Origin of the sequence: Niastella sp. OAS944, from assembly GCA_024809215.1 — a bacterium.
Classification (GTDB): domain Bacteria; phylum Bacteroidota; class Bacteroidia; order Chitinophagales; family Chitinophagaceae; genus Niastella.
The window spans coordinates 1-57,671 of sequence record JANUBW010000016.1 but is presented as its reverse complement, the minus strand read 5'-3'; the positions used below and the strand labels follow the sequence as shown (position 1 = coordinate 57,671).

The window sequence follows — 57,671 nt, the reverse complement described above, 5'->3', positions numbered from 1 at the left end:
AAGACGTGTCCAATATTGCGGAATTCTTTGCCAGTGACTTTTCTTCATTTGTTAACGGACAATATTTATAAGTAACTGGGGGCGCTACTCAATCACCTACCGCATTTTGGATACACTTTAGACTGGTAGAATTTCCTCGCCAACGGAAAAGAGCCATTTTGACAGCCGATTTATTTAGCAAATTCTAAATTGAGCAAGTTAGTATTATTATTTATAAGTTCATTTACAGCTTTTAAATCGTTTACTAACAGGTTAGAAATTCGTCCAGCCGACTAAAATTAAGAGAGCCTTCAAGTCGTTGGATTTGAAGGCTCTTTTAGTTCGAAGTATACTTGTTAAGTGTGCAGGAGAAAGAGGAATTGATTTAAATTTATAAGTTGAAGCCTATGATTTGCCTCAAAAAGACCGCTTTGCTGATCGTAAGAATCAAGCCAATCATCCACTTGATCCGCTGCTTGATTAAATCCATAATAAGTATCTTTTACACCAAGGCATAACAAGTCTACCAGGTAACCTGCATAAGTAAAGTTTCCATTAGTATGTCTGCGAATGACAATTATATGAGCAATCTTGCTCGTTTCCCAGTCAGTGTTTATCAGCGAGCGGTCTATTTTTTAATGTTCGTGCTCGCGATTTGATGTATTGTTCTGCAGAAAGAGGTTGCTTATTCATGTTAACAAAAGTAGCAGGGCAACCATTACAGTGAAAAGTGAGTTATCCACAGCACATTTAAATGAAATAAATTGAATAGTATATTTTTTATGGAGCAGTTATATTTCTTTGACGCAGTAATCGGCAATGTTCCTTTGTGCAGAAGAAAATTCAATGCCTATAGCCAGTTTTTTCCGCTCATCTCCAATATGTGGTTGCAAATACGCTTTTTCAATGATTTGATCCAGTGCCTCCCTGGCTGAAGCGTTCAGTTTCAATTCCAGTGCATAGATGAATCGCTTTGTTTTTACGATAATGTCAGCACGGCCTTTGCTGCTATGTACTTCTGCGGAGATATCTATACCAACATTTTTAAACGTTAGAAGTGTAATAATATGAAAAATAGATTCTGTATCCGCGCGCCATAGATCATAGGGGATGCTTCCAATTACGGCATTTAATTCGTTGATGATGCGGGGTGTATCGCCTTGTTCAAACGCGGCCCTGAGATCGGCAGTGACTGAAATTGAGGTGCCGGGAAACACTTCCCGGTAAGCGCTGAGCAAATTATCCAGCAGACTCACCTTTACCTCCCGGTTGGGATAATCCAGCGTATACAATTGTGTATCGGGGTTATAGCTTTTGATTGTAAGATAACCCGTTTGAAATAACAAAGGTCCGGAAACCGGATTCTCGATTTGAAAACTACCTAATGATATATCAGATTCACGGACGTTTTCGAAATCATATTCTCTTTTTTTCTTAAGGAGGTTCACCAGAAAAGACGGAGATCCGGTAGCAAACCAAAAATTTCTAAATGCTTCTTCTTTCATGAAAGAAAGCAACGAGAATGGGTTGTACACCGTTTCCTTTCCATCCCAACTATAACCATTGTACCAGTTCCTGATGTTTTCCAACAATTGAATCTTCTCTATGCCTAGTACCCGGGGTAACGTTTCCAGCTCCCCTGCAAAATTTGATTCCAATTCCTGCTGAGTAATTCCTGCTATATTATTGAAATGCTTGCTTAAGGTAATATCTTCTAAATTGTTAAGATCAGAGAAAATACTCACTTTAGAGAACCTGCTTACACCAGTAAGAATTAAAAGCCGAATGTGTTTATCTGCATCTTTCAATATAGAAAATAAATTCTTTAAAATAGCGCGGCTTTCTGTGGCCCTGGGAATATCATCCAGGTAATCGATTATGGGTTTATCATATTCGTCAATCAGGATTGCTACCTTGCCTTTTTGAGCTGCTTTGCCAATTAATTCTTTAAATAACTGATCGTAAGCGCTATCCCTTAGCTCAACTTGTAAACGACGAGCGTTTTCTTGTAATGCTCCTTCGATAGCACTTTGTAATCCAATTGTACCTGTGCCAATATTTGAAAAGGAAATTCTAATAACCGGATTATTATTTTCCCAATCCCATTTATCGTGAATCCATAATCCTCTAAAAAGTTCTTCACTACCACTGAATAGCTCGGCTATAGTGTCCAGTAATAGGCTTTTCCCAAAACGACGAGGACGACTCAGGAAATAATACTTCCCATAATTCACCATTTGGTGAATTATTTCCGTTTTATCGACATATACGAATCCACCTTCCCGTATTTCTCGAAATGATTGTAAGCCAATGGGATATTTCCTTGTCATATTGCAAATATAATCCATTGAAAATTAATGAACCAGATATAAGCCATGAGGGTGACACAGGGATTGGAAAGAATGTGAGATTATATTGTCAGTTGTTATGATTTTTTTCTACATATATCCCCCATTTAGGCTTATAAACTGCCTAATGTCCTTAAATCCGTTATTAACGGGTTAGACATTTGTTCAGCCGGCCCGACATTAAAAATGAACCCTTCAGATGGTTGGATTTGAAGGGTTTTTTAATTTGAATTATTTTTGATCCGTTTGCGCAAGAATACCCATACAAGGCATTGGTTATTGCGATAGAGCTTTTTACTTATTTTGTCCGCAAAACAGGTAAATGACACCGTTGTCTACCGGTGAATGTATTTATTTGTAGGCAAATACAATTCGTCCATATGAAATCAATTTTACTTTTACTCTGCATTTTTATCGGTAGTCAAACTACTTTTTCACAGGATGTTATGAGGTTGGAAGACGACCTGACCGCTACGTTCAAATTGACAAAAATGAACCTTATCCAGGTTAATAAGATCAGGCATGGCGATTTGGAAGGGAAAGATCATACATACTATGCTAAAGTAAAATTCGGAAAAAGAAGTTTTGATATAGAAATATATAAAACAACCACCGGGGAATTAGTATGGGCAGCTTATCCTTTACTGAGTGACAATGAATATTTCAAAAAAGACCTGCAAAGGTCTAATAGCGTTACGGAAGTTTATTCCCTGGATCGAAATGTAACCGGTGGCGGCACTGAAAAATGCGAGGTAACATTTTTTAAAGGAATGGACCTAACGGTAATGGTTTCTTACTCAGCTAAAAGACCAGGAGAAACAACGCGCGGAGAATATATTATAGGATCTTGTGATCTTTAACACCACTATATTTCGAATAATGAAGATTGCCACTTTATTTCTCTTTATTAGTCTCTTCTATGCCAATTGCAGTTACGACCCTGTCAATGATGAGACCGAGGAAGAAAAAGCATCGGACTGTTCATATGATGATGGTACACATTCCGCTACGGTTGACTATTATAATCCTGAAACCGGACATAACGCAACATATGATCTCGACGTGGAAGTTCAGGATTGTGAAGTGATCCAGATCGAATTCCCCAAAGGCGGATGGCTGGATGGCGATCATATTTCCCCTACAGCCCTGGATGAAGATGGAAATGCCACCATTGAAGATGACCAGGGTAGAACATGGGAGGTACATTTAGAGTAATAACAAAGTCGTAGACCGGAGTTATTGTAACTAGCTTTTATGTTTTTTTCTTTCGAGCAACCAGGTATGTAACTATTAAACCAACGATCAATATCGTAATTTGTATCTCTATGCCCACACGGTTAGTCAATACATTGGCATCGGGTGTATTCTGTTTCAGATGCAGGGTCCAAAGGGACGCTTTGCCTGCTTTCATTCCTGCCAGTACCTGCAGAAAATTCAAAGCTGCATGAAGGCCGGTTGGCAATGCAATTCCGCGCGACCAAAAAGCTGCCAGTCCAAATACAAACCCCCACGAACCAGGTCCTAAAAAGGCAACCTGCCAGCTCCATCCACTTACAACATGATACAGTGCAAAGGCAATGGCGACTATGATCTGTGTCCATAAGAGCCCATAAGTTTTTTCCAGCTTCAAAAACGTATAAGACCGGAAGACCAGTTCTTCCATGAATGCGAACGGAATAATGATCAGTAGCGCGTCAAGCAATGTTTGCATTGTAACCTCATTGGCGCTTCTTTTAAGCTCCAGACCGGTGCAATTTACCAGCACTAACAGAATCACTGCAAAAATCGCCGCGCCGGCCAAGAGGCCCAAAAGAAACCTTACAATGATATATCTATCCCATACCAAACCTATATCCGAAAATGTCCTTTTTTCATTCTTTAGAAAGAGCCAGATAAGAAAGAATCCGGCCAATGTACCCATTAAAGCCTGCAACAACTGCGACCAGTCGGGTGGCGCCAACGCGGTCAGCAAACTTAATCCAAATAATAAGGAAGTAAATAAGGTCCAGAAAAGCAAACTTCTTATAACAGCATTTTTCATAAGCAGGTTCGTTTTTGAATGGCGATTACCGTTTGTAGCGGTTTCTGGATAAATGTTACCGTTTTAACTTAATGATTTTGCTTTTTTAGCGTGTTAAGGGTAAAGCGCAGGACGATTCTTAAACTAAAAAAACGGTAGGGAGTTAACCAGCCGTTTGATTTCGTTAGGGCGCCAGATGGTGTTGAGGCCCGATTAAAATTTCATAATGGATTTCCGTTCGTCTATACTGTAATAAAACCGGACAATTCTGTATCAAAACCGCACTTTCATTTTCAACTCATTTATTTAGTTAGTTGATTTTCAAAAAAAATAAAAAATGGCATCTTTATTATAGAAAAAGAGACCATAATCATTTGTAATGAAAAGAAACTGTTTTCTAATACCTTTCCTTCTGCTTTCCTGGGTGAATTGCTTCGCTCAAAAAGAAGTAAAAATTTCGCCGGCCATAATTCTTTCTTTAAGAAAAACAATTGAATCGGATATCAATCCATACAAACAAGATATTTATAAAATTAAGTTGTCCAAAGGACAATTCGCCAGTATCCGCGTTTATCAAAAAAATGTCGGACTGAACATTTTGGTTTGTGATCCCCTGGATAGTTTACAACAAATTGTAGATGAAAACGGCATTGGACAAAATGAAGTAGTCACCATAAATGCAAAAATGACTGGTGACTATAAATTAAAAGTCATTTGGAATTTTAATAAACCTCTTTCAGGACAGTATGAGATAACGCTAGACAGAGTAGAAAAATCAGGCGGAAGCATTGCGCAAAAAGCACAACAACTATTTGATAGTTGGTATGAAAAAAAAGCACCGGGAGCAGCAATGGTAGTAGTGAAAAACAATGAAATCGTTTTGAAACTGGCAAAAGGGCTTGCCAATGTAGAGGAAAATATTCCACTCACCAATTCTTCTGTTTTTGAAATAGCATCCTGCTCTAAGCAATTCACTGCTTTCGCCATTGCCATGCTGGTTGATAAAAAAATAATTTCGATGGATGATGATATCAGGAAATATCTGCCTGAAATGCCAGACTATGGCAATAAAATCACAATAGCAAATCTGGTCTATCATACTTCAGGAATTCGTAGTACAGATGTATTAGAAGTTACAGGCTTTTCACCGGAAGATAATATTACCCTTCCTATGGCGGTACGATTTGCAGCAGCTCAAAAGCATTTGAAATTTAAACCAGGTGAACGATTCAATTATTCTAATACTAACTATAATCTTCTTGTAGAAATAGTTGCCAGGGTTACCAAACAATCATTTTTTTCATGGACCAGGGAAAATATTTTCAAACCTCTCGGCATGAATGCAACTTTTTTTAAAGAAGACCCTGGCTATGTATATAGGCATAAGGTGTTATGCTATAAACCTGGAAAGGAAGGTTTTGTACAACGCCCAAATAATTATGCGGCAACCGGCTCTGCAGGTTTATGTACTTCTATTGATGATCTGGTGAAATGGGTGAATAGTTTTGACACTAAGCATCTAATTACAAAAAACATGGAAGCTTTGTTGATAACGACAGGTAGTTTAAATGATGGTTCCAAGACAAAATATGCATTTGGTAACGAAATTGGAGAATTTCACGGCTTTAAAAGAATTGAACATTTAGGATTGGTGATTGGCTACCGAACGGCTATAGCTAGGTTTCCGGATGAAAAATTGTCTATTATTTACCTGAGTAATGATAACAATGATGCCACGTATCAACGATTCTATAAAGTAAGAGATATGTTTTTAAATGTTCCTGTGGAGAAATCGCGTATTAAAGCACTGCCTGACGTAAATGAAGTGATTACGAGACTGGAAAAGAAAGCAGATATAACAGCCGACCTCACACAATATAAAGGCATTTACTATTCTGATGAATTAAATGCGGCTTTGCCTTTGGTAATAAAGGATAAAAAATTAGTGATTGTGCACCCGCGTTTAAACGAAATTGTTCTCTCGCAAGTAAGAGATGACAATTTTGGATTTATTCAATTTTCGAGAAATACGTCAAATGAAATTGTTTCATTGACTGTATTGGGAGAAAATATACAGTTTAATAAAATTGAGAATTAGTCTTTTTAAGACTAACCTTAGCCTCCCCGTTCTTTTGATCAACGCTTTATGTAGTTGATCTATGTCAATTTAATTTTTGCCTTATATCAATTTTCTTGTTTGAGCAGCTTGGCGTTTTTTAAATAGTATGAATTGATCGCCGGAGTTGGAAACTCCGGCGATCTCTTTTAATATCATTTATCATTTACAAAAACATACAGCTTCTTTACCAGGTTATTGTCGAGTACGAACAAGTCCATTCCGGTAACCATATCCGGTTTATCTGCCGTACCGAATTGCCAGAACAGGCGGCCCAGGTTGGTGTGTGCATCGATGGCTTTCTGATGAGTGAAACGCGCAGCAGGATTTTTCTGTTGGAGATCCCGGATAAAAGAGTCGATCTTTTTGTGACCGACAGCTGTAAAATGCCGGTCTATAATGAAATAAGCTGCCTCAAATTACTTTTGAGACAGCTTATTGTTTGCTAATAATACTTATACAAATAGGTTTCTTGTAAAGTTGAGGGCGAATCAAAAAACTCGCTAACTATCGATTTCGGATCATCGCTAAAGCCAGGAGTATATACTTTTGTTTCAACAAGCCTGTTTAAATTATCGTACAAATAAGTCGTAATAGAAACTTCATTATAGTAGCCATTATTTTCATTTTTATAGGCGCGCTTAATCGTCCTGTCGACAATCAACATCTCCTTTGATAAATTCCCATTTTTATCATACTCATACATAATTTTATCGGCAGGGATCGGCTGGCCTCTTTCACAGCATTTATTTTTGAGGAAATACTTCCCGACCAATAAAGAATCCTTATAAATAAACCTGACAGCGCTGACAGTATCTTTATTCCATAAATAAACTTCGGTATCCTTTTTTCCCATGCTATTATAGGAATAAACATATTCACTCATAACTGCTACCGTGCCTGTACTTCCATCGTAATTTATCTGCTTTATAATGTTTCCTTTACCATCAAAAAAGCGCTCTCCTATCAACCTGGTGTTAAAATATTCTGATTCCTTGAGCTCGCTTCTTACTACATAAAAAACACTATCTGATTTTAGAAAAATCTTTCCAGTGCCTGCGGAGTCTTCTACATATACACTCGTTTTCAAAACTCTATTTCTAAAATAATCAACTGCTTTATGCAATTTGCCATTTGAATAATAATATTCAGCCTGCAAACTTGTATCGATCGACTTGCCTTTCTTAAAGGAGATCAGGTATTTCTTAACAACTTCATCTTTTTTCTTTTGACCGGAAGAAGGTGCCGTACAAGCGCTTACCAGGATCAATATAATACACACAAGTTTATTTATAAGCATATACCTTATTATCTATGATCATAAAATACGGTGCCCCCATAAGTTGACAAAATAACATACGGTGTTTTGTTTGGTACGGTTACATTTAGCATCAGCGGCAGTACGGCATTATATTCCCTACCCCCTACGCCAAATTTCTGCCCGATATATTCTTTTGCATTATTGTAAAATGTGGGAGCTAAATTATTAGGGTCAACAATTCCACCATTTGTTTGACGATAATGATTTGCAGGAGGATTGTGACCATTAGCCTGCGCTTTATTGGGAGAACCCTGTAAAACGTCAACACCATCCCATCCTTTTGCACCATTCGAATAATCCTTGCCCCAGGATACCATTGCATTAATTGCACCAGCCATTGCATCTTTCATGCCGCTGGAGTTATTTCTGGAAGCAGGAGTAGCATTTTTCAGCATCGTGTACCTGGTGTCCTTATTGGATTTTGCATAAGAAAAATGACCCTTTGTAGCTTGCGTTTCTGTTTTATTTTCAGCATCCATATTGTTCTTAATAACATTTGCGAATGCAAACGTCTCATCTTTATCACCTGAAGATTCTCCATACGCAATGGCCGCCATATCAATAAGCTCCGAATTCTTAATGTCCAGTTCTATAAGTACGAGTAAAATTAAATAAGCTTTATCATCTTTTTTGCCATCGCTAAAAAGCCAGGTACCATCTATGCCATAATAATCTCCCAGTGGCTTCATTCCATCCGGGTCAATAAACCTTATGGGATTATCAAATGCATAATTATATGGCGAATGTCTTCGCATTTGATCAGCCAACGGATCAATCACATGCCACCTGCCAATCTGTGCATCATACATCCTTGCCCCATAATCTAACCATTCCAGCCCACTACCATCCGTAAACTCTTTACTTTGCTCTTCCTTGCCGTTGTACTTGTACCTGTTTTCAGGACTTCCTGACAATAGAGCCCTCGAACTTATGCCCGCCATTGTTAATCCAAACGGATAATAGTGGCTTTCTTCCAGCACCGCGCCTCTGCTATGGATCACCTGCAGATTGTCGAAGTATACCCGCACCGGACTTTCATTACTAACAAATACATAAAGGTACCCATTTTGGGTAATTTCGATGTTACGAAGTGATGCATCTGCTTCGTAATGGCTCTTTACGCTGTTGGCATTACCCACGCGGCTGAAACTGCCTTTTACAAAATGGAAGTTCTCATCCAGTAAAATCCAGTTGATATAGGCTTTGGGCTGGGTGCCTGCGCCACGGCTGGGCTGCGTTAGGAAATTATCAACAGCATTGGCTATTGACGGAACGCCGTTTAAACCAGCGGCCGTAACATTTTTCCCTGCAATGGCGCCGGAGGGTGCTCCCAGCAAGCCGGCCAGCACATCCAGCACCGGTATGGGATAATTGGTTTCACCGGCATTGTTCTGGAAATAGTACGACTTACCGTAAATGTCAATGTAATCACCACTCATAACCTTTAGCGTTATGCCTAATCCTGTAACACCCGTATTGCCTGTTGCCTGTAATTTATACAGTTGCTGACTTACTGCTGTTGTGTTGCTGGCCGGGTTGTTGTTTACCGGCGCATCGGTAGCTGTTACGCCGCCGTTCTTATTGATGTAATCGGTGATGCCTGTTGCTTCGGACTTGTTAACCACATTGGCAGGATCTATTGTATAATACTTCTGTTCTTCATAGATGGCATTGGGTGTACCGCCGGTGGCCATGCTTCCTTCCAGCGTAGCGGCCGGGTAAATATCCTGTTGCTGTTGCTCTGTTAGCATTACACGAATATTACCGAGATAATCTTTGATAAAATAGTCTGTTTCAAAACGTGCAGGCGCATTACCAATCGCTGGTAAAAACCTGAAACGCCCTTCCTGGTGATTGATGAACAGCAAACGGCTGCTGTAATCGTCGTTAGGTGCATTGGCAGGACTGGTTGTTCGGCTTTCATAAACAAGGCCGTTCACGTAAGTAGTAGTGGTAGTAATGATTTTACCCGTTACACTTTGATCGCTCACCACTTTTTTCAACTTATTGCCTGCAGCGTCATATGCGTAAGTGACTGTTCCTTTAATACCATCGGAATTATGCACATTAACCACTGCCGGCAGATTCATATGGTTATACGTAATTCCATTAACCCCGGCGCTGCCGATATTCTTATTCAGGTCTTTCAGCAAATTACCATTGCCATCATATGTGTAGTCTGTAATGGCATTGATGTCTGTACCGTTTGGATTAGTGGTGTAGTTCTGCTTCTCATTCTTCTGTGGGTGAAAGGCAGAAGTTCTGAAATCGCCGAGCTTTGTTTGCTCGTCATTGAATAAGTCAACTACATTCTTCAGTTTATTGTTATTCTCGTAATAAGTGTATCGCAGGTCGTCTGTTTGTGCGCTGCCGGTGATTTTCGGTGCCCACTGCTGCATGCGTAATATATTGCCATTGGCGTCGTATGCGGTGGATGCATTTATGCCATCGCCTATCTTTACATCAAAATTCACTTCGCTGTTGTTCCAACTGCCATCCGTGTTGTGTTGTTCAAAATCGGCTCTCAGCAACCGGTTCACGGCATCATAAGCATAGTCATACTTCCGCTGTATGCCATCGCCGGAACTTTTCCATAACATACCGGCTATGTTACCATTGTAATAGGCGCTATCAAAGTTGCGACCGGTGGTATTGGCTGTTTTATCGTACCCCAGCTCATAACCAAAATACTTTTTTGTTTCGGTACCGCTAAGATAATCGCGGTTCATGCCCTTTTGCCAGCCGCGCACATGGTAATCATATACAAGTGATTCCAGCGGCTCGCCGGAAACATTGCCGGTACGGTCTTTTTTACTACCAATATATTTTGTTTTTAACTGCCCAAGGGTATTGTATTCGTTCTTTACAATGGGCGCTTCCTGTTTGTCTACGACCACCCCATTCACAATACTATGGATCGATTTTTTTACTGTTAACAACCGCCCCATTTCATCGTATTCCATTCTGGAAACAATTGCATGCGTTTGCGGATTACCGGCATCTGCATTTGTCTGCTTCTGAATGCTTACGATCGGTTGTCCGCTCCAGGTATACTGATTGGTGACAATATCTTCCCCACCGGTAACATTTCTTGTTTTTACCTGAATAAGCCGTTGCTTTTTATCGTATATGTTCACCGAATACAAATAGGTGTCCGGTCCCGCTCCCAGTACTTTTGTTTTTGTCCAGGTTTTGAGATCAAGCAACCTGGTAACAGGTGTCAGTTCCTGTGGATATAACGGCGCTTTGTTATAATTCTTATCCAGCAGGCTGTCGGCCGAACGATCCATGGTAGCATTCAATCCACTGGCTGCCGGCAGCGTGGCATAGGTGTCATAACCGGTTTGGATCAGCAATTCATAATCAGATCGTACACTTCCCGGAGCAAAGGGATAAACGGTATTGTTCCTTGCGTTTGCGTTGTGAATGAACCCATCACTGCTGTTGGTAAACAAGCCCGTTTCCACCGGCCTGCTGAAAACATCGTATAAACTGATCATCCATTTGCCATTGGCCCGCTGCTGGGCGTCCTGCGTCATTATCAGCCTTTTCAGCTTGTCGTATACCATCCATACTTCACCTTTGCTAGGTTCCTTTTTACGGATCAGCAGTTCGCGAAAATCATATTCATAGCGAAAGCATTGTTCGTCGAGCACCTTATTGTTCAATGCGTGCAGGTTCCAGCCGTTCTGGCTCAACAGCTCTACGCCGCGGGGTTGTACGGTCACCCGTAATTTATTGGCATAATCGTACAGGTAATAAGTGCAAAGCCAGCCTGTGTGGGCGGCTGTAGCAGGGGTGGCAGATAATTGCACTTTTTTCAACACCAGGTTGCCGCTTTTATCTTTAAACTCTACGGTTTGTTTCCCCGCTTCATCTATCGTGATTGTCTTAAACAGCTCTGCTGCTGTATAAGCGCCTTTAAAGGTATATGTACCCCAGTTGTTGTTTACGTCTGTAACATCCCATCTCTTCACGGAGTCTTCATCGGTATTAAAAGCATATTGCTGTTCTGTGCCCCTGTTACTGCCTGCCCAGTTAAAGCCGGGCGCCATGGTTTTGATTACACGGCTAAGTGGAGAAGATTCAAACTGGGTTTTGCTATAGTAATACTGTTCATTGGGATAAAGTATGGCGTTGAAATTTTGCTGTTCGTTCAATGCATTGGGTTTGAAGGCTCCGGTTGTGTCAACCGAAACATAGGGCATATAGCTGCGTTCTTTTCGCCCCAGAACGTCGTATGTAAAAGGAACAACCAGGTCTTTATGCGACTGGGTCACCTGCCGTTTTACGGTTTGCACCATTCGGCCTAACCCATCCATGTAGTCAACGGTTTGCTTCACTGATATCGGACGCACCAGGGCCTCTGCCTGCTCCGCGCCATAAACAGGCCTGGTAAATTCGCGGATGCGGATATAATTCATATTGCTCGTTGCCGACACATTTACGATCACGCGGGCCGTGCCGGTGTAAGCGACCGTTTTATTACAGGTTACTTTGCGGCGGAAAAAAGTAGTTGCATAAATACTGCCGGGCGTATAGTTCTGGTCGGTAGCGCCGGCGATATCATTGAACGTTTCATTATCGCCGCTTTGCTGCCATTGGTAAGTATAGCTGCTGCAGATACCACCAGATGGCAAAGAACCTGTAAATGTTCCAATGGTTGCTCCAACCGAAATAGAACTGGAAGAAGGCGAAATAGAACCGGGGATCACAGGCGGATCTACTGTTACAAGTGCTTTAGCGCTGTAACCTGTTTCTGTAGGTGTTTTAACCATTACCCTGTACCAGGTAGTGCTGTTTAAAACAGGCGGTGTATACTTTGCGGTATCGGTATGATTGATTGCCGTCCAGCTCGTTTGATCGGTACTGTATTGCCACGTATAGGAGCGTGTGCCCGTTCCACCTGTTACACCTTGCAGGGTTAACTGCGAAGGACTGGTGCCGCTGGCTATTTCCTGCGATGCCGGTGTAAGTGTACCCGCCACCAACGGCAGGTTGGTAACTATTACAGCCGACACCTGAGAATATACGCCTGCGATCACACCATCACATATTTCTTCTCGTTTGTAAAAGGTACTTATCGTTGACTGCAAGGGCTGATAAGTTCTGCCCGTAGCGCCAAAAATAGTGGTGTAGTTAACGCCATCCCTGCTTTGCGCCCATTTGAAAGTACAGGCGGTGGTGGGAATACGGGTAGGCGTGATGACGCCGGGCCGTGTGTTGGAGGTCACTAACTGGTAAAGCGGATTTACGGGACTAAACGTATTGGCTATTGCAACGGTTACCGTAATGGTGTTGTTAACCGAGCCGTTGGCATTTCTGATCCGAAGCGCTCCGCTTGGCCTTGTGTGCCATTGAACATACGCCTGGTTGGCATTCGAATAAATGATGGTTCCGTTAGCCACTTCCCAAAAAGCGCCGTCCGTAAGGGGTGCAGAAGAGGTATAGGGCCGCACTTCATTGAGCGGACAGGTAAGGGGGCCGGTGATCGTATAAACGGCTTGCGGATCACGATCGCCTGCCAGGCAAAAACTACCTGTTGTCAGCATGCATAGCATCCACATGCACACAACCTTTGTTATATATTGATGAGCCAGCATATTGTTTAAGTTAAACTTGATGGATGTTGATTTTCTATACCTGTTGGTATTTAGCGATTGCATGAATAGGTATTGATTATTCTCCCAAACTGTATTTGATGGTAGACTGTGTCCTGTGGGAAGAACACATCGCTGCTATGCACTTTGTAATATCCATCCGGTACCCGGGAGGTGAGTTGCGAATTGATGAAAAAGTCATTCGTATATAATAAGCCGGCATCAGGATCAGGTCTTTTTGTATATGCGAAGTACACCTGTAGTGGTACGCCGTTGCACATATCGGCGGCGGAAGTACTGTAGTGCAATTCATGCTGATGAAAGGGAAGTCCTGCATCGCAGTTCTCTACCTGACCGGCATAGTTGTAACAAAGCTTTCGCAGAATGTTCCTATCCTGGTCTTTTACCATGTTTAACCTGCCCATATAATCATAACCATAATAGGTATTCCTGTTATTGGGATCCGTTTCAGTGGTCATGCCATTCAGCAAATGGTAAGCGTATGTATATACCCTGGCCGCAGATAAAGCGGTGGCCGTGCGCAGTGGTTGCAGAAAGAGTTGCAAACTGCTTTCGGAAGGAATGGACGCGCTGAAATTATCGACCGCCTGTTGGCCACCCAATACGGCAACCACGGTAGCATAGTCGGCGTTTACGATCTTTGCCACCGGATACAGGTAATTATAACTGTATATATAACAGGTGTTGGGGCCGCCAGGCACAGCCGTACTGGCTACATTGCCTTTTACATCGTACTGTAAATATTCTCCGTTTATGATCTGGTTGCCACCTTTGAATTGTGTTTTAGCTGCCTGCGGCAATATGAGCGCTGTGTTGGGAGAAAGATTTTCGGCAAAATCAGTCTGATCTTTGTTGATCTGTATTCCATTGGATTGCTGTTCGGTTGACACCAACACGCCTAACAATCCCGCTGATACCATTTTAGGGTAAGGAGCCGTGGTTCCCATATCGGCAGGATATTTATTGATCCTGGTGAGCGTTTTGCCATCACTGGAAACTGTTTTAACCTGTTTTACCAGGCGATAGGCTGTGTCATATAAATAGTCGATACTGGATGTTAGCTGCTGGCCGTTCTCAAAAACGGTTTCCGTTTCCTTTTTTAAGTATGGATAATAAGTATAAATAAGACTGGCTGTAAGGCGAAGCGAGGGTATGCCGGCTTTTTTTATACTATTGAACGTTTGGGCAAGCACCCGTACATGATTTCTAAAACGGGCAGTGTCATCATTATATTCATATAGTGTTCTTTTCTTTATGGCCTTCGTGGCATCGTAATGCTCTTCCGAAAGCGGCTGGCCTCTTTCAATGTCCATGCTAATGCCTTCCTCTTCTTTCCAGAATTCTTTCAGCGTGGCATTGTCCGATACCTTTTCAACAACAGGATGGTCGTTGTAACCATTGTCGTAATTCTTATACTTATATACCGACGCGCCGCCATCTTCATAGGCTACAGTAACTTCTGAGTACGTAACATGATTGCCGCGGGTGGCGCCCAGTGGAAAAATAGGGTTGGAACTCCAGGTGGTCATCTCAATATTACCCCTGAAGGTGGAGGTCCAGCCTGAGTATTGGGCAGGCGGTTTTACCTCACCTGCGAGTTGTTCGTAGTAAATGGGTTGCCAGCTAAGTACGCCGCTGCTGGTGGTGCCGCCGGAAAGATAGTTTTTGACGTAATGATATCTTTTCGATAACGCTTTTTGTCCCGGGCCTGCATAATCAGTGGCTCTTTTAATGCGCACGCCACCGGTGATCCGGTTGGCGCCGGTAACTGTTGTAAACGGCCATGTTTGTACGGTAGTGCTGTACACATTCGGTTCATACTCAAACTCCGTGTAGCCGCCTGTTGGATAAGTGATCCTGTTCAGGAGCTCTGCCTGCACAAAGTTGGTGTCTGGTTCTTTACTGTTAAAGAAATCCTGCTGATTAAGCGTGGTTACATAATACCACTGATCATGTGTATTGATATAGGGATTGCGGCCATTGTAGAAGCCGTAATGATCTGTTTTGTAAGATAGATATGGCGGCAGCTGCATGCCATTGTAGCCGAAGTACCAGGTTGGCCCTTGTTTATAGTCGTTGCCATGCACCCGTACGGACATCAGTTTTAAACGAACATTGGTATTGGAAGTGTAATCAAAGCGAACTGTTTTGTACAGTTCGTTACGGGCATCTCTTATTACTATAGAATCCAGCTTTTTCGATCGCAGGTTTTCGGTAAGCGCGTAGCTTATATCATCGTACCAGGTAAACATATTTTCATTAACAGCCTGGTCTGCATATATACTGGGATCTTTGGGAAATTGCAGTTGTTCGGTGGCTTCTGAATAGGAAAGGGCGATCGTTTCTTTTGGTGTGGTAATCGTTTTGAGATAACAGGCATTTACCAGCGTACTTTTTTCTGCCATGGCAATGGGCAAAGGGGTTACATCTGTATTTGTTGTACTACCCACGCGCCAAATGGATCTGGTGACGTCGCAATAAGGCACTTTGGTAACCTCATATCCTCTTTCGTAATCGAGGGTTATGGTATAGCCATTGGGTGATATAATGGAGGTGAGGTGCCAGGTCATAGGTGTTATCATGTCGGCGAGGGCCTCCATAGGCAGTGAGCTGAAGCTGTGCCCCGGTCTGCTGAACTCAATGGAATTATCTGTGCCGCCAAAGATGTATTGGATGCCCATATCATCTGTGATGATGACCTTGTAGATCATTTTTTTCTGCTTCAATTTATTATTGTAAGGCCGTGCCCAGGGTATGGTACTACTCTGGGGCAATAGCGGCATAATAAATTCCTTGTTTTCCACTACCTGTGCGGCTACCTTGTAAAACTTATTAGCAGTGGATCTAACTTTGAACTCAGACAACTGGTTCATATAGAATTTGCCGGTAATGTCGTTGAAGTTGAAATAAAATTCATCGGGGTTCGTCCTGTCCTGGTCGGCGATAAATCCACCGCGCGATAAATGGGTATTTAATTTGGTAAGGGAACTCCAGTCGGCATCACCGGTAGGATTGTAGCCCACGGGAATAGTCGTTTGGCCATTATCATAAGATTCATAGTCTGGCATGCCCTTCACCACCCGGGTGATGGCGCCGCCGGAATTAAGCGCCCATGACAGGCCTACAATACCCGGGAAGAAATCGGGCTTATTGCCGGATGCATGGTAGCTGATGCCTACCGGAATTTGCAGTTCTTTATAAGCGATGTTGTGCAGCGGTAAGCTTACCACCGCCGTACCGGTATAATTGCCCACGGGTATTTGCCCGAATATGCCTAAACTGGCAGCCGAAGGCGACGCCGGAATGAAATCCTTATTCTGGCCATTGGTCGTTGGTACATTGATATTAACCTGATTTTGGCCATACGAATGAAGAATAGCGAGTAAACTTAAAACGATAAAGGTAAATGGTCTGGTCATACATTCAACATTAGATATGAGGTGTTTGGTAATAACTATTTTATGGAAGGATCGATATCCTCCATCCATTCATTAAGATGATGACATATGTATTCTATCTGAAAAATCAGTCGTTTGCGGTTGTCTACAAACGGGATTGTGCTTTCTTCTGTAACGAAAAAGTACAGTGAGGATGAATGTCCTGAAAGATGTGATTCTTATCAGAGTGAATAGCCCGACAGGCAATGTGAGGTAATAGGTAAGGTCTTGTCATAAACGGTTTCGGTTAGTGGTTACTTTGAGAGTACGAATGTAAGTGTAGTGTTTGTTGAAAGCAAAGATTACTTATCTTTTTTTGACACAGGGCGGGCCATAGAAGCATAGCTTACGCAAAGTATAGGTTATAATAAAAAGGTGCTGATGTTATCAGTATCTTTAAAAAAACAAATACTTAATTAACGTCAAATGGAGTAAGATTGCATTCAGGAAGTTAAATATGTTATCAATAACTACTATTGTTCAATTACGTACAATCGGGACGTACTTATTAGGTACAAAGGTTTAATCTATCACAAATAATAATAATGGAAAATATGCTCTTTACTGAATTGCAGGATAAACATGTAGCCGCCTGGAATGAAAAAAATGTAGCCAGGCGTAATGAATTGCTTAAAGATATCTATGCAAATGATATCAAGATGTATGACAGGGAGTTGACCCTTAATGGTTTACAAGCAGTGTCGGATTTTATCGGAAAGCTTATCGCTGAAGATCCGGTTTACAAGTTCTCCGTAGTTAAATCTATTGATCCATTACAGAACAGTGCAAGGCTTTACGGACAAATTGAAACTTCCGGCGGCGTCCTCAACAGTATGGATTTTTTCGTGATCGAGAATGGGAAAGTGGCACATTTATATGCTTTTTTAGAGCCTGCCCCGAAGGCTTCCTGATGCCGCAAACCGAATTATTAAATACGCCCTGATTGATAAGGAGGGGCCAACAGGTAAATTTTTCAGTGAAGAAACAAACCCGGCAACTGCGGAGATCAGCTGGTAATGCCTGTTGCCAGATGGTAAATGGAAATTGTTGGAGCTAAGTAAGCTGTTTACACCGTCAGGATTTCATCAAAACAAAATAAAGTACAAATGACAGAATTTTGGGAAGAAGCCTTTAAAGACAAACAGGAAATGTGGGGCAACGGTTATACCCAGTCGGCTTTGCAAACGGCCATGATGTTTGATGAAAAGGGGGTAAAAAAGGTACTCATTCCCGGTATAGGTTATGGTAGAAACGGTCAGGCTTTTCTTAGTAAAGGAATGGAAGTTACTGGTATTGAAATCTCAAAAACAGCGATTGAATTGGCGGAGAAGCGCTATGGTTCAGCAATGAAAATTTACCACGGTTCGGTAACAGATATGCCTTTCAGCAATGATCATTACGATGGTATTTTTAGCTACGCCTTAATTCATCTTTTAGACGAAAACGACAGAGCCGCTTTTATTCGGAAGTGCTATGATCAATTGTCCGATAACGGGTACATGGTATTTACCGCCATCTCAAAAAAAGCCCATACATACGGTAAGGGCACATTGTTGAGTAAAGATCGCTATGAACAGTTCGGAGGCGTGAAAATATTCTTTTATGATAATGCTTCCGTTCAAAAGGAGTTTGGAAGCTTTGGATTATTTGAGATTACTGAAGTAGCAGAGAATCAGCCCATGTATTTAATCAAATGTTTTAAACAAGTATCGTAAAGCAGTCATTGTGCTATGATCATCGTTGTTTGTGGTAGTCTATCCATGTTTCTGCGTCCACGCCACTGGCTCCTTTTTGTTCGGGCGTTAAAGCTTTCCTGTAGCAGTGATACATCGATAAACTCATGCAGGTTCGCAACGAAATCTTTAGATGAATTAAAACGGTATTTAATAATTGCCATGTACGAAAGCGGTGGATGGGATAATAATTACGAACTCAATAATCTCTATCACAATTTAAAAGCTTTCAAATAATAAAGCTGTCTATTGGTTTAATTTCATTTGTTGAACAAATGGTTCAAGTATAACATACCCTTAAACCTAACTTATGTGGTCACCCCAATACTATTATCTAAATATTTACCATGACGCAGAATTGAGCGTTCATTACAACACAAAAGCCTTCGGATTCGATCCGAAGGCTTTGATCCTTTTCAATGGTTTATCTATAACGCCATCCCGCCAGTTACTTCGATCCGCTGACCATTAACCCACTTCGCATCCTCACCACATAGAAAAGCAACCACACCCGCTACATCTTCAGGCACACCCACTCGTCCAAGTGCTGTAATACCTGTAACAAAGCTTCGCATCTCAGCAGTATCAACCATCGTGCCGCCGCCAAAAATAGCTCCGGGAGCCACAACATTGGCCGCAATGCCCCGCTTACCCAACTCCAATGCAAGGAACTTAGTATAAATATCAATAGCTCCTTTTACCATTCCATAAGCAGAAGTACCTGCAAAAGAATTACGGGAAATTGCAGATGAAATATTAACAATCCTTCCCCCATCACTGAGGATCTTGAGTACCTTTTGTGTGAGAAAATAAACACCTTTCATGTGGATATTTACCATCTCATCAAACTGTGTTTCCGTTGTTTCCGTAAGCAGAGAGACGATACTGGTGCCAGCGTTATTAATAAGAAAATTTAAAGAAGCACCCTTTAATTCAGTCTGTACGCGCTCTACAAACCTATCAAAACTGTTGACATTAGTTATATCCAGCTTTAAGCCAATTGCCTCACGTCCTTTTGCTTTTATCTCAGCTATTGTATTAGCAGCTTCCTGCTCATTACTCAGGTAAGTAAATATAATGTCTACGCCTTGCTGGGCCAGCTTTAAAGAAATTTCCTTGCCAATGCCACGGCTACCACCTGTTACTAACGCGATCTTTTGATTTTCCATTTTTGTTAAGTATTGTTTAAAAACAATACAAAGGTTACTTAAACAGCCACCAACAAAAATGGCAGATCAATCAATTTTATGTATAATTCAATCTTTCTATTTTGATTGCATGCGAAAGACCTTTGGAGAAAGTCCGGTTTCACTCTTGAAAAATTTCGAGAAATGTGCAAAATCTGAGAACCCAAGGCTGTCAGCAATTGCTGAAATAGTCCAGTTTGTTTGCAACAGCAATAATTTTGCTTCCTGTAATATGCGGCCGGCGATGAGTTCGGAAGTAGTTAAACCTGTCGTCTCTTTTAATACCTTATTGAGGTGATTGATATGTACAGACAATTCGGCGGCGAATTCTCCGGCCGACCTTAATCTGATATGCTGTTGAGGATTTTCAATCGGAAATTGCCTCTCAAGTAATTCAACAAATAAAGAGGTCGTTCTTGCAAATGCGTTATGGTTAGGATGCAGGTGTGTTACTGATTGCAGCTTTTGTCCTATGTGAATTAATTCAAGGGTGTAAGCCCGTAACAGATCATATTTATACGCATAGTCGGAACTGAGTTCCTCTGTCATATAGCCGAATATGGTCTGTATTTTTGCAAGATCTTTGTCGGCAGGGAAGAATACCGGATATTCAGGTGATTTGTAAAGCGGTAATTCGTCAAGCATCAACCCACTTTTTGTTGGATGAAGAAAATCAGCAGTAAAAATACAGCAGCTACCCGTTTGTACGCTATCAAGTGTCCATTTTAATGGCGTTTTAGGTGATGTGAAAACCAGTGCCGGGGAGGATATTTCTATTATACGGTCGGGATATTCGATCAGAGAATGGCTGGAAAGAAAACTAATCTTATAGAAAGTGCGGCATTGATAAGATACCGTGGAATTATCATTATAATTTTGTTTGATATCCGTAAAATTGAAAATATTGAAATGACCTATTTCCTGCTGGATACCTGTTGGTAATAATGCTGCCAGTTCAATGGACGATCCTTTGGATAAACCATCTGCAAACTCATCTATTGTTTTCATACTACTGCCAAATATGTAATAATCAAAGTTATCATATTATAACAGATTTTGAATTTTTATCCTGAACCGGCACTTTTAAAAAAATGACGCAAGGCGCTGCTGGTTTCCTTCGGAGCCGCCTCGGGAAAGAAATGACCGCCAGGCAGCGCTGAACCTTGCACATTGTGAGCCCAATTCCGCCAAATATTCAGCGGGCCGCCAGCCTCAGTATACCAGGTATCTAAAGGACCACCAGCACTCCATAAAGCTAAAACCGGACATTGAATACAGTTGCCTTGTCTTTGATCTTCCCTGTCGTGCATATAATCGATGGTAGCCGCTGCTCTGAATTCTTCGCAAATAGCGTGTACATGTAAGGGATCACATAATTGTTGTATATACGAAGCCTTTACTTCCCTGGAAAAAAAAATTTCATCAGTTCCCCAGTCAGAAAGTGCATTATCAATTATCGTATCAGGCGCTCCCGAAATGAGCCGTTCGGGAAATGGTGCGGCTTGCGATAATAGTGACCAGGGCCAAAAATCAATAATATGCCTGTCGGCCCGGTCCCATACTTCGGCAACAGGTAAAATATCAAGCACCGCCAGTGCTTTCACGTGTTCCGGATGATCAAGTGAGAGCCGATAAGCCACACGGCCTCCTCTATCATGACCAGCCACCATAAACTCAGTAAATCCTAATTGCTCCATCACTTGCACCATATCCCAGGCCATGGCCCGTTTTGAATAGGGTGAATGGTCTTTATCAGAAGGCGGACAGCCACTTTGACCATAGCCCCTTAAATCGGCACAAATGACCGTGAAATCATTTGCCAAAGCCGGTGCCACTTCCCGCCACATTAAATGGGTTTGTGGAAAACCATGTAATAGCAAAAGACCCGGACCACTTCCTAACCTGCGAAGAAAGATAGTTGTAGATTCCGTGTTCACCTTAATTTGGTCGGGATAACCTGAAGCAAATGCCATTTCATCTGATTTACTGTTCGCTGTATTATGATAAAAAATGATGCCATATCCAATTAAATTATTTGCAATTGCGTCAACACCAAATTGGCCTGATTAATATCTGAATAGCAAGTCGGGAGTGAAACTTTTCGCCCCCGGCTTGCTACTATTAAATACTACCTTTTCAGGAACTTCTTTGTAATGATCTCCCTGCCATTGTACAACTTGAGAATGTAAACACCTAATACTTCCTGTGTTGTCGTATGGAACATACACATTATTGTTAGGTGTTACCTGTTTGAAAGCTTTGTTCAGGATGCACCCTACCCTAACTCATTATTTGAAAGCTTTGTTCAGGTTGGAGCCTACGTAAACTCAGTAAATGAAATGTTTTGCGAAACACAGCCTTCTCCAACTCAGTTTTTGAAGTGGTTTTTTCATTATGCTACCTTTACCAGCTCAGTATCGGAGCATGTTAGTCAGGTATTGGGCTTTCCTTGTCGGGAATTAGGGCTTACCCAACCAGTATTTGATTTCGCTAATTACGTATTGACCTCACCCAGGTAGTTCTTTTGCACTCTTTAATAAGAAATCGTCAAAATCTGTTGAGAAAAAGTGTTTTCCCAATAAGGTGTAGGCTATTACCCGACAGGTGTTCACGATGACTTTTTGGGCGAAGGCTTTTACCTGATTGGCGATGGCCATTACCTGATTGGGTATAAGGTTTAACCTGATTGGTTTAAGGGTGTAACCTGTTAGTGAAAGCTATTACCCGACTGCCGAAAGCCATAACCCGACTGGCGAAGGCAATAATCCGATTTGGAAAGATCATAACCCGACTGGGAAACACCATTACCTGACTGGCGAAGGGTATAACCCCACTGGCGAAGACTACAATCTGATTGGCGAAGGCAATAACCTGATTGGTGAATACCTAAACCTGCGTTGGGTGACCCAAAAAAGAGTTGGACAGCTCATATTTTGCTCTGGTCAATTCAAAAAAAGAGTGATGGAAAGCAAAACCTGAGTTTGGCGCCTCAAAACCGAATTAGTGGCATAAAAACCGTTACTTAGCCGCTCCCAGCCAGGAGCGGCTTTAAGAATTCCCTTCTACAAGTACTTCGCATTCTGGTGAACCGTTCAGCACCATGGCTGTTCTGGAATAGGAAGACCAGTGACAACCCACCACATACTCGCACCTCGAAAGTAATAAAAGGTCTACCAGATCTTCTCTTGTCTCCTCGAAGTTGAATTGCTGTTTTGGCCATCGCACAGTAAGCGAACCTTCTTTTTCATAGGTAATAATATTCCCGGGGAATCTATTTAAATATTCAGACTGCGTTTGTTGATTATCTGTAGCCAGAAAGATCTTATAACCTGCCTGTATCAATTTTTCAATCTTTGAAATAAAAAGGTGGTCGGGCGACATTTGAATGCTATTGATGTTATCTGTGCGGCGAATGTGTACGCCTACAACCCGTTTCCCTTCAAAATGTTTTTTTGAAAAATCAGCAACCGTTGCTAAAACAGAAGTTGAAGGCTTAGGCAGGTAATCGATGAGGTCTTTGAGGGTTATTTTTGGTTCCCTGCGGTCATTGAATATCTGGCAAGCCTCTATGATCACGTTACACTGATCTCGGAAATCAAACTCCTGGGTTAAATGGCTTCCCATTTGCGATTGAATATATGTATTATAGAAGGTATAATTTCCCTGTTCTGTTGGTAATTCTGTAATTATATGAACATTTGGGTCTGGTTCAAATAACTCTTTAAGTTGTTCCCATGGCCACAGAATAGAACAGCGGGCATTATAAAGGGAGCAAAGTCTTTTGGCCGATGCAATGGCCCGTAGCTGGTTACATAAACCGCCATCTCCAATAGTGATAAGGTGTTTCATCTGGATATTTTAATTCTCGATCTGCTTTTGCTCACTGCTTTCACACTGAAATAAATGTATTATTTTCAAACATGAAAACCCCTTCTCTTATCCCCGGTTTGTTGCGGGAGCAAATGATCCTGCCAGCCTCGGCATTACCTTTGGAGAGAATACAATTGTGTAAATTCATTTTTTGATAACTCATTTCGGAGGCAGTGTTTTTAAGACTGTCTTTTTTCGTATTCTGAATGGCGTTATTATACTTTCGGTCTTTTACCAGTTCATAATTCAGCCCAAACAAGTGAAGGCGTTTAAGGATATCCAGGTCCTGGTAACCCATAGGCAGAAAGGATTCATCATAGCCGCCTACTTTAAGAAAAAACTCTTTTCTCATACTGATGCGGCCACAGCTTCCATCGTTAAAAGCACCACTAAACTGGTGCAGCAGTAAGTTGTCGCCGAATTTATCAAACTGTTCCATCACAAACTCCCCGCCCCTGCTGCCGGTATAATTGTCACAATCCAGGTTCACCACCACTTCACCATTTGCAAAATAATGCGCCGTGTTTTTAGCAATGGAAGCGTGCCAGGTGGTTAGGGTGTCTGTATAAAAATATTGCAAATAACCCGAGCGCAGCTCTTCACTGAAATTGGAAAGCACCCACTCTTTAAGTCCATCTTTACTTCCAAAATCAACCAGAATAAATTCTACGTCATTTTTGTTGGGTAAGTTATCGAATAAATTAGTTGGCAGTGTCTTGGATATCTGGTGGAACCTGTTCATACAGGTAATGCAAAAGGATACCTTCTTCATAAAATTAAATTTGAGTACGTATCAATATTCCTTTTTTCTCAAAAAAACTTATTTTCCGTTTAATGCCTTGTTTTGTCAATGAGGAATCGGCCGACCGTGTGGTCAATTCCATGGACAACTTGTCGGTTACGGCGAGCGCACTTACCGGTTTGCTGAATGCAACAAGGATCTTCTCGTCTGTTACGGTTAAAACTTCTTCCTTTACCCGGCGATCTATCATATCGGGATATACAAAAACCGTATAAAAATTCTCATCTGTAAGTACGGTCTCCAGAATAGTTTTCATAACACTGATATTATGATTTCTGAAAACTTTAAAAATTCGTCCTTGTGGTTGTAACTGCAGGTATTTATCTGAATCTGTGCCGGAGGTTAACGGAGTAGCCGGCTTTTTGTCAAAACAAAGAAAATACTGTTCCTGGTTTAATTTAAACAGTTCATACTCGTGTAATGCTTCAACTGTATTTAATTCTTCTGCGGTGAGGTGTTGTTTATAGTCCGCCAGAAGCGTACTGAAGCTGTCTTTGTCACAAAAAGACCTGAAGTCTGGGATGGTGAATGGTCCTGTTTTCTCTTCAATGATCTCTTTTAACGTAAAGTAGGTGAAATAGAAGTATTGCAATAGGCTTCTTTTATTGGTTGCGGCTAATTGCAAACCAATAAAGGGGTAGCTGCTGAGCAGCCTGTTATTATTATCGCTCTGGTTAAACAGTCCTGTGTTGGGGCGGCAAAGGTATTTTCCGGAAAGAATTCTTTTACCTATGTGATCGGGCAAAAGGGATAGTATGCTGGTTAACTGGTTTTGTAGTTTGTCGATGAAACTATTGCCGGCTTCACCGGCCAGTTTGGCAATTGTCATTCTCATCATCATCGCTTCGACAGGAAAAATTACTGACATAACAGAAGAAAGATCGTCATCGGTTGACACCGTTTCAAATATGTTTTGAAAACAGCGATCGGCGATTGTATCAGTAAGTTCAAGTACCGGTTTGGTTATGTGTACCAGCGACTCATTGCCAAAACAACGGCCAAGCTCATGAAAGGCCAGACAGTAAGTATATTGCAGATGAATAAACAAAATTTCATTTTGTATGCGGCCGTCTATCCAGAACATACCGGTTTTACAAATACGCATGTCGCGGATGATGCCTCCTGTGAGCGCATTGATCTTTTCAAGCACAGTTGTGTTACCCGAAGTATAGTAAAGCGCAATAAGCCGTATTAAAAGATTGGCCTTCATACCGGCTGAAGCATTTACCGAAAATGAATTTTCATAGTATTTTTCAGCTATCGACGAGGCTGCGGCGAGGGAATATTCATTCCCTTCGGCCTTTTCAAACTGTAGTAAAAGCGGGATCAGGCTGGCAACCGGCAGATTGTCATCCTCACGGAGGTCCGTTTCATTCAACTCCTTCCAAATGGCGGCAAGAGGCTGATCAATATTCAAATCCTGTGCAAACTGAAGCATAAATCGTTTTTAAAAGATTGGCAAAGTGGCTGACTTTAATAAACTAAAACTATTTATTCATAGGTTAAGGGTCAATACGGCATGCCACATTTCAAATGCGGTTATTACTAAAACGTGTGAGTTCCCATGTTAGAAGGTACTTAAAGCACACATAGAAGAGAGTTAAGGGTATTATGTTTTTGTACTGAGTACGCATTGTCGTGAGGTAAGAAGAAAACCAGCATTACTTTATAGCCTCATATAATCATATACCTTTAATTGTTTACCTTTAGGTAATTGTTGGCTCACTGGTATTTCAATTACTTTACCGGCTTTTGATTAGTGGTATTTAACAGGGTTATTCACGTAATACCTGTCACTATTTACATATCTAATCAAATCAAGCATCTATGAGGAAAGTAAAAGAATGTTTGCCAATAGCCCTGGTTTTCTCCTTTTTTTCTGCTTCAGCGCAGGTTGCATTTACTCCTGGAAATATTGTTGTATACCGGGTAGGTACAGGAGCTGCTACTTTAACAAATGCCGCAACGGCAGTCTTTTTAGATGAGTATACTTCATCAGGTACGTTGGTTCAGTCCATTGCCATGCCGGTGGCGGTAAGTGGTTCCAATAAAATACTAACGGCAGCTGGCACGGGCAGCTCGGAAGGGCTTTTGAATTTATCTATAGATGGGCAATATGTGGTATGTACAGGTTATAATATAGCCGTAGGCACCAGCGGTGTAGGCGGTTCGGGCAGCACTACCCGGCCCCGAACGGTAGGTCTTGTGGGTTATAATGCGGTTATTAATACTTCCACAGCTTTTACCGATCTTTCTTCGGGCGGCCCCGTTAGGTCGGCCATATCAATTAACGGTACCGATGTGTGGGCCTGCGGCGGTGGCGCCACTGGTGGCACAGGCGGCGTAAGATATGCAGCCGTTGGCGCTACCACTTCAACGCAACTTCATTCCACAGGGCCAACAAATCTTCGCGCAATAAGTGTGGCGGCCGGGCAATTATATGTCTCGGGAAATAGTGGAAGTCCAAGAATAGGGAGTGTAGGAACCGGGTGCCCTACTACTTCGGGCCAAACGGTCACCGGGCTGCCTGGGTTTCCTATAAACGGATCGCCCGGGCAGTTTGTATTACTCGATCTGAATGCCGCAGTATCGGGCCCTGATGTGCTGTATGTTGCAGATGATGTGAACGGTCTTGAAAAATATTCTTTTGTTTCCGGCAACTGGGTTGCCAATGGTATAATTGGAAATTCTGCTGATGATTACAGGGCATTGGGTGCTACCGTATCAGGAGGTACCGTTACTTTATATGCTACCCGCAGAGGCGCAAACAGCTCGACTATAGAAGGCGGTGAACTGGTAAAATTTACTGACCCTTTTGGCTATAATGGGACCTTTGTTGGTACACCTACCGTAATAGCAACAGCCGTAACAGACAGAACTGCTTTCAGGGGCGTTTCAGCCGTTCCCGTGCAGGTTGTTTTACCTATCAGTTTAGTAAGTTTTACCGCAGATAAAATGAATAATGATGTTCAATTGAATTGGGCTGCATCAGATGCCAGGAATTTTAGCCATTTTGAAGTAGAGCGTTCAATGGATGGGCTTTCTTTTTCTTACATAGGCCAGGGTAACCTACGTGCAACCACCCTGGGCACACTCAAATATGATTTTAAAGACGCGGGCATTCTACATTCATTAGCTCCGGGCCAGTTATTGTACTATCGGTTGAAAATGATCGATACAGATGGGCATATTCAGTATTCAAAAATGGTTAAGGTTGATACCGAATTCAAACCAGGAACAATAAGTGCATACCCCGATCCATTCATTAATGAGATCTTTGTAAGAATTACTGCTTTAAAAGAAGAGCGGGTTAACCTGTTAATGGCAGATGCTAAAGGGAATACGGTAAGTTTAATACAAAAGACCCTTCAGCCGGGAGAAAACAAGCTCACTTTACATCCACCGATTCATTTGCCAAAAGGCGTTTATTTACTTCGTGTATATGGCAATAACATAAATACCACTTTAAAGCTTGTAAAATAAAATTAGCCTCCAATGAGTTAGCCGGGCTGGCAACTCATTGGAGGCATTAATAATTTCTATTTATGGCGCTTTCAGATCAGCGGCCTCATTAAAATCTTCTATTTGATAATTATCTTCTTCACTTTCCAATGCATAAGTTACTACGTTGGCTATGGCCATATTATAATCATCAACCTTTGGCAAACCTGCATACGTACCAGAGCTATAAATATCACTGGCATCTACACATATTCCGCCCAACGCACCACCCTGCCCTGGCCATGAAGGTGTACCAACCGATGGCACATAATTCGCAGGATCAAACTCCTGACCCGGAGCGCCTACATAGTCGTACCAGGTACATGTGTATACTGTTGCTTTACGAAATGCAAAAGAAGCAGTAACAGCAACTAATAAAACCAACACGGGAACAAAATTTTTGATTCGTTTCATAAGTTTAAACTTTAATAATTAAATAGTCGGCTGCATTAATAAGGGCTGCAGACCTCGCCCCTTTATTAAAAAATTGAATAAAAGACCTGAAATGTTATTGCTGTTTTTTGTTCATTAAAAAGATGGCCCTGATCGTTATTGCCATATAGAACAGATTAAACAACAGGTGTACGGGCCACGACATTTGTGATATAACTCCGCCACAAACACATGGGAGATGGTGAGAATATACGATGAGTATATATGTAATGTAACCAGTGAATACCGCTAGTAGGCCAAGGGATATAAAATAACCCCATTTTTTTGTTTTATTAAAGATCAATAACAGGCAAACAACGATCTCACTTAATGGTATAAGGTACGCCAGTTCATGTACATATGGGCGAAGAACGGGCGATTTGAACATTGCCTTTTCAAAGTCTGCCAAATCGATTAGCTGAGAATTAGAGAAGAATTGCAGTTTACTAAATGCCGTGTAGGCAAATAAAAATATAAGCAGGTGGCTCACTTTTATATTCCGGGTTAGCCATTCAGATAGCGTATTAAAAACACTTGGTTTGTTCGTTTCAGGGTTGTGCTTAAACAATACTGTATTCAGCATAACAAACAGGTTTAATGGTAGAATATTGGCGTTTGTCATGACAAAGGTATTGCAACAAACATCCTTTTGGTATAAAGAAACAGCGTTAGTAAGCAAACTACTTAATTAATTTAGTGTGCCGTAAAGTATATTATGGAATGATGATGGTATCCCTTTAAGGGTTTAATAAAAATGGGGCTGGATAGACATCCTGCCCCGTGCTGCTTATGTGTTATATTGAATCCAGGTGTTTATTTGCCATCGTCTGTTGTCTGTGCTACTGGTTGTGCCCCTTTACGTAGCATCAGAAAGTGAATGATAGCACTTAGGTCTTCCTGCGACATGCCTATTGAATAAGCATGATTGGTAGAATCACGCAGCTCGTGCCGCGCTTTATAAACATCCAGCTGTTTAGCTGTAAAATTGGGAATGCCATCCTTTCCTTTTTTGAAAATGCCATGGCATTTTGAACAATTGGGTTTATATAACTGGTAGCCTCTTTCCAGCTTGATCTTCAGTTCCTCTTTTTGTATATCGGTGAGCCATGTTGGTATATTATACTCTATTTTAACCTGGGTGGCGCATTGGGCAAAACATATCATAAGTACTATGCAGGTTAGAATGTTTATTTTCCTCATAAACAAGGGTATTAGTGGTTTCAAAATAATTAATAAGTGCCGCCCACCTTTCGCTGGTTCAGCTCATGGAGCCTGGATGATGGAAGTTTCGCCGGCGGGCTTTCTAACGGAATATCTTCATTCAATGAATTAATAAATGCAATAAGCGCTTTCTTCTCTGCCCCTGTAAGCCTTAATGAATCGGATGATAAGGTTTGATTGTCAACTGCCAGCCCTTTACCAACACCGCCACCGGCATCATAAAAATCAATCACCTCTTCCAGTGTTTTAAATATGCCATTGTGCATATATGGCTTTGTGAACTGCGCATTGCGAATGCTTCCGGTTCTGAAAGCATGCAGAGTTTCTTTGGCCGCATTTATTTTATACCTGCCCGAATCATTGTTTATAGTTTTAAAAGTAGTGTCTTCAGGCACGCCTATCACTTCAAATTCGCTGCCTACATAAGGTGGTTTTACGCCGTTGAACAGCGGTACAAAATGACAGGTTGCGCATTGTGCCTTGCTCATAAATATATTGAACCCTGCCTCTGCTTCCTTTGAAAGAACAGCGTGGTTGTTCATCGCCTTGTCGAATGGCGAATAGTATTTACTGAAATCGCTGTAGTAAGTTGTAATGGCTGAAGCAAGATGATAAAAATTGATGGCCTTATACCCGGGCGTGAACTTCAACAGGCGTTTAAATGCTTCATTATAGTCGGGGCAGCTTAAAACTTTTTTCAGAATATCATCGGGCGTGCTACCCATTTCATCGGGATTCGAAGTTACATCTCTCGCCTGCCCTTCCAGTGATATATGCTTACCATCGAGCATTAATAAATGGTTATAGATTGCATTTACAAGTGTTGGTGTATTTCTTAATAAAAAATGCCGGTTGTCGAAATTCAGGTTGGTGGTCGTGGCCGTATCGTTAAAATATTCTGTTGGCTTATGGCAACTGGCACAACTACGCTGATTGTTCCCTGAAAGTATGGGATCGTAAAACAGTAAGCGGCCAACGTTCTTTAATTCTGACAGCGCGTTTGCATCGTTAACCCCATAAAAAAGCCCGTTGGTGTTTTGCCCTTTATACAGCGTTTTATCAAAAATTGAATTGCAGTTATCATTTAAAGTAAAGTCATTGTAACTGGTGGAATATACTTTGTATTCCCTGATCATTTGCTGGTTTAATGCAAATAGCGGATTAATATAGTTCTTGATAAAATTGAAATGGTCAAATGTTTCGGCATCTTTAGGTTGTTTGTCAATAAAAGCAATGGTACTGTCGTACAAACGCAGGTATGCCGGTTTAACGGCATAGGTGCTGAAGTTTTGGTCATAACTGGTGTAAATGTCTTTTACACTTTCAAGCATGTATTTTAGTTCCGGAATTATGTTAGCGGGTTCGGGGCATTCGAAACCGGTTGTGTATAAGGCCGCCAGGTTAAGCAGGAATAACCTGTTTGCCAGAAAGAAATGATGATAGGTGTTTAAGTTCCTTGTAATAGAGTCGGCCTGAAATGTGTTTTTTGCATCAATGGATGCCTGTATCAAATGCAATAAACTGTCTTTTATTATCTCCTTTTCATCGAGGTACAGTTCGGCCAGTGTAAGCCCCGCTCCTTCTCTTTTATAGGGACGCTCAAATTTTTCGAATACTTCGGTTTCCCATTCTACAGGCAGTGGTCCGTTTATTTTTTTATACATTACCGGTTCAAGGTATCGTAGCCAGAAATCTATTCCTTTTAAAGCCAGTCGTGCTTTCCTGATCTGCTCTTTCACGGCCGCAATACCTGCCTGGGTTGAAAGATCGTTTGTTCGGATGGCTTTCATCAGGTCTATTTCGCTTTCGGTAAAACGGTCCAGCTTATCGCGGTAGTAACTAATATACTGTTCAGCCACTCTCATGCGAAAAGAGAATGTGCCCAGTAAGGTAGCCGCAACAATTACAGCTATCATGAAAGCGATCTTGTTCATAACACAATATTTCAGCAGCCAAAAAAACTACCACCTTTCCAATGCCAGTTTATGCGTACTTACCAGAATATTCTTTTCGTTCAATATGCGTACATAATAAAATGCCTGTGCGGTAGCGGTAGGCACCTTCATAATGGTGGTTTGCGTTTGCCGGGTTACAGATACTTTTTGCTTTAATACTTTTCTGCCCAATGGATCGGCCAGCTCAATGGTGTATTTGCCCGCAGGCAGATCACTAAACTGAACAGTTACTTCATCGAACAATACAGGGTTTGGATATATTCTTGTAATGCCGGTTTTAACAACCGGCCTGTCAAATAATACAAGGGCTGGAATAGTTTTTCTTGTTTGTAAAACATTACTGCTTGCCAAATCGGCAATGCCATATACCTGTTGCTGTACCGGGGAGGATACTGCCTTCCAGGTTTTGTGATCGACAATAAATGATGCTTCTGTAAACATCGAGCTGCTAATGATGAGTTTTCCATGCTCATCAACTGCTGCGCCATTTGTGGTAAAACCGGCAGGTAACCCTGTAATGGTTGCCAGGTAGGTAGCCACCCTGGTATTTACATCTATCATAAATACGCGGTTAGCAGCTGTAATAAGATAAAGATTGCCGGCATCATCGGCCACCATATCGCCCCCGGCATTGGCGCATGGGTTCAGTGCCGTCATTTCTTTGTTGTGCGGATCATCAACCAGTTCGCCCAGGTTGGTAAGAACCGGTTTATCATTTGTTGTAAAACGGATCAAATGGTTGCCGTCGGTGGTTATTGTATATCCATACCCATCGGGCGTTATCACCAGCCGGGTAACCGGACTGGTACTTCTAAATAAATAATTACCGGCCTTACTAAAAGAGAGGGCTGCATCGCTGTATACTTTCATGGTGGCAAGATCGATGTACCGCAAATTGTCATCGTTCATGGGTACATAAAAAAGCCGGTTGGTCTTTTGATCATAAGCCAATGCGGCTACCCCGGTATTGACAATGGGCGCTGGCGAATTGTTGACCACTGTATTGCTTAAAACTACCGGCCCTGTTACTTTATCGAGCAACCGGTGTGTAGTAATGTCATATTGTGGCAGCTCCTTATTGTTCATGTTTAACAACATACTACTGAACTTACCGGTTCCCGTATTCAACCTACGCAACGCCACCCAGTCGTTGCTGCCTTTTTTTTCTGATGTAACAGCATAGGTGGCGCCATCTGACTGGCCAATAATTGAACCGGGGATCAGAATAAATATCAACACATACCTTAGCAGCTTATTCATAACAGTGCATTTTAAAGTTGAAAGGTCTTTAAATGAGGCCCGTAAATTCTGGAATTTACGAGCCTCTGGTTTGCCTGAAGTGACGGTGAGGCTTTTTTGACTCTTGACTCTTGGACGGATGCCTCTTCGTCGTTATTTTAAACTGTTACAATTTTACAACCTGCATTACTTTTACTTTGTTGCCCTGGTGAATTTCAACAATATAGCTGCCCTGCATATAACCATTACCGAAACGGTACGACTGAGCTGGTGATCCATGAAGCTGTTCTATTTGCCGGCCTACTATGTCGAAGATCTTTACCTGAATTGTTTCATCACTATTGCTCTTTATTTTGAGTGTAAAGAAGTTTTCCGTTGGCACCGGGGTAACTGTTGCTGTAAAATATGCCACATCGGGTTCTATAATGGGTATTATGGTCGCCGACGAAACATTGGGCACAGATGTTCTTGTTATCAGGTTAGCGGTTCCACAGTCAAACGAATTCCAGATAACCCTTTGACCGGTTGATCTTACCAGGGAGGCAATAAACTTACCGTTCATGAAGGAGTTATTGGTGGTACTTCCGCCTACACTAATATCGCCATTGGGCACATATATGCTGGCATTCACCGTAACATTACCACCAGCTGTTACATTAAAGTCTGGTGAGCTGTTACCTGAACTAACACCAATATAGAATACTACTTTATAATTATCAGGATTGATTGTACACAGGGGTGCCACATTGATATCGGCATTTGACTTTACAACGGTTGCCTGCGAGAAGGCCACAGTAGTTGGCGATGAAGCAGTGCCTTGCGTTAGGTTAATGCCGCCTATATTTATTACCGGCTGTGTAAACCTGATGGTACTTCCTGCGCCTACGGCAATCAGGCGGAAAATTGTTCCTGTAAGTGTAACATTACAATTAGTACCTATTGTAAGGTTCCGGAAATTGCCGTTTACTGTTCCATTCGTATTGTTTGCGATGCTTACGTTACCAAGTGCGTTGGTGTTGGTGGTATTGAATTGCATCATAGGAATAGATGCCCCTGCCGGTGCGTTGATCCTTACCGGAACATTGGCGCTTGCGCTTATAGTCAACGTCTGTGCTTTTACAAAAGCGCCCGATGCTGCTACTGAAGTGGTATTGCCTATTGTAATTGTGCCATTGCTCGCATTTGCGCCTACACTTCCGTTTTGAACGGTATTGTTAGCGAAAAGGTTAACGGTCTGCAGGCCAAGTATGGTATAGTTACTTGTAACCGCCTGCGGGTTGTAATTGTAGGTAGCCGTACCTGTACAACCGCCAACCGCTGTTACCGTTACGGTGTAATTACCTGCAGCATTTGCACCGCCCAGCTTTATTGACTGTGTTGTAGCGCTGTTCGACCACAGGTAGCTTTGCACCGGTACCGAAGCATTTGCTGTGAGCGTAAGGTTGTTGCAGAACTCGTTAGCCGCATCGGATGCTGCAATGGTCACTGCAAGCGAAGCACCGACGGTTACGGTAGCGATACCTGAATTCACCGTAGTTGCACAACCGCTTATCACTGCCCGGTATTGGGTGGTTTGGGTAAGGTTCGTGTAAGTTTGCGAAGTGGTAGTATTTGCGATGTTTGTCCAACTACCGCCACCATTGGTACTGAATTGCCACATGCTAACTGTACCTGAATGACCCGAGAGGGTGAGTGTACCATTATTGCTGCCCGAACAAACAGTTGCACTTCCGCTCACGGTTCCACCAACTGCACTGCCGCCCACGGTAATAATGGCTGCCGCTGAATTGGCCGATGCGCATACCCCGCTCAATACTACCGCCCGGTATTGCCTTGTTGCGGTAAGGTTGGTATAGGTTTGCGAAGTGGTGGTATTATTGATCGTTGACCAGGTGCCGCCGCCATCAGTTGAAAATTCCCAACGGATCACATTGCCTGTATGGCCCGATAATACCATGGTACCGCTGTTACTGCCCGAACATACTGTGCTGCTTCCACTAACTGTGCCGCCTGCCGATGCCGGTGTAACGGTGATGGTTGCTGCGCCTGAATTTACCGTAGTACATCCTGTGATCACTGCCCGGTATTGGGTGGACTGTGTAAGGTTGTTGTACGATTGTGAAGTGGTCGTATTCACTATATCTGTCCAGCTGCCGCCGCCATCTGTACTAAACTGCCATTTGGTGATGGTGCCTGCCTGGCCACTCAGTGTTACCGTGCCGCTATTAGTACCAGTACATACCGTTGTACTTCCACTTACATTGCCGCCTGTAGCTGTTGCGCTAATAGTAATGGTTGCCGCTGCTGAATTAGCCGGGGTGCAGGTGCCGCTCTGCACAACCGCCCTGTATTGGGTAGTTTGGGTTAGGTTGCTATACGATTGCGATGTAGTGGTGTTGCTGATGGTTGACCAGCTTCCGCCGCCATCGGTTGACATTTCCCAACGGACCACATTTCCTGTATGGCCGCTCAAATTCATAGTGCCACTGTTACTGCCTGAACAAACTGAAGTGGTTCCGCTTACTGATCCACCCACTGAACCGTTGGTTACTGTTATGGTTGCATTGCCTGAATTAACGGTTGTACAACCGGTTATCACGGCATGGTACATGGTGGTTTGGGTCAAATTGTTATAAGCCTGCGATGCGGTGGTATTGGCTATGTCTGTCCAGCTGCCGCCGCCATCGGTACTGAATTGCCATTTGGTAATAGTGCCCGATTGACCTGATAGGTTAACCGAACCACTGTTGCTGCCGTTACAAACAGCCATACTTCCACTAACCGTACCGCCTACTGCGCCATTGTTAACTGTTATTGTTGCTATAGCCGAGGTGGCCGATGTACAGGTTGCGTTTTGTACCACAGCCTGGTACTGGGTAGTTTGTGTTAGGTTACTATAAGTAAGCGATGTAGTGGTATTGCTGATGGTTGACCAGCTGCCGCCGCCATCGGTTGACATTTCCCACCTCATTACATTACCTGTATGGCCTGTTAAATTAAGCGTACCACTGTTGCTGCCTGAGCAAACTGAAGTGCTTCCGCTTACTGAACCGCCTACTGAGCCTGTATTAACAGCTACTGAAGTGGTGGTGCTTGCTGTACAGCCACCGGATGCTGTTACAATTACTGTATAGGTGCCAGCTGCTGCTGCCGTTACATTGGCAACGGTTGGGTTTTGCTGGGTTGAATTAAATCCGTTTGGTCCGTTCCAGCTATACGAAACACCACCACCGGCAAACAGGTTGAGTGTAGTGCCTGTACAAACAGGGGTGTTGCTCGATGCGGAGGCTATCACTCCTGTATTCACCGTTACATTAGTTGTTGTTGTTGATGTACAACCTGCCGCGTTGGTCACTGACAATGTATAGGTGCCGCCTGCTGCTGCCGTTGCATTAAGTATAGCCGGGTTTTGCTGGGTTGAACTAAAGCCGTTCGGGCCCGTCCAGCTATAAGATGTACCACCGCTGCCAAACAGGTTCAATGTAGCGCCTGCACATACCGGTGAATTGCTTGAAGCCGATGCCACAGGCGCCGCATTTACTTGAACAAATACAGTTGTTTGTGCTGTGCAGTTGGCAGCATTGGATACCGTTACTGTATAGGTACCTGTTGCTGCTGAAGTAACACCTGATATCGATGGGTTTTGCTGGGTTGAGCTGAAACTGTTCGGCCCTGTCCAGCTATAGGCTGTGCCGCCACTGGCGCTGAAATTAAGTGTTGCGCCTTCGCACACCGGACCGTTTGCAGATGCCGAAGCAATTGGCTGCTGGTTCACTGCTACACTTGTTGAAGCTGTAGACGAACAACCCGAAGCATAGTTAACCGTTACAGTATAAATACCACTGGCTGCGTTTGTAACACCTGTCAGGGTTGGGTTCTGCTGTATTGAAGAGAATCCGTTCGGGCCTGTCCACGAGTAAGATGCACCCGCACTTGCAAACAATGTGAGCGTACTTCCTGTACAAACAGGGCTGTTGCTTGCTGCTGAAGCCAGCGCCCCTGTATTAACTGTTACCTGGGTGGTGGCAGTTGAAGAACAACCTGCCGCGTTTGTTACCGTTACGGTATAGAACCCGGCTCCTGCTGAAGGTATATTGAAAATAACAGGGTTTTGTTGTAATGAGCTGAATCCGTTCGGACCTGTCCATGAATAAGACGTTCCACCGGCTGCACTCAGGCTCAATGTGCCGCCCTGGCAAACAGGGCCATTGTTGGCTGCCAAAGGTGTTGGAACGGCGTTTACTGTTACGTTGGTAGTTGCTGTTGCTGTACAACCGCCGCTGCCGGTTACGGTAACCGTATAGCTTCCGCTGGCTGCCGTAGTAGTATTGGGGATTGCCGGGTTTTGTTGGGTTGAACTGAAACTGTTCGGTCCTGTCCATGCATATGAAGTGCCGCCGGCCGCGCTCAGACTAAGCGTAGTGCCTTCGCAAAGCGGGCCATTATTGGCTGCAAATGCATTGGCTACACCCACTGATACGCTTGTAAAGGCCTGTGCCGTACAACCAGCCGCATTGGTAACAGTAACTGTATATATACCGCTGGCGTTATTGGTAACGTTCACGATCGTTGGATTTTGTTGTAAGGAAACAAATCCGTTCGGTCCTGTCCATGAATAAGAAACACCGCCCGATGCAGAAAGATTCAACGTGCCGCCTGTACAAACCGGGCTATTGCTGCCTGCGGTGGCTGTAGCGCCGGCGCTTACCACTACATTGGTTGTTGCTGTTGCCGTACAACCGAAGTTGTTCGATACAACAACTGTATAGGTGCCTGTTGCTGCTGTAGTAGCCAAATTGATCGATGGGTTCTGCTGGCTCGAGCTGAAACTGTTGGGGCCTGTCCATGCATAGGTAGTGCCGCCGGCTGCGCTCAGGTTCAGGGTATTTCCTGAACATATTGGGCTGTTGCTGGCTGCCACCGCATTAGGTGTTGGGTTAAGCGTAACTGTAAAGCTGCAGGTGGTTGTATTGCCGGCAGCGTCTTTTGCCGTATAGGTAACCGTTGTTACACCTGGTAAGAAGCTGGCAGGTGCGTCGCTGTTAAAGGTGGTAACACTGCAATTATCGGTAGCCGTAGGGGCTGTCCAGGTAACATTAGGATTACAGGTTACAATATTGGCCGGGCAATTATTAATAACTGGTGGCGTATTGTCAACCACTGTTACGTTGAAAGAACAGGTGCTGCTGTTGGTGCTGGCATCTGTAGCAACATAAGTTACCAGTGTAGTTCCAACAGGGAATACGGCGCCCGGATTATAATTTGACGTGAAGGAATTAATAACACTGCAATTGTCCGATGCAGATGGCGCCGTCCAGCTCACGGCTTTAACACAGGTGAGTGCGCCTGGGCCGGTGAACACGGTAATATCTGCAGGACAGTTGGCAATCACTGGGTTTGTATGGTCCTGTACCCGAACAGTTTGCTGACGTGTGATGGTGTTATTGCAGTCGTCTTTTATTGTCCAGGTAACAATGGTGTTACCTATTGGGTAAATACTTGGGTGATCGTTGGTAATAGTTACAGTTGGACTGCAATTATCCTGCGCCGAAAGAATGCCGAGGTTCACGCCTGTTGCCTGGCAATTAACATCTGCATCCACTATTACATCAGCAGGCATTTGTACAACAAATGGTGGGGTTTGGTCCCTTACGATGATCGTTTGCACAAAATTGGCGCTTGGGTTATTGTTTGCGTCGGTAAAGTTCCAGGTGCGAACGCGGGTATAACCATTAGGACAAAGCGGATCCTGGGTGGTAACATCTGTTAACAGGTGAATAACTGGTGTACCGCCGCAGTTGTCTGTTGCAGATGGTGCTAATAACAAGGCCGCATCAACTCCGGAAGTGTTGTCGCATTCCAGGGTGGCATTTAATGAATTGGCCGCTGTATTTACTGTTGGGCCTGTTACATCCTGTATAATAACATTCTGGTTTGCGGTGGATGTATTACCATGGCCGTCGTCAAAGCTCCAGTGGATCACGTGTGTGCCTGAAGTATAAGTCAACGGATCGGTAGTGGTGCCGGTAATGGTTCCTGAGCAATTGTCTGTAGTTGTTGGCGCTGTAGCGGTGGCTGAACATTCGCCGGTTACATTGGCTAATACTGGCGCGGCCGGTGGTGTTACATCACTGATAACCACGTTTTGATTGGCTGTTGAAATATTGCCACTGCCGTCGTCAAAGCTCCAATGAATAACATGGGTGCCCTGCGTTGTATAAGTTAACGGATCGGTGGTTGTACCGGTAACGGTGCCGGCACAATTATCAGTTGTAGTGGGGGCTGTAGCGGTGGCTGAACATTCGCCGGTTACATTCGCCAGTACAGGTATTGCCGGTGGTGTATTATCAGTAATGATAACGCTTTGGTTGGCAGTAGCAATATTGCCGCTGCCGTCGTCAAAGCTCCAATGGATCGTATGCGTGCCTTGTGTTGAATAGGTCAACGGATCGGTGGTGGTGCCGGTAATGGTGCCTGCGCAATTATCGGTAGTTGTTGGTGCTGTAACGGTCACTGAACATTCTGCGGTAATGTTATTGAGTACAGGTGTTGCCGGTGGCGTTACATCATTGATAATTACATTTTGATCAGCAGTTGAAATATTGCCGTTACCATCGTTAAAGCTCCAATGGATAATATGTGTGCCTGATGTGTAGGTCAACGGATCGGTGGTGGTGCCGGTAATGGTGCCTGCGCAATTATCGGTAGTGGTGGGCGCTGTGGCGGTGGCTGAGCACTCCCCTGTTATATTGCTCAATACGGGCACTGCAGGTGGCGTAATATCGTCAACTATCACATTTTGATTGGCTGTTGAAATATTGCCATTACCATCGTCAAAGCTCCAATGGATAACGTGTGTGCCTTGCGTTGTGTAAGTCAACGGATCGGTAGTGGTACCGGTAATGGTGCCAGTACAATTATCAGTGGTTGTTGGCGATGTGGCGGTGGCCGAACATTCGCCGGTTACATTGGCTAATGTAGGCACAGCCGGTGGTGTTACGTCGTTGATGACCACGTTTTGGTTAGCATTAGAGATGTTGCCATTGCCATCGTCAAAGCTCCAATGAATAACATGGGTGCCTTGTGTTGTGTAAGTTAATGGATCGGTTGTGGTGCCGGTTATTGTGCCTGAACAATTATCGGTAGTTGTTGGTGCTGTAGCGGTGGCCGAACATTCGCCGGTTACATTGGCTAATGTAGGTACTGCCGGTGGTGTTACGTCTTCGATAACTACATTTTGATTAGCGGTTGAAGTATTGCCATTACCATCGTCAAAGCTCCAATGGATAACATGGGTGCCTTGCGTTGTGTATGTCAACGGATCGGTAGTGGTACCGGTAATGGTGCCGGCACAATTATCAGTTGTTGTTGGCGCTGTAGCGGTGGCTGAACACTCGCCGGTTACGTTTGCTAATGTAGGCACTGCCGGAGGTGTTACATCTTCGATAACTACATTTTGATTAGCAGTTGAAATATTACCATTGCCATCGTCAAAGCTCCAATGGATGGTATGTGTGCCTTGTGTTGTGTAAGTCAACGGATCGGTAGTGGTGCCGGTAATGGTACCAGAACAATTATCAGTTGTTGTTGGTGCTGTGGCTGTAACTGAACACTCATCTGTTAAATTAGTGAGTACTGGTACGGCCGGTGGTGTTACATCTTCTATAACTACATTTTGATTAGCAGTTGAAATATTACCATTGCCATCGTCGAAGCTCCAATGGATCACGTGGGTGCCCTGGGTTGAATAGGTCAACGCATCGGTAGTGGTACCGGTAATAGTGCCTGAGCAATTATCGGTAGTTGTAGGTGCTGTTGCAGTAGCGGTACACTCGCCTGTTACATCGTTTAATGTTGGAATAGCCGGTGGTGTTACATCTTCAACCACCACATTTTGTGTAGCTGTTGATATATTGCCACGACCATCGTCAAAACTCCAATGGATCACAAAGGAGCCTTGTGTTGTGTAAGTTAACGGATCAGTAGTGGTACCGGTTATGGGGCCTACGCAATTATCTGTAGCAACTGGTGCCGTTGCTGTTGCTGAGCACTCCCCTGTTACATCATTTAATGTTGGAATGGCCGGCGCCGTAACATCCTGCACTATTACGTTTTGTGTAGCAGTGGATACGTTGCCATTGCCATCGTCAAAGCTCCAATGGATCACAAAGGTGCCTTGTGTTGAATAGGTCAACGGATCGGTAGTGGTGCCCGTGATGGGACCTTCGCAATTATCTGTGGCAACCGGCGCTGTTGCCGTTGCTGAACATTCGCCTGTGACATCGCTAAGCGTTGGTACAACCGGTGCTTCTGTGTCATTTACAGTTACATCAAAGAAGGTGGTTGATGTACCGCAATTGTTTTCTGCGGTTACGGTCACATTTGTTGTACCAATGGGGAACGTATGAGGCATGGTGATGGGGTTGCCATCTATTGAGAAGCTAAGCGTTCCGTTGGTTGTTACATTATTGCCAAGGGTAATAGAAGCGCCGCAAACGCCTGCTGTATTCGATACAACGGTGTCTGTAGCCACTGCTGTTGGCGATGGTTCAATAGTTACCACCACGTTATAAGTAGTGGGGTTCACGCAGCCGTTTGCCGATAAACTATATACATATGTAACATTAATTGGGTCTGGGGTTAGGTTAAACAGGGTCTCATTCGGATCGTCGGTACCGCTTTCCGGTGCGTTACTGATACCAGCCACGGCAGCCCTGCTCCAGTTAAAGGTTGCACCCGGTGTTGCACTGGTTGGTATGTACTGGAATGGGTTACCATCACATACGGCCTGCGGTGTTAAGGTGCTTGATAAAGTTGGAGAAGGATTTACTACAACTACTACATTGAATGCAGTAGGATTGGTACAGCCATTTGCTGTTACCGTATACGCATAGGTTACGCTCTTTGGCGTTGCCGTTGTATTAATAAGCGTTTCATTCGGATCTCCGGTGCCGGTTGCCGGGCTGTTGCTGATGCCTGCAACGGCCGCTCTGCTCCAGTTGAATGTAGCACCTGAGGTGGTACTGGTTGGTGTGTAGCTGAATGCAGTATTGGTGCAAATGTCTGGTGTAGTAAGACTGCTGCTCAATGTAGCCAATGGGGTAACATTTACCGTTACGGTATTGGCCATTTGCACACTGCATGAATTTGAGGCCAGTACATTAAATGTAGTGGCTGTGGTTAAATTACCTGTAGGCAGGTTAATAGTTGAGCCGGTTCCGGCTACAGCACTGCCTATATTAACGTTACCTGTATTATTCCGCAACTGGTAATTTACACCTACCTGAGAGGCCGGGATCTGAATATTGGTGCCTGTTCCCTCACATACCAGTGAAGCGGCTACCACAGGTGTTTTATCTGCCGGCTGTGTATAGATCGCCTGCATCTGGAAGTTGTCGATCAGTGTGGTGCCATTGCCGGCGTTAATATTCAACCGTATTGCTATAGACGTAGTTGGGTTATCTGCTGCCACAGGCAGGCTTAATAAACTTTCAACCCAGGTGCCAAGATTATTTAAACCCAGGTTGCCAAGTGAAACAAATGCGCCGCCATCTACACTATATAATATGTTTATGTTTTGCCCGGTTGTGCCTGAATTTCTTTGCCCCAGGAAGTATACCCTGAATGTTTTGTAAAACCTTACATCGTTACCGGTTAATGTAAACGTCCAGTTATTGTTGGCTACTGCTGCCTGACTAAGGCTGTTGCCTGCTGTACTGTTCACCGTAAATGCATTGCCGCCTGTTACTGTACTGGTAGTGCTGGTGGCAAAACTGGAGCCACTTGCTGTTGCTGTAATATTGGGAACTGCATTGGAGACCAGTGTAGCAAAACTGTTACCGGTATTAAAGTCATAGTTTACAATAGTAGGCAGGCTTACATTAATGGTCCTGTTTGCACTCAATGTGGGGCACGCATCGGTGGTTAATGCCAGGGTAACGGCGCCGGAGAAATTCGATGCCGGTGTATAGGTGACCGTTGCCGGTGACGCTGTAAGTGCGGTGGTGCTTAACGTTCCGCCGCCCGATACAATTGACCAGGCTGCGCTGGTTGCCGGGGCGGTAAAGCTGGCGCCGGTTAAAGTAATGGCAACCGGTGCACAGGATTGTGTTGCGGTAAGTGTTGGGCCAGGGGTGATAGTTGGCGCCGGGGTAATAGTTACCTGTATGGCAGTACCATTATCAGTACAGCCATTGGATGTTACTACCCTTCGGTACCAGGTAGTTTGTGTTATATTACCCGGTGGCGTATAATTCTGCCCGGTACTGGTGCCGGCCGCATTGGCAAAACCGGTTGTGGCACTGGTTGTGCTCGATTGCCACTGGAAGATATACGTGCCGTTACCGCCGGTTGGCGCTGAACCGGTCATGGCCGCCGGTGTTGTACCACTACAAATTGTTTGATCGGCTGCAATGGTATTATTAGCTATGGCCGGGTTTACTGTAATGGTTGCAGTACCGCCGGTAAATCCGCTGCTGCGTACGTCGCCATCATTATCTGTTACAGAAACAAGTGTATAGCTTGTAGTTACTGTAGGATTAGGTGTTACGTTGAACGGTGTGCCGCTTATAACATTGTTTTGCGTTACGTTACCTGTACCATCGTTATATACCACGGTAAATGGCGAGGTGCCGGCAGTTGCGGTAAATGTTAACTGTCCTGTTCCCACTTCACAAATAGAATTGGCTGTAAGTGTACCTTGGGGTATTGGCGTAAACGCCTGGTCTTTACCCAATGCAAAATACTGGGTGCCTGTTGTAAGGTTTGTTGGCGTGAAGTTGGCATTGGAAGTAAATGTAAATGGACCAGCGCCGGCCTGTGTGGCGGCATTTTCTGTCCATACTGTACCGTTATAGAAACCTATCTTCGGAATGATACCACTGTTGAAATTGGCAGCTGCTTCCCCACTGTTGTATTGGCCCACTACGGACAGGTTGCTTCCGCCCGAAACGGCTTCGGTAACCCGCCATCTTCTGTTCACGGTAAATGTTGCATCCAAAGCGTTTGGCACGGTGCCATCTGTTTCGATAATACTATAAACATCTGATGTACCCGTGTTGGTAAGTGTAATGGGGTTATAAGCCGTTGTGCCTACAGGGAAGGCAACAGGGCTGGCTGCCACTGTTCTTCTCAAAAAGCCGCTATTATTTGTATTTACGTAGGCTGTTGAAGAACCACCCGAAATAGAACCGGCTGCACCTATGGTAAGACTATTTGTACCTAGTGTAAGCAAACCGTTTGTTAAGGTAAGCGTTCCATTTACAGTTGTATTAGCCGTAAGGGTTACGCCTGCCGGATTGTTGATGGTTAAATTATTTGCAGTTGTAAGGGCATTGCCGGTAACTTGTGCTCCGGTAGCATTATATGTATAATTAGCTGCGGCATTAAATGTTTTTGTGCCCGTTACCTGAATCGATCCTGTACTGGCCGTTGTTGATAAACCCTGGGCGTGTGCTGTAATAATAGAGCCGCCTGCATTCAGGTTAAATGTACCACCCACGCTGGTAACTATACGTGTTCCGCAATCAAGGGTTGCATTGGCTGCTACTTGTAATGACGCAGCACCATTGCCGTTCATGGCCATATCGCTCAGCAATTGAAGGGTATTGGTGCTTGTGCCGGTTCCCACCGTTGCTGCAAACCGGCCGCCACTAATACCTGCAGCATTGGCTGATGAATATGTTTGTATGCCGCTTGCTTTATTAAAATTAAGAATAGGTGTATTATTTGAGCCTGAACGAACGATGGAGCCTGCTGATCCGATAGATATGTTGCCGGCCAGGTTCATGGTTGGGGTTCCGTTACCGGTAGTGGTGGTGAACCAGTCAAGCGAGGCCTGGTTTGTACCGCTGCCAACTATTAAATTGCCACCAATCGTAATGGTGAATGTGGTGTTGTTCATTAAGGCAACAATGCCTGTTGTTCCGGTGCTTAATAAACTGAAGTCACCCTGAATAGTTGTGAGCTGGCTATTCAGGTTCAGGGTGCCGGCACCCTGGCTGGTACAGTTCCAGGTAAAATTCCAGAAGGATTGACCCAATCCGCCGGGAACTGTTGTATTGGTGGTATAACCTATAATTGAGCAGGTTGATCCTGTGCTCCAGGTAGCCGTAGGTATGGTACCTGCTGCGGTTGTATAATTATGCTCATAAGTACCGCCACTGTTAAATGTTAATGAAGCGGCCGTACTTGTCATGGTGGCATTGTTTGCCAGGCGTAAAAAGCCATTAACGGTAACATTTCCATTTATGGTGAGGTCGGTACCTGTACCATCTGCCACATCGAGTCGTTGGCCGCTGTTTACTGTAATAGCGCCACCTGTGTTTACCGTGGTTTGATCGATGGTAACTGAAGTTACTACAGTTACTACATGCGTGTTCTGTATAAGAATAGAACTGCTGTTGGCACTGGTTGGCGTTACCGCTGCATCGAACCAGCTGGTGCCATCATGCGATTCCTGCCAGGTGCTCACCTGGTCCCAATCACCGGTAGTTTTTGATCTGAACAGGTCTGTTGTTGCAGGAACTATATTGGTAACGTTGAAGGTATTACTTGGCGGTGTGGCGGTAATAACGCCATCGGAGCCGGTTATTGTTACACCGGTGCCGGTTGTTGCAAAAACCGGGCTGAACGTAGCAATACCTGCAATAGCAGCTGCGCTTGGCGCTGCGCCGTTAAATGTTGAGCCGGTAACCGCCAGTGTAATGGTTGAAGTGTAATCTATGTCAAGGTTGTTATTTACATCCACTCCTCTAATGGTAAATGCCGGTGTCATGGCAACACCTACTGCTACATCGGTCAACGCCTGTGCGCCAAATATCAGTTTAGATGCAATAACCTGTATTCTGTTATTAGTACCGGTCACCGAAGAGTTGGTAGTTGCAAATGAATTGAATAAAGAACCTGCTGCTGTGGCCGATGCGCCGGCACTGGTGATCGCAAATTGAAGCCGCTGGCCGTCGGTATTGGCTGTTTTAAATGTAAGGTAAAGGTCAAGCGTTTTGGATGAATTATCATCTGCCGTTACGCCTGCTCCTCCATTAAGGCTGGTGAAAACAAGGCTTTCGCCCGATACAGTGATCTCCGCTACCTTGGTTGATTCATCGAACAACGCAGCTTCCTGTATAGAATTAGCCCAGCTGGCCACAGTATTACCGGCTCCTTTTGATATTGTTACGGAACTCAGTATGGTTGCAAGATTATCGGCATCTGGTGTACTGCCGCCATCCCGTACACTGAACGACCAAACCCTGATGGCGTCACTGGTGGTGTTTATTACCGCGCCTGTTTTCGAATTATAATCAATATTGGGCGTTTCGTTGCCGGCCGTAATAATGTCTGAAGTGGCAGAAGCTACTACATTAAAAGGCGCACTGGTGCCCGGCGTTAATGCGTCGCCGCCATTGGTATTATCGAGCGTTGCTGTAATGGTAGCCCCTGTGCCTAATGATGAAAGAATAACACCACTCACTGTTACCGAGCTTTGTCCGGCAGGTATTGAGCCGGAAGTTGTTCCGCTAAGAGCGCCGGCATTGCCATTTGTGCTCAGATTAAAGAAGGTTTGTGTGGTCACATTCGAGGCTTGATTTGATGCATTCTGTGCTTCAATGGTAACCTGAAAACCAGAGCCGGAGATAGCCGGGTTAGGTACAATGGAGGTTACTGCAAACTGGCCAGGGCTTGCTACAAATGCAAAATCTTTACCCAGGGCCAGGTATTGTGTTCCGGTTGTAAGGCTGGCCGGCGTAAAGTTACCCAATGAGGTGAACGTAAACGGACTTGATCCGCCACTGTAAGTAGCGGAATTTTTAACCCATGCGGTACCGTTATACAAGCCAATAATTGGATTTCCGGTACTGAAGTCGGCAGATGTTTCTCCACTATTATATTGCGCTGTTACAGCTAAATTGCTTCCACCCGCCACCGCTTCGGTTATCTGCCATCTTCTGTCAACGGTTAGGCTTTGATCAATGGCAGTAGTTACCGCACCGTCAATTACATTTATTCCATACACATCAGAGGTGCCTGAGTTGGAAAGTATAATGGGGTTGTATGCACTGTTACCCACCGGGAAGCTTATTGGGGAACCAACAACAGTTCGCCTTAACTGCCCCGTGCTGTTAGTTACTATATACACCGATGAAGAAGCTCCTGTAACGGCGCTTGTAAACCCAAGTGTTAGATTATTGGTGCCAAGGGTGAGGCTGCTGCTTACGCTAAGTGAAGTATTTACCGTAACTGCACCGCCCAATGCAACACCTGTTGTATTGGAAATATTAAGGTTGCTATAGATGCCTGTTACCACCGTTTGTGAGGCAGCACCGGCGTATATAAAGGTGCCGGCCCAGGTTTTACCCGAAGGCATTGGCGTAGCTGAGGTATTTGCCGTACTAAAAGTACCATTGTTCACAACGGAAGACAAGGTGCCTGTAAGGGCAAACGTTGTCATGTCGAGCGTGCCGCCTGCTGTTGTTGTCAATATGCCATTAACAACCAGGTCGCTTGCAGGTGTACTTGTGCCGCTGGTATTGCCAAGAGTTAAATTATTATAGGTGCCGGTAACAATGGTTTGCCCACCTGTTAATGCATTATAATTAATGGTACCACCCCATGTTAACCCGGTTGGTAATGGTGTTGCCGTGGTGTTTGCCGTGCTAATGGTGCCATTATTGTTTATTGTTGTTAAAGTGCCGCTTATAGTATTGGTGCCAAGGCTTAGTGTTCCCGACGCCGTAGTTGTTAAAATGCCATCGATAACCAAATTACCAGCGGCCGAGTTTATACCGCTGGTATTTCCTGAGGTTAAATTGGTGTAGGTGCCTATGACTACTGTTTGGTTACCCGTTGTTGCATTGTAATTGATTGTGCCGCCCCAGCTTTGACCCGATGGAATGGGGGTTGCGCTTGTATTTTGTGTGTTAATAGTTCCATTATTTGTGATGCTTGTACCGGCAAGCGTGAAGGTGCTCATATTAAGCGTTCCGCCTGCGCCACCGTTTGTAACCATGGCGCCGGTTACAGAAACATTTCCATTTGCAGTATTAGTACCCGAAGTATTATTTAGGCTGACATTAAAATAAGTTCCTCCAATAAGGGTTTGCCCACCTGTAGCAGCTGTATAGTTTACAGTATTCCCACTGGCTGTGGCATTCATATTTGAAAGCGTTGATGCGGCGCCTATATTGAGTGTTGCGCCTGCTGCCTGTAGCAGGGTGCCTGTTCCTGAAAGGGCCGTATTAACGGTGAGTGAGTTATTATTAGTAAGCGTTATAGTTGTGATTGTAACACTGGGGATGGTAAATGCATTACCCGAAAGCGCCTGGGCATTTGTGTCGAATGTATGTACACCCGTGCCGGCCGTGAATGTTCCATTATTGGTTATACCGCCTCTGAAGGTAACGGCCGAATTGCCGCTGTTGTTCCAGGTACCGCCGGTGTTGATGGTTACCGGTCCGATGAAAGTTTTTGTACCTGCAGAAGAAGAGATCGTAAGGCCGCCACTTACGCCGGCGCCCACAGTTGTTGTACCGGTTACTGTTAAATTAAAACCAGCCGCAGTGAAAGTGGTGCCATCGCCAATGGAAAGGCTACCACCTATTGTAAGGTTGGCCACGGTTGTGGTGGTTGCCGTTCCCGTAAGCGTAAAATTACCAGTGACGGAGGTGGTTCCGGTATTTAAGGTTTTGGCTCCACTGCCGGTAAGGGTAAGGTTGACGTAACTATTGGAATGCACAATTTGCACACCACCGGTATAGTTTACCGTGTTGCCGCTATTTGCGGCTGTTAAAGTAGTGATGCCCGATGTGCCGCCGATATTCAACGTTGCATTGGCTGCCTGTGTAAGACCGCCCGATCCTGAAAGAGCCGTAGCAACCGTTAATGTACTATTGTTGGTTAAAGTAACACCAGTTACTGTAATGCTTGGAATGGAGAATGTGCCGTTAAGCTGTTGGGAATTGTTATCGAAAGTATGTACGCCCGTACCGGCAGTGAATGTTCCATTATTGGTTATACCGCCTCTGAACGTGACGTTTGAGTTGCCGCTGTTGTTCCAGGTGCCACCGGCATTCACGGTTACCAATCCTGTAAATATCTTTGTTCCGGCGGTTGCGTTAATGATAAAATTGCCGCTTGTTCCGCCGCCTACGGTTGTTGTGCCGGAAACGGTGAGGTTAAAACCGGCAGCGTTAAAGGTTGTTCCATCACCTATATTCAAATTGCCAACAGTTAAATTAGCTACGGTGGTTGTGGTAGTAGTATTTCCGCTAAGGGTTAAAGTACCAGTGATGGATGTTGTTCCGGTTTGCAGGGTTTTGATACCGCCGCCGGAAAGAATGAGATTGCCATAAGTTTGGTTAGAAATTGTTTGCGCGCCATTATTATTATAATTAACAGTACTGCCCGAAGCTAGTGATGTGGAAGCAAAGCCCGAAGGGAAGTTGGAACCACCAACAAGTAAGGTGCCCGTTGCGGAAACCGTATTAATGCTGGTGCCGCTCAGTGTGAAAGTGCTTACATCCAGCGTTCCGTTTACTGTAAGGGAGTTTATGGTATTGGTATTGCCCGTGAGGTTAACACTTGTGCCGCTTGCAATAACAACGTTGCTTCCCGCTACTGGTACGCTGCCCAGGTTCCACGTGGCGGGGTCGCTCCATGCCCCGTTTGCAATGGAAGTATACGTCACAAATGACCTTGGCAGGCTTATGGCAGAAATGGAATATCGAATACTGGTAGTTGGAGTTATTGTTGACGTTGCCGCATTATCGGTTGTGTTGGAGACCGGTATAGTACGTTTTGCCGTTTCATTTTTCCATGCCTCGCCAGTGGCTGTGCCAACAGTTGTTCCACCGGATGTCCAGTTTGCGTTTACGGTGTAAGTAGGAGATGTTGTACTATTGCTATTGAAGATATTCGAGATGTATACCGCCTGCTCGCTGGCATTTACTGCCATGTTTGTACTTAGTTGCGCTGGTCCGCTGGTTTCGTTATTATTGAATCCATTGCCTGTTGTGTATGAAGCCGGGCTTTGGTCTACACCTGCAAACACGGTGTACCATACGGTCATGTTGGTAATTGTTTGCGAAACAGTACCCATGGTAACGTTAAGCGCCTGTGGCGACCCATTCATGATGGCATTGTCTTTTAGAAAATAAAGCCAGGTGTGCATACGGCCAGATGATCCTGCTGCATCGCCTACTGCTTTTGTTAGGGTAACTCCACCATAGGTGATGGTTGTTGGATCATTTGCCGTTCCTGAGGCATTGTTGAAATTGAGGGTAATGCCCACAACCAGTATCCGGTTAGAACCACTGGCTATTGCAAACGTACTGCCGCTGGCTGTGCCGGTAGCTACATTATATAGATTAGTCCAGCCTATTGGCTGTGTTATCTGGGCGTTCGAGTACCTGGGAATTACAATCAGGCCCCAAAGAGCTAAGAAGATGAACACTTTGTTTTTAACAACCGAAGGAATATTGCTTCTCTTATATACAAATGAAAATTGGTCCGGCTTGCAGGCGAGGGAAATTGCAGATTCACGGATCAGGGTAAAAATTTTCATATACAGTTGTTTAAAATGAGTGTTAGGGTTAACATTCTTGAATAACCTGGTTATAGTTGATCGGGACTCACAAGTGAAAAAAGATCTATGTGGAGACAAAAGCCCGCTGCCCGTAAAGAGACAGCTCTTTACTGCAAATCAATGTATGATCATCCCAACAGGGATGACTTATTCCAGCAGACATTTGTTTCCGTTAGTACGATTAATTACCAGTACAAATTCAGTCAGTAGATTGCGAAGCGGGTTCTGGGTTTCACATCCCAGGTTAACATTTAATAGGTATACTTAAAGCAAGGATTATCGAGTGGTTATTCGAAGGAATGTAGTGTTGGTTATTCGGAGAATAAATTGTGTTGTTTAAGACTTAGTTATTGAGAAACCACAATTACAACACACGCTCTGGGATTAATAGGTGATACTAAATTAACAGAATTTTTATTTCAAATCAAAAAAAATATTATTGCTTACATACATCTTGTCTGAATTCAATATTTTCATAAGCACGTTTGTGTGTTCAATGAAACGCTGATCTGTGCTGTATTTCGGGCTGTTTGTTTGTTTTTTGGATTGTTTTAAGTGTTGCATTGAAAGTTGTAAAACTCTTGACTAAGATCATGTATTGAATAAGTGTTAAACAAAATATTCATAAAAAATCTTTCACAAAAGTATTATCCCAAATCATTTATTTATAAAGAGTAATCGTTGAAATGGCGGGTTAAAAATGCCGGTGCTTTCATTGTTTGTTTTGCATGCACCTGAAACTAATTCTTTGTAAATTAAAAATCTTTCCATTAACTTCACACAACAATTACCAGTTATAATTCCATCGCCTTTCTCCTATTTTGTTTCAATCTTCAGTCAGTCGAGTGTTAATCCTTCATATCTTATTTCAAAATTTGCGCTGTATAAGCGCATTCCAACATTCCTCATAATTATCCGCTCTCCTTTTTAACTTGTTCTTCTGATTCACAACTACCCGTGCTGTTTTTTTGAAAATCCTCCGTACATCAATTACTTCAAGACCCCTGAGTCCAATTCATCCTAATTAAAATGCAATGCATACAATATTCATCCAGGTGAACATTGTAAATGCTTTATTCTGTCCGTAACAAAACTTCCTGTTTTTGTTTACCAATGCTATTGTTCAATTCTAAAGAGATCGCTTATAGAATAGATATACTCTTCATAATATGTTGACTGTATAGTCGTCGATCTGCTTAATGATGACAAGGGATGCGTCTTTCTTTTTTTTGAACGATCATGCTATTGGGGACTTCTTTTAAAATATTGCAGAACCCTGGCTATATTTTTTTAAGCACCAATGATCACGCAACCGAAAATAAATATAAAACTAACCGCCATCATTAAACCCCTCGGTCACCATGGGTTAAGGTTGCTTATTTCATTGCTGTTGTTTTTCTTTTTTCAAACAGATCTTATTGCCCAAACAGCTACTACTACAGCTGTTACTTCTAATAACAATCCATCATGCGATAATGAGAATATTACACTAACGGCAACAGTCACACCTAATTCGGCCACAGGTACAGTGGAGTTCTTTTTAGATGGCGTTTCGCTGGGGCCGCCAACCACATTGGTGGGCGGGGTAAGAAGCATAACTATTTCCAGTCCGGCAACCGGTTCATATGCGGTTACTGCAGAATATACACCCGCTAACCCGGCAAATTTTTCAGCCAGTACATCCCCTCCTATTACCGAGGTGGTGAATGCTGCGCCTAATGTAAATAACATAACAGGCACCACTTCTTTTTGCTTCCCGGGTTCTACTACATTATCAAACTCAACACCCGGTGGCGTGTGGAGTAGTAATGCCACAGGGGTAGCAACAGTAAATTCATCGGGTGTAGTTACCGGCGTATCGGCAGGTACTGCTGTAATTAGTTATACGGTAACCAGTGGCAATGGTTGTTCAACTGTAGAAACAGCAAATGTGACCGTAACCCAGGGCCCTACTGCAAACGCAGGCGGCCCTAATAGCGTATGCCAGTCGGCAACTCCTACTGCAATTACTTTAACAGGTGCCAGTGTGGGTGGCGGCGCTACAACCGGTGCCTGGTCTATTACTTCGGGTGGAGGTTCGCTGAGCTCAACGGCGCAAACCGCCAACCCGGCTAATATAACATATACCCCGGCTGCCAACTTCTCGGGCACTGTTACTTTAACACTTACATCAAATGCGCCAGGCGCCTGTGCGGCAGCCAGCGACACCAGAACGATCACTGTAAACGCTGCTCCAACTGCAAACGCAGGCGGCCCCAATAGTGTGTGCCAGTCTGCAACGCCGGCAGCTATAACTTTAACCGGCGCCAGCGTAGGTGGCAGCGCCACAACCGGTGCCTGGTCTATTACTTCAGGTGGAGGTTCATTAAGCAGTACGGCACAAACGGCCAACCCGGCCACTGTAACTTATACACCTGCCGCTAACTTTAGCGGTACGGTTACTTTAACCTTAACAACGAATACCCCGGCGGGATGTACGGCTGCAACAGATACAAGAACAATAAATGTAACGCCCGGTGCTACCGTAACTCCAGGAGGCCCTAATAATGTTTGTCAAAGCGCCAGCCCTGCGGCCATTACCTTAAGTGGCGCGAGCGTTGGTGGAGGTGCTGTTACTGGTGCATGGTCAATAACCTCAGGCGGCGGAACGTTAAGCAGCACGGCACAAACTGCCACACCGGGTACAGTTACCTATACACCTGCTGCCAATTTTAGCGGCACAGTTACTTTAACCCTCACTTCAAATGCACCAGGCGGTGGGTGTGCTGCCGCAAGTGGTACCAGAACAATTAACGTAAATGCGGCCCCTACCTTAAATAATACTTACCCGGCTAACTCAACAGATAATAATACAAACGTTGAAAGAATAGGAAGACTGTATTATCCGCAACAACCCTATCCTGGTATTTGCAGTGGAGATCTGTTCACTTATACGCCTACCAGTGCAACGCCAGGAGCAACATTTACCTGGACCCGCGCTGCTGTTGCAGGCGTTACTCCAGCTACTGGTTCAGGCAGCGGCGGCATAGCTGAAACCCTTACTAATGGCACTACCAGTATACAAAATGTTATTTATACTTACACCATTACCGCAAACGGATGTAGTAATACGCAGAGCGTAAGACTTGCTGTAGGTGATCTGCCAACATTATCAAGTACGCTAACTCCCTCCCCCATTTGCAGCGGAAATACGTTTAGTTATAACCCAACTTATGTTGGTGACCCGGGGCATATTTTGGCATGGACCCGTCCTAGTATTGCGGGTATAAATGGCGGCGCTGCGGCAAGTGGCAATGGTAATATTAATCATGTATTGACAAATACAACCGGTGCCCCTGTTGTTGTAACTTATATCTTTTCAATACAGGATGAGCCGGAGCCTGACATGTTCAAGGAAGCGGTTTTTGACCCTTGCAGCAATACCGTTTATGTTACTGTAACTGTAAATGTGCCGGCAACAGTTACCCCCGGCGGGCCTAATAATGTTTGCCAGTCAGCATCACCTTCTGCCATCACATTGTCGGGGGCTAGTGTTGGTGGTGGTGGCACTACTGCTGCATGGGCAATTGTATCAGGAGGAGGTACCTTAAGCAGTACCGCACAAACAGCCAATCCATCTACAGTAACTTATACACCCGCGGCCAATTTCAGCGGCACAGTAACATTAAGCTTAACATCCAATACACCGGGTGGTGGCTGTGCGGCAGCAACGGCAACAAGAACAATAACAGTGAGTCCGACAAATACTGTAACACCCGGTGGACCCAATACCGCTTGTCAGTCAGCAACTCCTGCTGCCATTACTTTAACCGGCGCCAGTGTGGGTGGCGGAGCAACAACCGGCGCATGGTCCATCACTTCAGGCGGAGGTACTTTAAGCAGCATAGCACAAACAGCCACACCAGCTACTGTAACCTATACACCCGCAGCCAATTTTACCGGAACAGTTACTTTAACACTGACCACAAACAACCCAACTGCATGCCCGGCTGTAAGCGGCACAAGAACAATAACTGTAAGTCCGGGTGCTACGGTAACACCCGGTGGCGCTGATAATGTTTGTCAGTCGGCCTCGCCTGCCGCCATTACCTTAACAGGCGCCAGCGTGGGCGGCAGTGCTACCACCGGAGCCTGGTCAATAACCTCGGGTGGAGGAACATTAAGCAATACGGCACAAACAGCCACACCTGCCACCGTTACCTATACGCCGGCAGCCAACTTTACAGGAACTGTAACATTAACATTAACAACAAATGCAGCAGGCGGCTGTGCAGCTGTAAGCGGCACGCGAACAATAAATGTAAACCCCACACCAAACCTGGTTATAACCAACCCGGCACCTGTTTGTTCCCCGGCTACTGCCGACCTTACTGCATCAGCGGTAACAGCAGGTAGCACTGCAGGGCTAACATATACCTATTGGACCAATGCAGCAGCAACAACGCCGTATACAACACCAACAACTGCAGGAGCGGGAACGTATTATATAAAGGGAACAGCAGCTACAGGTTGTTTTGCTATTCAACCCGTTACTGTATCGGTGAATTCGGCCCCAACTCTTGTTATAACCAACCCGGCATCTGTTTGTGCACCATCAACCGTGAACCTTACTGCGGCAGCTGTGACCGCAGGATCAACTCCCGGGCTTACACTTACTTACTGGACAGATGCCGCCGCAACCAGCTCTTATGCAACACCAACAACAGCTACGGCAGGCACTTACTATATTAAAGGCACAACAGCTTCAGGTTGCTTTGCAATACAGCCGGTAGTAGCTTCAGTAAATCCAAGACCCACTGCAACAATTACAGTAAATAACCAGGTATCGTGTAATGGCGGTAATAATGGATCTATTACGGCCAATGGATCTGGTGGAACAGGCCCCTATACATATGCCTGGAATCCGCCGGTGGGGCAAACCACCCAAACAGTTACGGGACTTTCAGCGGGCGTAGCCTATAGGGTAACTGTAACTGATGCCAATGGGTGTGTTTCTTTGCAGGCCAGCGTTACGCTCACACAACCTGCTACTTTATTAACTCCATCGATCAGTTCACAAACCAATGTGTCTTGTTTTGGCGGCAGTGATGGTTCAGCCACTGCTACAGCAACAGGCGGTGTAGGGCCCTACACATATAGCTGGAATACGGTACCTGTGCAAACGGGTACAACAGCCACCGGCCTGGCAGCAGGAACTTATACTGTTACAGTGACCGATACGAGGACTTGTGCAAGAACAGCCACCGTAACAATTACGCAGCCAGCATCGTTACCTACACCAACGTTTACGCAGGTAGGACCCATATGTTCAGGAGCAACATTATCTCCGTTACCAACAACTTCAAATAATGGTATTACGGGAACATGGACGCCGGCATTGAATAATACAGCGACGACTACATATACATTTACGCCATCGGCCGGACAGTGTGGTACAACAACAACAATGACCATAACTGTAAATCCTATTGTAACACCAACCTTTACAGCTGTAGCACCTATTTGCTCGGGCGCTACTTTATCGCCATTGCCAACTACTTCCAATAATGGCATTACGGGTTCCTGGTCACCAGCGTTGAACAATACAGCTACAACCACCTATACCTTTACGCCTACAGCGGGTCAGTGTGCTAATACAACTACGTTGACGATCACTGTCAATCCAAACATCACACCAACGTTTACGGCTGTTGCGCCGATATGTTCAGGAGCTACCTTGTCACCGCTGCCAACTACTTCTAACAATGGTTATACCGGTAGCTGGGCGCCGGCATTGAACAACACAGCGACGACTACTTATACCTTTACACCAACGGCTGGCCAGTGTGCGACTACGACAACCATGACGATCACTGTCAATCCGAATATCACACCAACGTTTACGGCTGTAGCGCCAATTTGTTCCGGGGCTACACTTGCACCATTGCCAACCACATCTAATAATGGCTATACCGGTACATGGGCACCGGCGCTGAATAATACAGCAACTACAACTTATACTTTTACGCCGAGTGCCGGACAGTGTGCGACAACAGCGACATTAACTATTACAGTCAATCCGAATATTACTCCGACGTTTACAGCTGTAGCGCCAATTTGTTCCGGGGCTACACTTGCACCATTGCCAACTAGTTCTAACAATGGTATCACTGGATCTTGGGCGCCGGCACTTAATAATACAGCAACTACAACTTATACATTTACGCCGGGTGCCGGTCAGTGTGCGACTACAACGACTTTGACAATTACCGTTAATCCGAATGTAACACCGACGTTTACAGCTGTAGCGCCAATCTGTTCGGGAGCGACACTAACACCATTGCCAACTAGTTCTAATAATGGTATTACTGGAGCTTGGTCACCGGCACTTAATAATACGGCAACTACAACTTATACATTTACGCCGAGTGCAGGACAGTGCGCGACTACAACAACTTTAACTATTACCGTCAATCCAAATGTAACCCCGACTTTTACAGCAGTTGCACCAATCTGTTCGGGAGCTACTTTATCGCCCTTGCCAACTAGTTCTAACAATGGTATCACTGGATCTTGGTCACCGGCACTTAATAATACGTCAACTACCACTTATACCTTTACACCAACTGCGGGTCAGTGTGCGACTACAACGACTTTGACTATTACGGTTAATCCGAATGTGACGCCAACGTTTACAGCAGTTGCTCCTATTTGCGCTGGGGCTACTTTATCGCCCTTACCTACTAGTTCTAATAATGGTATCACCGGTACGTGGGCGCCGGCTTTGGACAATACAGCAACCACTACTTATACCTTTACCCCAGCGGCTGGACAGTGTGCGACTACAACGACCTTAACAATTACCGTTAATCCGAATGTTATACCGACGTTTACGGCTGTAGCGCCGATCTGTTCGGGAGCTACATTGTCGCCATTGCCAACTACCTCTAACAATGGTATTACCGGTACATGGGCACCAACGCTTAATAATACCGCAACTACAACTTATACATTTACGCCGGGTGCCGGACAGTGTGCGACGACTACGACTTTAACTATTACCGTTAATCCAAATGTAACACCGACATTTGCGGCTGTAGCACCAATCTGTTCGGGAGCTACTTTGTCGCCACTACCAACTACCTCTAATAATGGTATTACCGGTACCTGGGCGCCTGCGTTGGACAACACTGCTACGACCACATACACCTTTACACCAACGGCTGGTCAGTGTGCGACGACTACGACTTTAACTATTACAGTTAATCCGAATGTGACGCCGACGTTTACAGCCGTAGCGCCAATATGTTCGGGAGCTACCCTGTCGCC

The 57,671-nt window shown here is 44.2% G+C and carries 25 protein-coding genes (1 of these 25 running past the window's edge); 8 read left to right on the top strand and 17 right to left on the bottom strand.

Features of this window, described 5'->3' with window-relative positions; translation table 11 throughout:
• Positions 1-71 carry the 3' end of an SDR family oxidoreductase gene (locus tag GGD38_RS36860; protein WP_375300944.1) on the top strand. Its footprint begins 94 nt before the window's first position, so only the last 71 of its 165 coding nucleotides appear in the window; its start codon lies off the left edge, out of view; it ends in the stop codon at positions 69-71.
• Between the two features lie 699 nt (positions 72-770).
• Here the strand turns inward: GGD38_RS36860 and GGD38_RS36855 are convergent.
• Positions 771-2,309 carry an AAA family ATPase gene (locus GGD38_RS36855; RefSeq protein WP_375300945.1) on the bottom strand — a complete coding sequence of 513 codons (1,539 nt, stop codon included), beginning with the start codon at positions 2,307-2,309 and terminating at the stop codon, positions 771-773.
• A 398-nt stretch (positions 2,310-2,707) separates the two neighbouring features.
• Here GGD38_RS36855 and GGD38_RS36850 point away from each other — a divergent pair, with 398 nt between their 5' ends.
• Entirely contained in the window at positions 2,708-3,187 is a 480-nt protein-coding gene (locus GGD38_RS36850; RefSeq protein WP_375300946.1) for a hypothetical protein, read from the top strand.
• A gap of 19 nt (positions 3,188-3,206) precedes the next feature.
• Complete coding sequence (locus GGD38_RS36845) at positions 3,207-3,542, top strand: hypothetical protein (protein ID WP_375300947.1); 336 nt, start codon at positions 3,207-3,209, stop codon at positions 3,540-3,542.
• 37 nt (positions 3,543-3,579) lie between these two features.
• Here the strand turns inward: GGD38_RS36845 and GGD38_RS36840 are convergent, their stop codons facing one another.
• Positions 3,580-4,368, bottom strand: coding sequence for a lysostaphin resistance A-like protein (locus GGD38_RS36840; RefSeq protein ID WP_375300948.1), 789 nt, complete (start codon positions 4,366-4,368; stop codon positions 3,580-3,582).
• Positions 4,369-4,726: 358 nt separating this feature from the next.
• On the opposite strand from GGD38_RS36840, the gene GGD38_RS36835 reads away from it, so the two are divergent.
• Complete coding sequence (locus GGD38_RS36835) at positions 4,727-6,445, top strand: serine hydrolase domain-containing protein (protein WP_375300949.1); 1,719 nt, start codon at positions 4,727-4,729, stop codon at positions 6,443-6,445.
• 463 nt (positions 6,446-6,908) lie between these two features.
• Here GGD38_RS36835 and GGD38_RS36830 read toward each other — a convergent pair whose 3' ends face one another.
• From GGD38_RS36830 to GGD38_RS36820, 3 genes are read right to left on the bottom strand one after another with little or no spacing between them, the layout of a single operon-like run.
• Positions 6,909-7,763 (bottom strand): hypothetical protein, encoded by an 855-nt coding sequence (locus GGD38_RS36830; protein WP_375300950.1) that lies wholly within the window; start codon positions 7,761-7,763, stop codon positions 6,909-6,911.
• Between the two features lie 8 nt (positions 7,764-7,771).
• Complete coding sequence (locus GGD38_RS36825; protein WP_375303968.1) at positions 7,772-13,387, bottom strand: DUF6443 domain-containing protein; 5,616 nt, start codon at positions 13,385-13,387, stop codon at positions 7,772-7,774.
• Positions 13,388-13,437: 50 nt separating this feature from the next.
• Positions 13,438-16,824, bottom strand: a complete 3,387-nt coding sequence (locus GGD38_RS36820) for a hypothetical protein (protein ID WP_375300953.1) — start codon at positions 16,822-16,824, stop codon at positions 13,438-13,440.
• A 563-nt stretch (positions 16,825-17,387) separates the two neighbouring features.
• Between GGD38_RS36820 and GGD38_RS36815 the strand changes: the two genes are divergently transcribed.
• Positions 17,388-17,753 (top strand): nuclear transport factor 2 family protein, encoded by a 366-nt coding sequence (locus GGD38_RS36815; RefSeq protein WP_375300954.1) that lies wholly within the window; start codon positions 17,388-17,390, stop codon positions 17,751-17,753.
• Between the two features lie 195 nt (positions 17,754-17,948).
• The gene (locus GGD38_RS36810; protein WP_375300955.1) at positions 17,949-18,557 is read left to right on the top strand and encodes a class I SAM-dependent methyltransferase; all 609 of its coding nucleotides are present in this window, start codon (positions 17,949-17,951) and stop codon (positions 18,555-18,557) included.
• A gap of 446 nt (positions 18,558-19,003) precedes the next feature.
• Here the strand turns inward: GGD38_RS36810 and GGD38_RS36805 are convergent, their stop codons facing one another.
• From GGD38_RS36805 to GGD38_RS36780, 6 genes are all read right to left on the bottom strand, one after another.
• Positions 19,004-19,744 (bottom strand): SDR family NAD(P)-dependent oxidoreductase, encoded by a 741-nt coding sequence (locus tag GGD38_RS36805; RefSeq protein ID WP_375300956.1) that lies wholly within the window; start codon positions 19,742-19,744, stop codon positions 19,004-19,006.
• Positions 19,745-19,840: 96 nt separating this feature from the next.
• Complete coding sequence (locus GGD38_RS36800) at positions 19,841-20,770, bottom strand: helix-turn-helix domain-containing protein (RefSeq protein ID WP_375300957.1); 930 nt, start codon at positions 20,768-20,770, stop codon at positions 19,841-19,843.
• Between the two features lie 56 nt (positions 20,771-20,826).
• Positions 20,827-21,735 carry an alpha/beta fold hydrolase gene (locus GGD38_RS36795; protein ID WP_375300958.1) on the bottom strand — a complete coding sequence of 303 codons (909 nt, stop codon included), beginning with the start codon at positions 21,733-21,735 and terminating at the stop codon, positions 20,827-20,829.
• A 1,075-nt stretch (positions 21,736-22,810) separates the two neighbouring features.
• Complete coding sequence (locus tag GGD38_RS36790) at positions 22,811-23,611, bottom strand: hypothetical protein (protein ID WP_375300959.1); 801 nt, start codon at positions 23,609-23,611, stop codon at positions 22,811-22,813.
• 40 nt (positions 23,612-23,651) lie between these two features.
• Positions 23,652-24,404 carry a glycosyltransferase family A protein gene (locus GGD38_RS36785; protein ID WP_375300960.1) on the bottom strand — a complete coding sequence of 251 codons (753 nt, stop codon included), beginning with the start codon at positions 24,402-24,404 and terminating at the stop codon, positions 23,652-23,654.
• A gap of 4 nt (positions 24,405-24,408) precedes the next feature.
• Positions 24,409-25,872, bottom strand: coding sequence for a hypothetical protein (locus GGD38_RS36780; RefSeq protein ID WP_375300961.1), 1,464 nt, complete (start codon positions 25,870-25,872; stop codon positions 24,409-24,411).
• A gap of 389 nt (positions 25,873-26,261) precedes the next feature.
• On the opposite strand from GGD38_RS36780, the gene GGD38_RS36775 reads away from it, so the two are divergent.
• Entirely contained in the window at positions 26,262-27,917 is a 1,656-nt protein-coding gene (locus tag GGD38_RS36775; RefSeq protein WP_375300962.1) for a T9SS type A sorting domain-containing protein, read from the top strand.
• 60 nt (positions 27,918-27,977) lie between these two features.
• Here the strand turns inward: GGD38_RS36775 and GGD38_RS36770 are convergent, their stop codons facing one another.
• The 6 genes from GGD38_RS36770 to GGD38_RS36745 form a co-directional block, all read right to left on the bottom strand.
• The gene (locus GGD38_RS36770) at positions 27,978-28,349 is read right to left on the bottom strand and encodes a hypothetical protein (RefSeq protein ID WP_375300963.1); all 372 of its coding nucleotides are present in this window, start codon (positions 28,347-28,349) and stop codon (positions 27,978-27,980) included.
• A 94-nt stretch (positions 28,350-28,443) separates the two neighbouring features.
• Entirely contained in the window at positions 28,444-28,950 is a 507-nt protein-coding gene (locus GGD38_RS36765; RefSeq protein ID WP_375300964.1) for a MauE/DoxX family redox-associated membrane protein, read from the bottom strand.
• Between the two features lie 230 nt (positions 28,951-29,180).
• A complete protein-coding gene (locus tag GGD38_RS36760; RefSeq protein ID WP_375300965.1) occupies positions 29,181-29,531 on the bottom strand; it encodes a c-type cytochrome in 351 nt (116 codons plus the stop codon).
• Between the two features lie 65 nt (positions 29,532-29,596).
• Positions 29,597-31,522: a cytochrome-c peroxidase gene (locus GGD38_RS36755; RefSeq protein WP_375300966.1), complete on the bottom strand. Its 1,926-nt coding sequence runs from the start codon at positions 31,520-31,522 to the stop codon at positions 29,597-29,599.
• 27 nt (positions 31,523-31,549) lie between these two features.
• Complete coding sequence (locus tag GGD38_RS36750; protein WP_375300967.1) at positions 31,550-32,803, bottom strand: T9SS type A sorting domain-containing protein; 1,254 nt, start codon at positions 32,801-32,803, stop codon at positions 31,550-31,552.
• A 145-nt stretch (positions 32,804-32,948) separates the two neighbouring features.
• Positions 32,949-50,342 (bottom strand): HYR domain-containing protein, encoded by a 17,394-nt coding sequence (locus GGD38_RS36745; protein WP_375303967.1) that lies wholly within the window; start codon positions 50,340-50,342, stop codon positions 32,949-32,951.
• 1,321 nt (positions 50,343-51,663) lie between these two features.
• Between GGD38_RS36745 and GGD38_RS36740 the strand changes: the two genes are divergently transcribed.
• Positions 51,664-57,671, top strand: a 6,008-nt coding sequence (locus GGD38_RS36740; protein WP_375303966.1) for a beta strand repeat-containing protein, incomplete at its 3' end; no start/stop codon positions are given.

Bases quoted from the DNA above. Each gene is read 5' to 3' on its own strand.
- GGD38_RS36750 (WP_375300967.1), bottom strand. From the start codon at position 32,803: ATGAATAAGCTGCTAAGGTATGTGTTGATATTTATTCTGATCCCCGGT.
- GGD38_RS36760 (WP_375300965.1), bottom strand. From the start codon at position 29,531: ATGATATGTTTTGCCCAATGCGCCACCCAGGTTAAAATAGAGTATAAT.
- GGD38_RS36780 (WP_375300961.1), bottom strand. From the start codon at position 25,872: ATGCTTCAGTTTGCACAGGATTTGAATATTGATCAGCCTCTTGCCGCC.
- GGD38_RS36825 (WP_375303968.1), bottom strand. From the start codon at position 13,387: ATGCTGGCTCATCAATATATAACAAAGGTTGTGTGCATGTGGATGCTA.
- GGD38_RS36745 (WP_375303967.1), bottom strand. From the start codon at position 50,342: ATGAAAATTTTTACCCTGATCCGTGAATCTGCAATTTCCCTCGCCTGC.
- GGD38_RS36850 (WP_375300946.1), top strand. From the start codon at position 2,708: ATGAAATCAATTTTACTTTTACTCTGCATTTTTATCGGTAGTCAAACT.
- GGD38_RS36810 (WP_375300955.1), top strand. From the start codon at position 17,949: ATGACAGAATTTTGGGAAGAAGCCTTTAAAGACAAACAGGAAATGTGG.
- GGD38_RS36830 (WP_375300950.1), bottom strand. From the start codon at position 7,763: ATGCTTATAAATAAACTTGTGTGTATTATATTGATCCTGGTAAGCGCT.
- GGD38_RS36835 (WP_375300949.1), top strand. From the start codon at position 4,727: ATGAAAAGAAACTGTTTTCTAATACCTTTCCTTCTGCTTTCCTGGGTG.
- GGD38_RS36820 (WP_375300953.1), bottom strand. From the start codon at position 16,824: ATGACCAGACCATTTACCTTTATCGTTTTAAGTTTACTCGCTATTCTT.
- GGD38_RS36790 (WP_375300959.1), bottom strand. From the start codon at position 23,611: ATGAAACACCTTATCACTATTGGAGATGGCGGTTTATGTAACCAGCTA.
- GGD38_RS36845 (WP_375300947.1), top strand. From the start codon at position 3,207: ATGAAGATTGCCACTTTATTTCTCTTTATTAGTCTCTTCTATGCCAAT.
- GGD38_RS36765 (WP_375300964.1), bottom strand. From the start codon at position 28,950: ATGCTGAATACAGTATTGTTTAAGCACAACCCTGAAACGAACAAACCA.
- GGD38_RS36840 (WP_375300948.1), bottom strand. From the start codon at position 4,368: ATGAAAAATGCTGTTATAAGAAGTTTGCTTTTCTGGACCTTATTTACT.
- GGD38_RS36770 (WP_375300963.1), bottom strand. From the start codon at position 28,349: ATGAAACGAATCAAAAATTTTGTTCCCGTGTTGGTTTTATTAGTTGCT.
- GGD38_RS36795 (WP_375300958.1), bottom strand. From the start codon at position 21,735: ATGGCATTTGCTTCAGGTTATCCCGACCAAATTAAGGTGAACACGGAA.
- GGD38_RS36775 (WP_375300962.1), top strand. From the start codon at position 26,262: ATGAGGAAAGTAAAAGAATGTTTGCCAATAGCCCTGGTTTTCTCCTTT.
- GGD38_RS36800 (WP_375300957.1), bottom strand. From the start codon at position 20,770: ATGAAAACAATAGATGAGTTTGCAGATGGTTTATCCAAAGGATCGTCC.
- GGD38_RS36805 (WP_375300956.1), bottom strand. From the start codon at position 19,744: ATGGAAAATCAAAAGATCGCGTTAGTAACAGGTGGTAGCCGTGGCATT.
- GGD38_RS36785 (WP_375300960.1), bottom strand. From the start codon at position 24,404: ATGAAGAAGGTATCCTTTTGCATTACCTGTATGAACAGGTTCCACCAG.
- GGD38_RS36815 (WP_375300954.1), top strand. From the start codon at position 17,388: ATGGAAAATATGCTCTTTACTGAATTGCAGGATAAACATGTAGCCGCC.
- GGD38_RS36755 (WP_375300966.1), bottom strand. From the start codon at position 31,522: ATGAACAAGATCGCTTTCATGATAGCTGTAATTGTTGCGGCTACCTTA.
- GGD38_RS36855 (WP_375300945.1), bottom strand. From the start codon at position 2,309: ATGACAAGGAAATATCCCATTGGCTTACAATCATTTCGAGAAATACGG.